Origin of the sequence: Streptomyces sp. NPDC050528 (genome assembly GCF_044457795.1) — a bacterium.
GTDB lineage: Bacteria > Actinomycetota > Actinomycetes > Streptomycetales > Streptomycetaceae > Streptomyces.
Genome location: NZ_JBITHH010000023.1, coordinates 1 through 55,851 on the forward strand (window position 1 = coordinate 1; position 55,851 = coordinate 55,851).

55 protein-coding genes and 1 pseudogene (1 of these 56 only partly in view) are annotated in these 55,851 nt (G+C 69.9%); 35 read left to right on the forward strand and 21 right to left on the reverse strand.

Features of this window, described 5'->3' with window-relative positions; all coding sequences use genetic code 11:
* Positions 1-204 precede the first annotated feature (204 nt).
* The 7 genes from ACIBK4_RS48480 to ACIBK4_RS48510 all read left to right on the forward strand — a co-directional run bounded on the left by ACIBK4_RS48480 (position 205) and on the right by ACIBK4_RS48510 (position 7,621).
* Positions 205-1,461, forward strand: coding sequence for an acetyl-CoA carboxylase biotin carboxylase subunit family protein (locus ACIBK4_RS48480; RefSeq protein WP_399006247.1), 1,257 nt, complete (start codon positions 205-207; stop codon positions 1,459-1,461).
* A gap of 81 nt (positions 1,462-1,542) precedes the next feature.
* Positions 1,543-2,049, forward strand: coding sequence for a flavin reductase family protein (locus ACIBK4_RS48485; RefSeq protein ID WP_399006249.1), 507 nt, complete (start codon positions 1,543-1,545; stop codon positions 2,047-2,049).
* Between the two features lie 128 nt (positions 2,050-2,177).
* Positions 2,178-3,242 (forward strand): 4-hydroxyphenylpyruvate dioxygenase, encoded by a 1,065-nt coding sequence (gene hppD, locus ACIBK4_RS48490; RefSeq protein WP_399006251.1) that lies wholly within the window; start codon positions 2,178-2,180, stop codon positions 3,240-3,242.
* Positions 3,243-3,294: 52 nt separating this feature from the next.
* Positions 3,295-4,212: a phytanoyl-CoA dioxygenase family protein gene (locus tag ACIBK4_RS48495; RefSeq protein WP_399006253.1), complete on the forward strand. Its 918-nt coding sequence runs from the start codon at positions 3,295-3,297 to the stop codon at positions 4,210-4,212.
* Positions 4,212-5,165 carry a prephenate dehydrogenase gene (locus tag ACIBK4_RS48500; RefSeq protein WP_399006255.1) on the forward strand — a complete coding sequence of 318 codons (954 nt, stop codon included), beginning with the start codon at positions 4,212-4,214 and terminating at the stop codon, positions 5,163-5,165. Before ACIBK4_RS48495 ends, ACIBK4_RS48500 begins: the two co-directional genes overlap by 1 nt.
* 2 nt (positions 5,166-5,167) lie before the next feature.
* Positions 5,168-6,502, forward strand: coding sequence for a PLP-dependent aminotransferase family protein (locus ACIBK4_RS48505; RefSeq protein WP_399006257.1), 1,335 nt, complete (start codon positions 5,168-5,170; stop codon positions 6,500-6,502).
* A 48-nt stretch (positions 6,503-6,550) separates the two neighbouring features.
* Complete coding sequence (locus tag ACIBK4_RS48510; protein ID WP_399006259.1) at positions 6,551-7,621, forward strand: alpha-hydroxy acid oxidase; 1,071 nt, start codon at positions 6,551-6,553, stop codon at positions 7,619-7,621.
* A gap of 28 nt (positions 7,622-7,649) precedes the next feature.
* On the opposite strand, the gene ACIBK4_RS48515 is transcribed toward ACIBK4_RS48510, so the two are convergent.
* Positions 7,650-9,680 carry an FtsX-like permease family protein gene (locus ACIBK4_RS48515; RefSeq protein WP_399006261.1) on the reverse strand — a complete coding sequence of 677 codons (2,031 nt, stop codon included), beginning with the start codon at positions 9,678-9,680 and terminating at the stop codon, positions 7,650-7,652.
* The gene (locus ACIBK4_RS48520) at positions 9,677-10,423 is read right to left on the reverse strand and encodes an ABC transporter ATP-binding protein (protein ID WP_399006263.1); all 747 of its coding nucleotides are present in this window, start codon (positions 10,421-10,423) and stop codon (positions 9,677-9,679) included. Before ACIBK4_RS48520 ends, ACIBK4_RS48515 begins: the two co-directional genes overlap by 4 nt.
* Positions 10,424-10,541: 118 nt before the next feature.
* On the opposite strand from ACIBK4_RS48520, the gene ACIBK4_RS48525 reads away from it, so the two are divergent.
* The gene (locus tag ACIBK4_RS48525) at positions 10,542-11,783 is read left to right on the forward strand and encodes a sensor histidine kinase (protein ID WP_399006265.1); all 1,242 of its coding nucleotides are present in this window, start codon (positions 10,542-10,544) and stop codon (positions 11,781-11,783) included.
* Entirely contained in the window at positions 11,780-12,493 is a 714-nt protein-coding gene (locus tag ACIBK4_RS48530) for a response regulator (RefSeq protein WP_399006267.1), read from the forward strand. The genes ACIBK4_RS48525 and ACIBK4_RS48530 overlap by 4 nt, the downstream gene beginning before the upstream one ends.
* A 70-nt stretch (positions 12,494-12,563) precedes the next feature.
* Here the strand turns inward: ACIBK4_RS48530 and ACIBK4_RS48535 are convergent, their stop codons facing one another.
* Positions 12,564-12,902 carry a DUF4333 domain-containing protein gene (locus ACIBK4_RS48535; protein ID WP_366098472.1) on the reverse strand — a complete coding sequence of 113 codons (339 nt, stop codon included), beginning with the start codon at positions 12,900-12,902 and terminating at the stop codon, positions 12,564-12,566.
* Positions 12,903-13,179: 277 nt separating this feature from the next.
* Between ACIBK4_RS48535 and ACIBK4_RS48540 the strand changes: the two genes are divergently transcribed.
* Together ACIBK4_RS48540 and ACIBK4_RS48545 are read left to right on the forward strand one after the other, a co-directional pair.
* Positions 13,180-13,572, forward strand: coding sequence for a hypothetical protein (locus tag ACIBK4_RS48540; RefSeq protein ID WP_399006269.1), 393 nt, complete (start codon positions 13,180-13,182; stop codon positions 13,570-13,572).
* Between the two features lie 123 nt (positions 13,573-13,695).
* Positions 13,696-14,151, forward strand: a pseudogene (locus ACIBK4_RS48545) (DUF5994 family protein); the annotation flags it as partial.
* A gap of 10 nt (positions 14,152-14,161) precedes the next feature.
* On the opposite strand, the gene ACIBK4_RS48550 reads toward ACIBK4_RS48545, so the two are convergent.
* Positions 14,162-14,986, reverse strand: a complete 825-nt coding sequence (locus ACIBK4_RS48550) for a SigB/SigF/SigG family RNA polymerase sigma factor (RefSeq protein WP_399006271.1) — start codon at positions 14,984-14,986, stop codon at positions 14,162-14,164.
* A gap of 251 nt (positions 14,987-15,237) precedes the next feature.
* On the opposite strand from ACIBK4_RS48550, the gene ACIBK4_RS48555 reads away from it, so the two are divergent.
* Positions 15,238-15,912 (forward strand): hypothetical protein, encoded by a 675-nt coding sequence (locus ACIBK4_RS48555; protein WP_399006273.1) that lies wholly within the window; start codon positions 15,238-15,240, stop codon positions 15,910-15,912.
* 161 nt (positions 15,913-16,073) lie between these two features.
* Here the strand turns inward: ACIBK4_RS48555 and ACIBK4_RS48560 are convergent, their stop codons facing one another.
* The 4 genes from ACIBK4_RS48560 to ACIBK4_RS48575 form a co-directional block, all read right to left on the reverse strand.
* The gene (locus ACIBK4_RS48560) at positions 16,074-16,484 is read right to left on the reverse strand and encodes an ANTAR domain-containing protein (protein ID WP_399006275.1); all 411 of its coding nucleotides are present in this window, start codon (positions 16,482-16,484) and stop codon (positions 16,074-16,076) included.
* 81 nt (positions 16,485-16,565) lie between these two features.
* Positions 16,566-16,898: an SCO4225 family membrane protein gene (locus ACIBK4_RS48565; protein WP_399006277.1), complete on the reverse strand. Its 333-nt coding sequence runs from the start codon at positions 16,896-16,898 to the stop codon at positions 16,566-16,568.
* A 63-nt stretch (positions 16,899-16,961) separates the two neighbouring features.
* On the reverse strand, positions 16,962-17,654 hold the full coding sequence (locus ACIBK4_RS48570) for a response regulator (protein ID WP_399006279.1): 693 nt from the start codon (positions 17,652-17,654) through the stop codon (positions 16,962-16,964).
* A complete protein-coding gene (locus ACIBK4_RS48575) occupies positions 17,651-19,990 on the reverse strand; it encodes a histidine kinase (RefSeq protein WP_399006281.1) in 2,340 nt (779 codons plus the stop codon). The genes ACIBK4_RS48570 and ACIBK4_RS48575 overlap by 4 nt, the downstream gene beginning before the upstream one ends.
* 227 nt (positions 19,991-20,217) lie before the next feature.
* Here ACIBK4_RS48575 and ACIBK4_RS48580 point away from each other — a divergent pair, with 227 nt between their 5' ends.
* From ACIBK4_RS48580 to ACIBK4_RS48600, 5 genes are all read left to right on the forward strand, one after another.
* Complete coding sequence (locus ACIBK4_RS48580) at positions 20,218-20,676, forward strand: DUF5707 domain-containing protein (RefSeq protein ID WP_399006438.1); 459 nt, start codon at positions 20,218-20,220, stop codon at positions 20,674-20,676.
* Positions 20,677-20,911: 235 nt separating this feature from the next.
* Positions 20,912-21,205 carry a hypothetical protein gene (locus ACIBK4_RS48585; RefSeq protein ID WP_399006283.1) on the forward strand — a complete coding sequence of 98 codons (294 nt, stop codon included), beginning with the start codon at positions 20,912-20,914 and terminating at the stop codon, positions 21,203-21,205.
* 860 nt (positions 21,206-22,065) lie between these two features.
* Positions 22,066-22,512, forward strand: a complete 447-nt coding sequence (locus ACIBK4_RS48590; RefSeq protein ID WP_399006285.1) for a DUF3052 domain-containing protein — start codon at positions 22,066-22,068, stop codon at positions 22,510-22,512.
* 106 nt (positions 22,513-22,618) lie between these two features.
* A complete protein-coding gene (locus tag ACIBK4_RS48595) occupies positions 22,619-23,512 on the forward strand; it encodes a glycosyltransferase family 2 protein (protein WP_399006287.1) in 894 nt (297 codons plus the stop codon).
* A 445-nt stretch (positions 23,513-23,957) separates the two neighbouring features.
* Positions 23,958-28,673 (forward strand): BTAD domain-containing putative transcriptional regulator, encoded by a 4,716-nt coding sequence (locus ACIBK4_RS48600; RefSeq protein WP_399006440.1) that lies wholly within the window; start codon positions 23,958-23,960, stop codon positions 28,671-28,673.
* A gap of 22 nt (positions 28,674-28,695) precedes the next feature.
* Here ACIBK4_RS48600 and ACIBK4_RS48605 read toward each other — a convergent pair whose 3' ends face one another.
* Positions 28,696-30,384 (reverse strand): bifunctional 3'-5' exonuclease/DNA polymerase, encoded by a 1,689-nt coding sequence (locus tag ACIBK4_RS48605; RefSeq protein WP_399006289.1) that lies wholly within the window; start codon positions 30,382-30,384, stop codon positions 28,696-28,698.
* 282 nt (positions 30,385-30,666) lie between these two features.
* Between ACIBK4_RS48605 and ACIBK4_RS48610 the strand changes: the two genes are divergently transcribed.
* Positions 30,667-31,212, forward strand: a complete 546-nt coding sequence (locus tag ACIBK4_RS48610) for a Uma2 family endonuclease (RefSeq protein ID WP_399006291.1) — start codon at positions 30,667-30,669, stop codon at positions 31,210-31,212.
* Between the two features lie 30 nt (positions 31,213-31,242).
* Here the strand turns inward: ACIBK4_RS48610 and ACIBK4_RS48615 are convergent, their stop codons facing one another.
* Positions 31,243-31,959 carry a Clp protease N-terminal domain-containing protein gene (locus ACIBK4_RS48615; protein ID WP_399006293.1) on the reverse strand — a complete coding sequence of 239 codons (717 nt, stop codon included), beginning with the start codon at positions 31,957-31,959 and terminating at the stop codon, positions 31,243-31,245.
* Positions 31,960-32,152: 193 nt separating this feature from the next.
* Between ACIBK4_RS48615 and ACIBK4_RS48620 the strand changes: the two genes are divergently transcribed.
* A complete protein-coding gene (locus tag ACIBK4_RS48620) occupies positions 32,153-32,923 on the forward strand; it encodes a hypothetical protein (protein WP_399006295.1) in 771 nt (256 codons plus the stop codon).
* Between the two features lie 19 nt (positions 32,924-32,942).
* On the opposite strand, the gene ACIBK4_RS48625 is transcribed toward ACIBK4_RS48620, so the two are convergent.
* A complete protein-coding gene (locus ACIBK4_RS48625; protein ID WP_399006297.1) occupies positions 32,943-33,680 on the reverse strand; it encodes a TetR/AcrR family transcriptional regulator in 738 nt (245 codons plus the stop codon).
* Positions 33,681-33,804: 124 nt separating this feature from the next.
* Between ACIBK4_RS48625 and ACIBK4_RS48630 the strand changes: the two genes are divergently transcribed.
* Together ACIBK4_RS48630 and ACIBK4_RS48635 are read left to right on the forward strand one after the other, a co-directional pair.
* Positions 33,805-34,773: a hypothetical protein gene (locus tag ACIBK4_RS48630; protein ID WP_399006299.1), complete on the forward strand. Its 969-nt coding sequence runs from the start codon at positions 33,805-33,807 to the stop codon at positions 34,771-34,773.
* A gap of 239 nt (positions 34,774-35,012) precedes the next feature.
* Positions 35,013-36,122: a DUF2786 domain-containing protein gene (locus ACIBK4_RS48635; RefSeq protein ID WP_399006301.1), complete on the forward strand. Its 1,110-nt coding sequence runs from the start codon at positions 35,013-35,015 to the stop codon at positions 36,120-36,122.
* A gap of 6 nt (positions 36,123-36,128) precedes the next feature.
* On the opposite strand, the gene ACIBK4_RS48640 is transcribed toward ACIBK4_RS48635, so the two are convergent.
* The 4 genes from ACIBK4_RS48640 to rpmB all read right to left on the reverse strand — a co-directional run bounded on the left by ACIBK4_RS48640 (position 36,129) and on the right by rpmB (position 37,848).
* Positions 36,129-36,650, reverse strand: coding sequence for a DUF4232 domain-containing protein (locus ACIBK4_RS48640; RefSeq protein ID WP_399006303.1), 522 nt, complete (start codon positions 36,648-36,650; stop codon positions 36,129-36,131).
* Positions 36,651-36,691: 41 nt separating this feature from the next.
* Positions 36,692-37,168, reverse strand: a complete 477-nt coding sequence (locus tag ACIBK4_RS48645; RefSeq protein WP_399006305.1) for a hypothetical protein — start codon at positions 37,166-37,168, stop codon at positions 36,692-36,694.
* Between the two features lie 138 nt (positions 37,169-37,306).
* Complete coding sequence (rpsN, locus tag ACIBK4_RS48650; RefSeq protein ID WP_399006307.1) at positions 37,307-37,612, reverse strand: 30S ribosomal protein S14; 306 nt, start codon at positions 37,610-37,612, stop codon at positions 37,307-37,309.
* On the reverse strand, positions 37,612-37,848 hold the full coding sequence (gene rpmB, locus ACIBK4_RS48655) for a 50S ribosomal protein L28 (RefSeq protein WP_033287273.1): 237 nt from the start codon (positions 37,846-37,848) through the stop codon (positions 37,612-37,614). The genes rpsN and rpmB overlap by 1 nt, the downstream gene beginning before the upstream one ends.
* Positions 37,849-37,923: 75 nt before the next feature.
* Between rpmB and rpmG the strand changes: the two genes are divergently transcribed.
* From rpmG to ACIBK4_RS48680, 5 genes are all read left to right on the forward strand, one after another.
* Entirely contained in the window at positions 37,924-38,088 is a 165-nt protein-coding gene (rpmG, locus tag ACIBK4_RS48660) for a 50S ribosomal protein L33 (protein ID WP_327402261.1), read from the forward strand.
* A gap of 5 nt (positions 38,089-38,093) precedes the next feature.
* The gene (locus ACIBK4_RS48665; protein ID WP_033287271.1) at positions 38,094-38,342 is read left to right on the forward strand and encodes a type B 50S ribosomal protein L31; all 249 of its coding nucleotides are present in this window, start codon (positions 38,094-38,096) and stop codon (positions 38,340-38,342) included.
* A gap of 2 nt (positions 38,343-38,344) precedes the next feature.
* Complete coding sequence (locus ACIBK4_RS48670; RefSeq protein WP_399006311.1) at positions 38,345-39,652, forward strand: GTP-binding protein; 1,308 nt, start codon at positions 38,345-38,347, stop codon at positions 39,650-39,652.
* Positions 39,653-39,654: 2 nt separating this feature from the next.
* Positions 39,655-39,900: a 30S ribosomal protein S18 gene (gene rpsR / locus ACIBK4_RS48675; protein WP_399006313.1), complete on the forward strand. Its 246-nt coding sequence runs from the start codon at positions 39,655-39,657 to the stop codon at positions 39,898-39,900.
* A gap of 287 nt (positions 39,901-40,187) precedes the next feature.
* Positions 40,188-40,406 (forward strand): DUF397 domain-containing protein, encoded by a 219-nt coding sequence (locus ACIBK4_RS48680; RefSeq protein WP_234478148.1) that lies wholly within the window; start codon positions 40,188-40,190, stop codon positions 40,404-40,406.
* A 69-nt stretch (positions 40,407-40,475) separates the two neighbouring features.
* On the opposite strand, the gene ACIBK4_RS48685 is transcribed toward ACIBK4_RS48680, so the two are convergent.
* A complete protein-coding gene (locus ACIBK4_RS48685; RefSeq protein WP_399006315.1) occupies positions 40,476-40,988 on the reverse strand; it encodes an ATP-binding protein in 513 nt (170 codons plus the stop codon).
* 354 nt (positions 40,989-41,342) lie between these two features.
* On the opposite strand from ACIBK4_RS48685, the gene ACIBK4_RS48690 reads away from it, so the two are divergent.
* From ACIBK4_RS48690 to ACIBK4_RS48715, 6 genes are all read left to right on the forward strand, one after another.
* Positions 41,343-42,167 (forward strand): helix-turn-helix transcriptional regulator, encoded by an 825-nt coding sequence (locus tag ACIBK4_RS48690; RefSeq protein ID WP_052347188.1) that lies wholly within the window; start codon positions 41,343-41,345, stop codon positions 42,165-42,167.
* A 125-nt stretch (positions 42,168-42,292) separates the two neighbouring features.
* A complete protein-coding gene (locus ACIBK4_RS48695) occupies positions 42,293-43,753 on the forward strand; it encodes an aldehyde dehydrogenase family protein (RefSeq protein ID WP_399006317.1) in 1,461 nt (486 codons plus the stop codon).
* Positions 43,754-43,867: 114 nt separating this feature from the next.
* A complete protein-coding gene (locus tag ACIBK4_RS48700) occupies positions 43,868-44,413 on the forward strand; it encodes a DinB family protein (protein WP_399006319.1) in 546 nt (181 codons plus the stop codon).
* A gap of 24 nt (positions 44,414-44,437) precedes the next feature.
* Positions 44,438-45,079, forward strand: coding sequence for a PadR family transcriptional regulator (locus tag ACIBK4_RS48705; RefSeq protein WP_399006322.1), 642 nt, complete (start codon positions 44,438-44,440; stop codon positions 45,077-45,079).
* 74 nt (positions 45,080-45,153) lie between these two features.
* On the forward strand, positions 45,154-46,167 hold the full coding sequence (locus tag ACIBK4_RS48710; RefSeq protein WP_399006325.1) for an ATP-binding cassette domain-containing protein: 1,014 nt from the start codon (positions 45,154-45,156) through the stop codon (positions 46,165-46,167).
* Positions 46,164-46,925, forward strand: a complete 762-nt coding sequence (locus tag ACIBK4_RS48715) for an ABC transporter permease (RefSeq protein WP_399006327.1) — start codon at positions 46,164-46,166, stop codon at positions 46,923-46,925. Before ACIBK4_RS48710 ends, ACIBK4_RS48715 begins: the two co-directional genes overlap by 4 nt.
* 294 nt (positions 46,926-47,219) lie before the next feature.
* Here ACIBK4_RS48715 and ACIBK4_RS48720 read toward each other — a convergent pair whose 3' ends face one another.
* Together ACIBK4_RS48720 and ACIBK4_RS48725 are read right to left on the reverse strand one after the other, a co-directional pair.
* A complete protein-coding gene (locus ACIBK4_RS48720) occupies positions 47,220-48,626 on the reverse strand; it encodes a glutamate decarboxylase (RefSeq protein ID WP_399006329.1) in 1,407 nt (468 codons plus the stop codon).
* 39 nt (positions 48,627-48,665) lie between these two features.
* Positions 48,666-49,949, reverse strand: coding sequence for an ion channel protein (locus ACIBK4_RS48725; protein ID WP_399006331.1), 1,284 nt, complete (start codon positions 49,947-49,949; stop codon positions 48,666-48,668).
* A gap of 124 nt (positions 49,950-50,073) precedes the next feature.
* Between ACIBK4_RS48725 and ACIBK4_RS48730 the strand changes: the two genes are divergently transcribed.
* Positions 50,074-50,835: a MerR family transcriptional regulator gene (locus ACIBK4_RS48730; RefSeq protein WP_399006333.1), complete on the forward strand. Its 762-nt coding sequence runs from the start codon at positions 50,074-50,076 to the stop codon at positions 50,833-50,835.
* Between the two features lie 22 nt (positions 50,836-50,857).
* Here the strand turns inward: ACIBK4_RS48730 and ACIBK4_RS48735 are convergent, their stop codons facing one another.
* Positions 50,858-51,223 carry a YbjQ family protein gene (locus ACIBK4_RS48735; RefSeq protein ID WP_359613974.1) on the reverse strand — a complete coding sequence of 122 codons (366 nt, stop codon included), beginning with the start codon at positions 51,221-51,223 and terminating at the stop codon, positions 50,858-50,860.
* Positions 51,224-51,369: 146 nt separating this feature from the next.
* Between ACIBK4_RS48735 and ACIBK4_RS48740 the strand changes: the two genes are divergently transcribed.
* Positions 51,370-52,236 carry a DedA family protein gene (locus ACIBK4_RS48740; protein ID WP_399006442.1) on the forward strand — a complete coding sequence of 289 codons (867 nt, stop codon included), beginning with the start codon at positions 51,370-51,372 and terminating at the stop codon, positions 52,234-52,236.
* Positions 52,237-52,353: 117 nt separating this feature from the next.
* Here the strand turns inward: ACIBK4_RS48740 and ACIBK4_RS48745 are convergent, their stop codons facing one another.
* A complete protein-coding gene (locus ACIBK4_RS48745; protein WP_399006335.1) occupies positions 52,354-54,009 on the reverse strand; it encodes a threonine/serine exporter ThrE family protein in 1,656 nt (551 codons plus the stop codon).
* A 106-nt stretch (positions 54,010-54,115) separates the two neighbouring features.
* Entirely contained in the window at positions 54,116-54,607 is a 492-nt protein-coding gene (locus ACIBK4_RS48750; RefSeq protein ID WP_019070224.1) for an inorganic diphosphatase, read from the reverse strand.
* A 79-nt stretch (positions 54,608-54,686) separates the two neighbouring features.
* Between ACIBK4_RS48750 and dacB the strand changes: the two genes are divergently transcribed.
* Positions 54,687-55,851: the 5' portion of a D-alanyl-D-alanine carboxypeptidase/D-alanyl-D-alanine-endopeptidase gene (dacB, locus tag ACIBK4_RS48755; protein WP_399006338.1), read on the forward strand. The gene runs 530 nt beyond the window's last position; 1,165 of the gene's 1,695 nt are visible here — the first part of the coding sequence; it begins with the start codon at positions 54,687-54,689; its stop codon lies off the right edge, out of view.

The window sequence follows — 55,851 nt, forward strand, 5'->3', positions numbered from 1 at the left end:
ACAAAACCGCCGGCATCACCGAATTCATCTTCTCCGGCTGGCCCACCCGCAACGAAATGCACACCTTCTTCACCCACGTCGCCCCCCTCATCCGCCAACTCGAAGCAACAGAAACCCCCTGACCGGACAGCACCCACCCCCGTACTGCCCGGGCCGGACCGCTCTCTCGTTCGAGGCACCACGAACAGCCATGGAGGAGCAACCATGCACATCGCCGTCATCAACCGATGGCCCCGATTCCACACCGGACCACGCTGGGACTTCTCCCTCGGCCGCTTCGAAGACCTCATCAACCACCAACACCACCAGGTGAGTTACATCGTCGACGCAGTCGGCGCCACCGGAGTGCTCGCCGATCCAGCGCAGATCGCCGACCTGGTCGAGATAGATGACCTCAGCGACTTCGAGGCGGTGTGCGGAGCGGTTCAGAAGATCACCGACCACGTCGGCCCGGTCGACCGGATCGTCGCCGTGTCGGAGGCAACGCTCGCCATCGCGGCCGAAGTTCGCGCGGCACTCGGCATCCCCGGGCCGCGACCCGAGGACGTGGCGCTCTACCGGAACAAGCTGCGGATGAAGGAAGCCGTGGCGGAGGCCGGTATCCGCGCGCCCCGGTTCGCCTCCTGTGACAGCACCGAGTCGACAGCCGAGTCCGCGGTGGACTTCGCGCGGGCGACCGGGTTCCCCCTGATCCTCAAGCCGGTGTCCGGCGCGGGGAGCAGAGGCGTGCACCGCGTCGAGGACGAGGCCGCGCTCACGACGCTGCTGGAGCAGATCGACACCGGCGACTACGAACTTGAGGAGTACATCGAGGGGCCGATCTACCACGTGGACGGGTTCGTCGGCGAGGACTCGCAGATCCCGTTCATGGCGGTCTCCCGCTACGTCAATGACTGCCTGGCCTTCGAGGCGGCCGGGCAGCCGCTCGGGTCGGTCATCGTTCAGGCCTCCCCGCTGCGCAGCCGGGTGGAGGAGTTCGCGCGGAAGTGCGTCTCGGCTCTGAACATGGCCTCCATGCCGTTCCACCTCGAACTCTTCGTCACCGCGGAGGAGGACCTGGTCTTCCTGGAGATCGCGGGCCGCATCGGCGGAGCCGAAGTGCCGTATCTCACCGAGAAGGTCTTCGGGATCAACCTCTTCGAGCCGTGGCTGGCCGCGTTCTCCGACGAGAAGGTGACGATCCCTTCCGTGGCGGGTGACCCCTCGGGCGGGTGGCTGATCATCCCGAAGCCGGAAGACCTGCCGGCACGAGTCGTCACCGCGACCTCCATGCGGGAGAAATGTCCGACGGTCTGGCGCGAATTGGTGCCGGAGGCGGGTGAAGTGCTGCCCGTCGGGGGCAGTTACGACGCCGTGCACAGCGGGCGTTTCATTCTGGTCGGCGACGAGGCGGACGTCGAAGAGGACATTCGGCGGATCATCGCCGATTTCCACATCGAAACCGTTCGCGTATCAGAATGAAAAGCCGCGCGCCGAGCCGCGAGCGGCAGAGGATCGCACAGTCATGATGACGGTCAACTTGCTGTTCCACGGGGGGACTTGATGGATGGTGGCTCTGTAGGCTTCAGCGAACTCTTCGGTTCGTTCCCGACCCCGATCGCCATCGTCACCGCGACGGACGGCAACGGTGAGCCGTACGGTTTCACCAGCAATGCCGTCTGTTCGGTGTCGGCGGCGACGTCGACGCTGCTGGTGTCGGTCGGCAAGGGGTCCCGCACATTGCCGGCGATTCTGTCCTCGCAGGCGTTCGCGGTGAATTTCCTCTCCGCGTCCGGGTGCGACGCCTCGCGGGTTTTCGCGAGCAAGGCCACGGATAAATTCGCACATGTCGACTGGCGCCCCTCGCTCATCGCCGAGGGCGCGCCCCTGCTCATCGACATCGCGCTCGGCCTTGCGGAATGCAGGGTTGAAAATGTGGTTGAAGTGAGTGACCATTGGCTCGTGGTAGGCCGGGTGGAGGCCGCAGAGGTTTTCCCCCGTGAACCACTTCTCTACCGTCGGGGCGACTATGGAGTCTGGTCGCCGCTGAACGAGTTCTCCTCTCTCTAGCGCGACAGCAGGGGCGGGACGCTCCTCGATTCACTTGTTCGCCACTCTCTCGAACATCTCGACTATCTCCTCTCGACTTTCTCCTGTCGGATTTCTCCTGCCCAAAAACGGGAACAGAAGGGTTTTGCATGAATATCGGGGCCGTGGACCATGTCGAGTTCTACGTCGGAGACGCTCAGCAGTCCGCGTTCTACCTCTGCACCGCTTTCGGTTTCCGCGTCCGCGGCCTGGCCGGCCCCGAGACCGGCCAGGCCGACCACCGCTCGCTGCTGCTGCGCCAGGGCGGCATCGAGGTGGTCCTCACCTCCGCCCTCAACTCCTCTCACCCGGCCGCGCATTACGTGATGCAGCACGGCGACGGGGTGGCGAACATCGCCTTCGAGACCGAAGACGCCGTCAAGGCCTTCGAGTTGGCCGTCGAGCGGGGCGCGACCCCGGTCGAGCCGCCCACCGTCCACAGCAAGGACGGCACCGAGGTGATCACCGCCTCGGTCCTGGGCTTCGGCGACGTAGCGCACCGGTTCGTGCAGCGCAGCGGTGACCGCGAGCAGTTCCTGCCCGGCGTGATGGACATGATCGCCGCCGACCCGGAGGCGGGGGAGGAGCTGCTGCGCACCGTGGACCACGCGGCGATCTGCCTGCCGGCGGGCCAGCTGCACTCGACGGTCGCGTTCTACGAGAAGGTCTTCGGGTTCTCCCAGATCTTCGAGGAGTTCATCGAGGTCGGCGCCCAGGCGATGGACTCCAAGGTGGTCCAGAGCCCGTCCGGCAAGGTGACCTTCACCCTGATCGAGCCGGTGACGGACCGTCAGCCCGGCCAGATCGACACCTTCCTGGCCCGCCACGGCGGCGCCGGCGTCCAGCACCTGGCACTGCTCTGCGACGACATCGTGGACACCGTGCAGACCCTGGAGAAGCGGGGCGTCACCTTCCTGCAGACGCCCGGCTCGTACTACGACCGGCTGCAGGAGCGCTTCGAGCGCCCCGATGTCCGGGTCGAGGACCTGCGCCGCACGAACGTCCTGATCGACCAGGACCACTGGGGCCAGCTGTTCCAGATCTTCACCCAGTCCCAGCACGTGCGGAAGACCTTCTTCTGGGAGGTCATCGACCGCCACGGTGCCCGCACCTTCGGCAGCGGCAACATCAAGGCCCTCTACGAGGCGGTCGCCGGCGAGAAGGCCGTCTCCTGACGCGCTCGGCGCGCCGTTCCGACGTCAAGTCACGTACCTCGTAAGGAAGATCATGACCATTCAGGACGTCCAGAACTTCGTTCTCACCGACGAGGAGCGCGCGCTGCTCCCGACCGACGAGGACGTCACCTTCTACGCCGAGCACGGCTGGTACCTGTCCAAGAAGCTGTTCACGGACGAGGAGGTCGAGCAGCTGGAGGCCGCCAGCGAGCGCTTCTACGCCGGCCACCGCGACCGCACCCTGCCGGTACGCCCGCCCAAGCTGGCCTACTGGGAGCCGGCCAAGGGCGATGTCCAGCGGCACAACGACTACATCCACTACGAGGACGACACCATCGGCCGCATCCTGCGCAAGCCGCTGCTGGGCGCCGTAGCGGCGCGTCTGGCCGAGGCGGAGCAGATACGGGTCTTCCAGTCGACCCTCATCTACAAGCCCCCGGTGGCGCAGGAGCAGTCCAACGTCGTGCCCTGGCACTTCGACCGCCACTACTGGTCCACATCCACCTCCGAGCGGATGCTGACCGCGTTCATCCCCTTCCACGACTGCGGCGAGGAGATGGGCACCATCACCATGGTCGACGGCAGCCACCTGTGGAAGGAGACCGTCGACAACGATGCCACCTCCCTGCACTTCGCCGAGCGCGACCGCTCCGAGCTGGACCAGATGCTGGAGGAGAACGCGGCGTACAACGGCGTGGAGGTCACCAAGATCCCGGTCGTGATCCCCAAGGGACACGTCAACTTCCACCACTGCCGCACCTATCACGGCAGCGGTGCCAACGTCAGCGACCGTCCGCGCCGCGCGATCTCCTTCCACCTCCAGGACGGCGAGAACCGCTACCGCGACTTCTTCCGCTCGGACGGCACCCAGGTCAACTACAACCACGACGTGCTGGTGCGCCGTACGGCCGAGGGCACTCCCGACTACAGCGACCCCGAGTACCTGCCACTCCTGTGGAGTAATCGCTGATGCGCAGCGTCGCAGTGGTCGGAGCCGGTCTGATCGGTACGTCGATCGCCCTGGCCCTTCGGGGCCGGGGCGTGACCACCTACCTGATCGACACCGATCCCGAGGCGGCCCGCATGGCGGCCGATCTCGGGGCGGGCAGCGTGGGAGCTCCTCGTGAACCGGTCGATCTGGCGGTCGTCGCGGTACCCCCGCAGTACGTCGCGGCGGCCCTCAGGGAACACCAACTACGGGGGCTGGCCCATGACTTCACGGATGTGGCCAGCGTCAAGGAACGGGTCCAGCAGGAGGCGGCCAGGACCGGCTGCGACCTGACCCGGTTCGTCGGAGGGCACCCCATGGGCGGCCGGGAGCAGTCGGGTCCGCTGGCCGCGAGCGCCGACCTGTTCCAAGGCCGTCCCTGGGTCCTCACGCCGGCCCCGCAGACCCGGGCGCAGACGGTCGAACGCGCCCGGAACCTGGCCGAGTTGTGCGGGGCCAGGCCGGTCGTGATGACCCAGGCGGAGCACGACCAGGCGGTCGCGCTGGTCTCCCACACCCCGCACCTGGTGTCGAGCCTGCTCGCGGCGCGGCTGCTGCACGGAGAGCAGTCCCAGCTCGGGCTCGCGGGACAGGGACTCCGTGACGTGAGCCGCCTCGCCGGAGGCAGCCCCGAACTGTGGACCGACATCCTCGGCACGAACGCCGTGGCCGTCGCCGACGTGCTCGCGGAGTTCTCCCACGACGTGGGGCTGATGGTCGACACCTTGCGCACACTGGGCACCGCCCGGACGCCGGAGCAGGGCAGCGCCTCAAGGGACCGGCTCGCGTCGGTCCTGCTCCGCGGTGTGCAGGGAAAGGCCCGGATCCCCGCGCGCAGCACGGACGGAGCCGGCCTGAACACGGACGGAGCCGGCTTGAACACGGACGGAGCCGGCTTGAGCACGGACTATGCGACCGCACCGGGAGGGGTGTGAGGATGACGGACGTCGCAGCACCACCGGAGCAGGCCTTGTTCCTCGCCGACCTGCACGGATCGCTCAGGGCCCCGGTCCTCGACGCGATGAACTTCCTCAACGAGGTCGTCGGCCGGTTCCCGGACGCGATCTCCTTCGCGCCGGGCCGCCCGACCGAGGGCGACTTCGAACCCGAGGACCTCGCCCGCCATCTGCAGACGTACACCACGTATCTGGAGAAGGAACTCGGCTGGTCACGTGACCAGGTGCGGACCCAGCTGTTCCAGTACGGCCGTACGAGCGGCATCATCCGCGAACTGATCGCCAGGACGATCGCCAACGACGAGGGAATCCAGGTCCCGCCGGAAGCGATCGTGGTGACGACGGGCTGCCAGGAGGCGTTGCTCCTCACCCTGAGGGCACTCTTCGCCGGGCCCGAGGACACCCTGCTGGTCAGTTCACCCTGCTATGTGGGCATTACCGGCGCGGCCCAGCTCCTGGGTATCCGGGTGCGCCCCGTGCCCGAAGGCCCCGCCGGACCCGATCCGGAGGCCTTGCTCGCGGCTGTCCGCGCCGCCAGGGAGGCGGGCGAGCGCCCCCGGGCCTTCTACGTGGTCCCGGACTTCGGCAATCCTTCGGGAGCGAGCATGAGTACGGCGGCGCGGCAGCGTCTGCTCGAGCTGGCCGCCGACGAAGACCTGCTCGTCCTGGAGGACGACCCGTACGGGTTCTTCGTCCGGTCCGGGTCGGCCCGCCCGACCCTGAAGGCCCTCGACCGCGGCCGCCGGGTGATCTTCCTGGGCTCCTTCGCCAAGACCGCGCTTCCCGGAGCCCGTGTGGGCTACATCGTCGCCGACCAGGAGGTCGTGGGCCCGACCGGCGGGCGCACGATGCTCACGGACGAGCTGTCGAAGATCAAGAGCATGACCACGGTGAACACCTCGGCCGTCAGCCAGGCCGTCATCGGCGGGCTGCTGGTCGAGAGCGACTGTCGGCTCCGCTCGGCGAACGCGCACGCTGTCGCCCACTACCGCACCAACATGGACACGCTGCTCGACGCGTTGGAGCGGCACTTCCCCGCGGCGCGCCGGCCCGAGGCCGGAGTCCGCTGGAACCGTCCCGACGGCGGTTTCTTCGTCGTCGTCGACGTCCCTTTCCTCGCCGACCACCGGGCTCTCGAAGTCTCCGCGCGGTCCTTCGGTGTGCTGTGGACCCCGATGAGCGACTTCCACCTGGACGGTGGGGGCACGCATCAGCTGCGTCTGTCGTGCAGCTCGCAGAGCCCGCAGGAGATCACCGAGGGCGTCGCGAGACTGGCCGATTTCATCACCGCGCAGACGACCGGCACAGCCGGCTAGGGAGTGTTTTTGGAACCCCGTCCGCGGACGGAGAAGGGAGAACACGAGGTGCCGAACCTGGAGGCTTACGAGGCTGCGGCCAAGGAGCGGCTGCCGGGACCGGTCTGGGACTTCCTCGCGGGAGGCAGCGGCACCGAGTCGATGCTGACGGCGGGCCGGGAGGCTCTGGACCGGATTCGGTTGCGGCCGCGCTGCCTCGTCGACGTCTCCCACTGCGACACCTCAACCGCCTTGCTGGGTGGCGAGTTGGCGGCTCCCTTGGGTATCGCTCCCATGGCCTACCACCGGCTCGCCCACCCGGAGGGCGAGGTGGCGACGGCGCGCGCCGCGGGCGCCGCGGGTGTGCTGTTCACCGTGAGCATGTTCGCCAGCCGGACCCTTGAGGACATCGCCGCCGCGGCCGACGGCCCCTTGTGGCTCCAGCTCTACTGGCTCAAGGACCGTGGGGCGATGACGGATCTGATCCGCCGGGCCGAGTCCGCCGGCTATCGGGCGCTGGTGCTGACGGTCGACGCACCCAGAGTCGCGTTCCGCCCGCGCGATGCCCTCAACGGGTTCGTGGTACCGCCCGATGTGCGAGCGGTGAACCTCGCTCCGAAGGTCATGGCCGCTTCCCACCGGAGCCTGGACGGTCAATCGGCCGTCGCGCAGCACTCCAGGGAGCAGTTCGACGCCTCGATCACCTGGGAGGACCTTGCCTGGCTGCATGAGGTGACGTCCCTGCCGGTGGTGCTGAAGGGCGTGCTGACCGGCGAGGACGCCGAACTGGCCGTCAAGAACGGCGTTTCGGGGCTGGTCGTCTCCAACCACGGCGGCCGACAGCTCGATTTCTCCAGGAGCGCCCCGGACTGCCTCACCGAAGTGGTGGACGCGGTGAGCGGAAGATGCCAGGTCGTCCTCGACGGGGGCATCCGGCACGGCGCGGACGTCGCCAAGGCCCTGTGCATGGGCGCGGACGCGGTCATGATCGGACGTCCGGCTCTGTGGGGGCTCTCGCATTCCGGCGCGGAGGGCGTCACGGGTGTCCTACGGCTGCTCATGGACGAGTTCGAGGAGGTCATGGCGTTGATGGGCACGCCGTCCGTCGCCGATTTCAGGCGGTCGGGAGTGTCCTGCTGAGGCGGGCGGTCGTGGTGTTGACGCGGGGTCAGTCCGGCCGAGCCCCCGCCCCTCGCACCACCTCCCGCAACAACGGCCGACTCGCCGCACTCGCCCCCGCCAACCCCGCGAAGCCCAGCGCCAGACATCCGGCGAGCAGGGTCAGGCCGGGGGCGTTCAGGTGGGGGGTGCCGCCGGCGAAGGTGAGAGGGGCCGCGCAGAACAGGCCCGTCAGTACCGCGCCCGTCGTCAGGACCGCACCCGGCAGCACCGACTCCGTGCGCCGCGCCGTGTCCAGGACGCGGAGCGGGGTGCCCGCGAGGTGCAGCAGGCCGTAGGTGCGGCGGCGGTCCAGGACCGAGGACGCTGCCGTGATGCCGGTCGAGGCGATGGCGATGGTGAAGCTCGCGGCCAGGACGGTCAGGGTCGAGAGGTGGAAGTCGTGGTCGAACTCGCGTGACTGCCAGTCGACGTCCGTGCCGGTGAGGGGGAACTGGCCGGGCACGAGGCCGGTCAGCGCGGTGCGTGCCGCGTCCAGCCGGCTCGGGTCCGCGACGGTCGCCGTGAGCTGACGTTCGCCTCCCGTGCCGGTGCCTGTCGCGACCCACGTCGTCGTCACCCCGACCGTCGCCCCGATTCCCGCATGCCTCAAACGGGCCTCCGCGCCCTCCCGCACCACCGCCACCCGCCCCTTCGGTACGGCGAGCGAGAGTTGGCCGGGGGTGTCCCACGGGGAGCCGCCCGCGATGCTGAACAAGGCGAAGAAGCCGGTCACGAAGCCCGCCAGGGTCAGGCCCGCGACCGCGCGCCAGACCGACTTGGGATCGTCCAGCAGACGGCGGCCGGCCAGGAGGGTCGTCGGGCGGCGGGCCAGGTTCGTCACCAGGGAGCCCAGGGTGCCGACCACCCACGGGCCGATCACCGACAGCGCCGCGAAGACCGCCGCGCAGCAGTACACCACCGCGTTGATGTCCATCGGCCTGCCCTTGGAGAGCTGCCAGTAGCCGAGGAGTACGGCGACGAACAGCAGCGCGCGTACGGCCTTCAGGCGAGGGGTGCGAGAACGGCGTACGACTCCCAACGGGCCTACGACCACCTGCCGCAGGCCCGCCAGCGCGCTGATCGTCGTCAGCAGCACCACGCCGGTGAGGATCGCGAGCAGGACCGGCGCCCCCACCCAGAGGTCGGCGGCATACCAACTGCCGCCTGCCACCGGGATGTTGGACACCAGGGGCAGCAACGCCGCGTAGCCGAGCGTGCCTACGACCGCTCCCGCCGCGCCCGTCAGGGCCGCTTCCGCCGCCGCCATTTTCGCGATGCGGCTCGGTGCCGCGCCCAACAGGCGTAGCAGGGCAAGGCGGTTGTCCCTGCGGGAGACGGACAGGCGGACGGAGGAGGCGCCCAGGAGCAGGAGGGGGATGATCACCAGAGCCGTCGCGAGTTTGGTCAGGTCCTGGTACTGGGCGGTCATGCCGTCCGCTGCCCTTCCGCCGTTGAACCTTCCCTCGAAGTTCCTTATGGGGGTGGGCGTCACCATGTCGCCGGGGCGGCGGGGGTCCGTGCCGCGTGCCGTCGACATCGTCGGGGCGTCGGCCGCGTATCCGACTACGGCCACCATCTCGTCCGGCCTGGCCAGCGCGGCTCGGCCCAGGGCGCCTGTGGGGGGACGGAGGCCTGACAGGCCCAACACCCCTCGCCAGCCCGGTAGTTCGGATAGTGCGGGTGACGTCCATACCTCGCCGGGCTTGGGGAAACGCGGCATGCCGGGTGGGGCGGGCGGACTGGCCTGCTTGCCCGGGAGTGCCGCCACGTCGATGACCGTCACCGGTGCGCCGTCGACGAACGTCGTCGCCACGGCCTGGATCGCCACCGCCTGGGCGGAGTTGGACTGTGCGGGGGTGCGCCAGTCGGTGTGGGCGGCGCGGGCGCCGAAGCCCAGGTTGGCGGCCACGCACAGGAGCAGGAGCGTGGTGCAGAGCGCCGAGGCCGCGACGGAGAGGGCCACGCCGAGGTTGCCGTGGCGGCCGCCGCCCCGCAGCAGGCGCCAAGTCAGCGTCCATGTGGTGTGGTTGGGTTTCATCGGCCCGCCCCCGCGTTCGCTACGGCGCCCTGCGCGGCCGTCGTCTCCTCTACGATCCGGCCGTCCCGCACCCGCACCGTGCGGTCGCACCAGCGGGCGACCGACTCGTCGTGGGTGACCACCACCAGTGCCGCGTTCTGCTCCTTGGTGACCCGCACCAGGAGGCCGATCACCTCCTGGCCCGTCGTCTGGTCGAGGGCACCGGTCGGTTCGTCGGCGAAGACGACCTGGGCGCCGGCGACCAACGCCCGTGCCAGGGCGACCCGTTGGGCCTGGCCGCCGGAGAGTTCGCCGGGGCGGCTGTCCTCCTTGCCTTCCAGGCCGAGGGGCGCGAACCAGGTGCGGGCCCGGCGTTCCGCCTCGCGGCGGGGTGTGCCGCCGAGCATGAGGGGGAGGGCCACGTTCTCCACCGCCGGGAGTTCGGGCAGCAACTGGCCGAACTGGAAGACGAATCCGAAGCGGACCCGGCGCACCTCGCTGCGGTGCGGCTCGCGCAGCTGGTCGATGCGCTCGCCGTCCAGCAACACCTGTCCGCTGTCGGGGCGTTCGATGTTCGCCAGGCAGTGCAGCAACGTCGACTTGCCCGAACCCGAGGGGCCCATCACGGCCACGGATTCACCGGCGCGTACGGCGAGGTCCACCGCGTCGAGCGCGTGCGTCGACCCGAAGGACTTGGACAGCGCTATGCCCTGCAACACCGGCGGAGAAACAGGCTGAGGAACAGGAGGCGGGGTGGGATTCATGTGCCCAACATCCCGTTCCGCTACGGCACTTCGCCTCGGCCGGGCGACCGGTTCGCGCCCCTCACGTCGTCCTTTCGGCCGAGGCCGGGTGACAACGGACGCCCCTACGCTGCGAGTTGTGCGAGAACTGGACGATCAGAATCTGGGCGACGACCAGACGGCCCTCTCCCGGCTGTCGCGTCGTACCGCGCTCACCGCGCTGGCCCTGGTCATGGCGTTGTTGTGGGTGCTCGATGTGGCCTCCGTCGTCCCCACCGCCGGGCTCGAAGGGAACGGGGTCTGGTGGCGGGTGGTGCCGGGGGTCGTGGCCGCCGCGGCCCTGCTGCTGCCCGGGAGGACGCCCTCGTTGACCTGGGGCGCGGGGGTGGCCGTGGCCGTCTCCTGGGCGGTCACCCTGGGGCTGCTGACGTCGGTGACGCCGTCCTTCGCCGGGTGGGGGCTGCTGGAGACGCTGTGTCTGCTGCTCCTGCTGGTGCGTACGGCGAAGGACGTGTCGTCGCCCTGGGCGGCCGCGACTCTCGGGACCGCACTGGGTGTTGCCGTGATCGCGGCGCCGATGCGGCTGGACGGGAACGGGGTCGTCTTCTCCTTCCTGCTGACCTTCCCCACGGGTGCCGCCGTCGGGCTCGGCTGCTATCTGCGGAGCCTTGACGACCGTAGAAGGCGCGCGGTCGCCGATGTGCGGCAGAGCGAGCGGCTTGAACTCGCCCGGGAATTGCACGACTTCGTCGCTCATCACGTCACCGGGATCGTCGTGCAGGCGCAGGCCGCGCGGGCGATCCGGGAGAGTGCGCCCGAGCAAGTGGACGTATTGCTCGGGCATATCGAGCGGGCCGGGTCCGAAACGCTGCAGTCCATGCGGAAGTTGGTGCGCGTGCTGCGCGTGGACGACGGGCGGGCGGTGCGGCCGGGGGACCTCTTCGCCGAACTCGGGGAACTGGTCGCCGCGTTCGCCGAACGTGACGCCCCTGCCACCCTCCAGGTCGCGGCCGAGGTACGGCAGGCGCGGCCCGATCCCGAGGTGGAGACGTCCGTGCGGAATGTGGTGCGGGAGGGGCTGACGAACGTACGGCGGCATGCTTCGGGGTCGCCGTCCGTGTCCGTGCGGGTCGCGCTGGCGGGGGAGGGGGACGGGGACGCGCGGCGGCTTCGGGTCGAGGTGCACAACGCGCCGTCCTCGCGACGGGCCGCGCCGAACGCCGAACCGCTGGGCGGGCGGGGCGGGTTGGGCCTCGTCGGGCTGGCCGAACGCGCCGAAGCCGTCGGGGGCACGCTGCACGCGAGCCGGGCGGAGGACGGGGGGTGGCGGCTGACGGCGGAGTTTCCGCTGCGCGGGGCTGTGGCAGGATCGCCCGCATGACCGAGGCCAATGCCGGTACCGGCGCGCGTGGTTCGGGGAGGCGCATCACGGTTCTGATCGCCGACGATCAGGAAATGGTGCGCACCGGATTCCGGTTGATCCTCCAACTCCAGCCCGACATCGAGGTGGTGGGGGAGGCGGCGGACGGCGCGGAGTGCGTGGAGCTGGCCCGGAAGCTGCGGCCGGACGTGTGTCTCGTCGACATCCGGATGCCCAAGCTCGACGGGCTGGAGGTGACCCGGCTGCTCGCGGGGCCGAAGGCCGTCGATCCGCTGCGGGTCGTGGTCGTGACGACCTTCGACCAGGACGACTACGTCTACGGCGCGTTGCACGGCGGCGCCTGCGGGTTCCTGCTGAAGGACGCGGGACCCGGGCTGCTGGTGGAGGCCGTACGCGCGGCCTCGCGCGGTGACGCGCTGGTGTCACCGGCCGTGACCGTACGGCTGCTGGAGCGGATCGGTGAGCAGCGGCCCGCGGCGGAGTCCGCCCGGCAGGCCGAGGTCTCCTCAAGTCCCCTGACGGGACGGGAACTTGACGTGGTCCGGCTGGTCGCCGAGGGGCGGACCAATCAGGAGATCTGTACCGAGCTGTTCGTGTCGCTCTCCACCGTCAAGACCCATATGGCCAGCGTCCAGGGCAAGTTGAAGCTGCGGAACCGGGTGGAGATCGCCGCCTGGGCATGGCGGAGCGGCGTCGTGGGCGACCACTGACCGCCCTCGCCGCCACCCGTCACTCTCGCTGCCACCCGTCACTCTCGCGGCCCCGGCGTCCTCGACCCGGCTACTTCGTCAGGCCGTAGTCGAAGCTCACGCGGTCGCCGTGCACCCCGGTGACGGAGATCAGCATCTTCTTGGTCTCGCCCTTGAAGACGGCGGTGCACTCCACGGTGTAGTCCATCTTCGCGCGCAGCCCGCCCGGGCAGCTCACCGACTGCGGGCCGTCCTGGAAGAAGGGGATGGCGTAGTTCTCCTTGGCCTGCTTCTCGACCTCGGCGCGCGGCACCGTGTGGTCCGCGCCGCTCGCGGTGGCGACCGACGAGTTGTCGAACACGTTCCATGCCACCACGACGCCGCCGGCCAGTACGGCGGCCGCGGCCAGGGCGATGACGATGCGCTTCATGCGGAGCTCCTCGATTCACGGTGCGACCGGTCCCCACCGGCCGCTGTCCCCAGAGCCTCCTCCCGCACGGACACCCGCCACCTCGGCCGGGCGGCCGGTTCCGACGCCGGGCCTCGGCCGGAAGTACGAGGGCCCGCGAAGGAGGCGCGGCTGGGGGGTACCCGTAGTACCGCCGGGTATCTCAGTGACACGGCGCGACCGTAGTCGTAGTCGTGGGTCTAGTCGTAGGGGTATGCGTACGCGATGACGACGGCATGGTCGAAAGAGGGGGCCTCGTATGGCAGTTGAGGATGCTCGGCCGGTCCGCCTGATCCGCGACGAGAACTCGTGGTCGTCCCGTCAGGGGTGGTCTGGGCACGCGCATGTGCGGGTGTGGCGGACGGCGCCGGGGCGGGTGGCCGCGGTGATCAGCGGGCGCGGTGCGGAGGACGCGCTGGAGACCGTGCTCCCGCTCCTCCGCGGCGAGTATCCGGACGACACGGTCGACTTCTTCTTCCACCGTCCGATGGACTGGGTGGCTCCGGCGTACTACGCCGAGCTGACGACGAACGGCGACGGCACGGTGACCCTGACACACATCGCGGGCGACACCCTGGCCGCGCGGCTCGGGCCCGGCCTGTACGCGACCGAGGACCCGGACGACCCCTCGGCCGGCTGGGGCGGGGCCTGAGCTGGGGAGGAGTACGCTCGAAGGTACCGAGGGTATTTCGCGCACCGGCCTCCATGCCCGTGTCGTTTTCGGCGATTGAATACGCCGGGCCGGTTGCGACCGGTCCAGAGCAGGGTTCGCGTCATGACTGCGCCCGTTTCGTCCGCGTCGGCACCCGAGGACGGGGCAACCGCCCCCGCACTCCGTATGTCGCTCGCTCCCCTCGGTTCCAAGCCCGCTCTGCTGGACGGTGCCTGGTGGCCCCGCTCCCGGGATCTGGGGGCGGAACTTCCCCAACTGGTCGCCGTACTCGATCCGTTGTGGGGACGGATCACCCGGGTCACGGTGAACCCCACGCACTGGCCGGCCGACTTCGCGCGCAAGGTGCCGGTCGACGGGCATGTCGTGAAGGTGGGCTGGTTCCTGGCCGAGCAGGATCCGCACCAGCTGCTGCTCCTGTCGTACCGCACTGCCCGCTGGGACCTGCTCGTCGTACCTCCTGAGACGGACCCCGCCACGGCGGCCTGGTTGATGACCGCCGCGAGCGACCCGCTGCGCACGTCGACCGGGAGTCAGCTGGTCGCCGAGGCGGCGAACGTGCCGGACCTCGTCACGACGCCCGCCTGAACGCGCGCGGTTCGGCCATCACCTGGTCGTGCAGGCGGGCGCAGGTGCGGGTGATCAGGCGGGAGACATGCATCTGGGAGACGCCGAGCCGCAGCCCGATGCGCGCCTGCGTCATCTCGCAGAAGAACCGCATGTAGAGGATCTCGCGCTCGCGCTCGGGCAGCGCCCGCAGCAGTGGGCGCAGCGCCTCGCGGTCGACGATCAGGTCGAAGTCGGGCTCGACGGCGCCGAGGGTGTCGGTCAGCGGATGGCCGTCCGTGGGATGCCCGGGTACGGCGTCCAGGGACCAGGCGGTGTACGCCTCCAACGCCCCCTGGCCCACCCGTACTTCGGCCTCCGTCAGCCCGGTGTGCGCGGCGATCTCGTGGACCGCGGAGATCGTCCCGCCCCGCGTGGAGCTCAACTCGTGATCGGCGGACCGGACCTGCCCGCGCAACTCCTGTACCCGGCGCGGGACATGGACGACCCAGAGCTCGTCACGGAAGTGCCGCTTCACCTCGCCGAGGATCGTCGGGATCGCGAAGCTCGGGAACGCGGTGCCGAGACTCGGGTCGAAGCGTGACACCGCCTTGACCAGGCCGAGTTGGGCCACCTGCGTGAGATCCTCGGCGGACTCGCCGCGGTGCCGGTAGCGCCGGGCCAGCCGTACGGCCATCGGCATCCACGCGCACACGACCTCCTGGCACAGCGCCGCCCGCTCCGGTCCGTCCGGCAGTGCGGCGATCCGGCGGAACGCCTCGTCGGTGTCGGGGGAGTCGTCGTAAGTGCGTTTGGTGGTACGGGACTTGAGTGTGCGTTCGGCCTGCATGGGGACGTGCTCCCTCTTCGGTGGTGTCACTCACCGTGGGTCGGCACGTCGCAGCACACTGGGGAGCAGCGAACACCGCTCCCACGGGGGTGCCTCCAGTCCGAAGCACACCGGACGAGTGCCCGGTGGGGTCGCCTTCAAACGGCTTCATTCGAACGGGTTTTCGCGACAGGCGCGGCTATGCTGCTGGACAGACGTCCTGGACCCTGGCGCCGTACCGCACCACCGAGTCTTCCGAACCGAGGCGTCTCATGAGCAGCCCGCTGCAAGCGCACGAACCCGAAGGCCAGAAGCCCGAGCCGACCGTCGTGGGCGCCGTGGACGCCATGGACACGGTGCGGCTGCGCCGGCTGAACCGCTGGCAGGCCGAGGCCCTGCGGGAGGACCTGGCGGATCTGTATGTGGAGTCCTCCGACGCCGAGGCGGGCGAGGAGTTCAACGACCGGCAGAAGTTCCTGCTCCGGCTCGCCGACGACGTGAAACTGCCCGGCTTCGACATGCTCGTCGCCGAGGCGGAGTCGTTGGCGGGGTGTGTCTGCGGTTTCTCCGTGCCGCGCGACGGCTCGTGGTGGCAGGGCTTCGACGGGCCGTTGCCGCAGAACCTGGAGCAACTCACCGCGTCCGGGCATGTGTTCGCGATCCTGGAGACCCTCGTCCATCCGCACCAGCACGCGCGCGGCCTCGCCCGGCTGATGCAGGAGCGGCTGCTCACCGACCACCAGGCCTCGCTGGGCGTCACGTTGGTGGACGAGTCCGCCCGGTGGGTGCTGGCCGCCCTCAAGGGGTGGGGCTGGCGGGACGTCGGGCGGATCCGGCGCGAGGACGACACAACTCCCGTACGCGTATTGGTACTTCCGCTCGGCGAGCGTACGGAGGACCACCCGGACGGACTGGCGCACAACGACCGGACGCAGCGTCCCGAATAGATGCCGGGCAGGTCCCGCAGTTCACGTAGTTTCCGGACTGTTTAGGTTCGGCGGGCCGGGCTACCCAGTGGGGGCGTCCATCGGCCGTTCAGGGCGAAGGCACCGGAGAGTTGGAACCACAGCTCCCGGTGCCGACCCATCCGTACTCGCTTCCGTGCCTGTTACGACGACCGGTCCGCCGCGTGGAGGAGCCGCAGCGCGCGGCGCAACTCCCGCTGGATCGGGGCCGGCAGCGTCTGGTCCTCCGTCGTGGCGACCAGCGCCGCCGCCACGGTCCGGAGCTTGATGTTGCAGTGCTGGGAGACGCCCACCAGCAGGTCCCAGGCCCTGTCGCTGGAGCAGGGTGCGAGGGCCATCACCATGCCGCGTGCCTGGTCGATCACCGCCCGGGTCTCCATCGCCACCGTCAACTGCGCGTTCTGGAGCCGTAGTTGGACGAGTTCGGCCAGCATGGCCGCTGTGTCGGGGGGCGGGGGAACGGCCGTCAACAGGGGGTGGGGGCGTAGGGGTCGTAGGGGCCGTTCTTCGTGGGTCGTGGTCGGGTCGTACGTGGTGCAGGGCGCGTGCCTCATGCCGCAGTCCTTCGACGCGGTGGTTGTGCCCGATGCGAAGCAGGGCGAACACCGCGCCCCCAGCCTAGTCCCGCCCGGGGCTCAGCGGGTGGTGTCGGACTGGTTGCCTCGGCCCAGTGCGCGGGCGCACCAGCCGATGATCGAGGCGTTCACCAGTGCGCCGATGACGACGGCGACGATCAACGCCGCCTTGCCGCCCGGCAGTGCGAGGACGACGAGGCTGGCCGGGGCGGTGGCCAGGAGGGGGACGACGGCCGCCATCGACCCGCCCTCGTCGTCCATGACGGTCACGACGACCATCCAGATGACGATGGCGACGCAGATCCCGAGGTAGCCGAGGGCGAAGGGGTTGCGGAGGTTCTGGGCGAGGCGGTGGAGCGGGGAGCGGGCGGCGTTGGCGTCGGTGCTGGGCATGGCTGTACTCCTGAGTGGCGGTGGGTGAAGGGGTGTTGGTGGGTCTGTGGTGATGACGGACCGTCAGAGGTGCTCGGCGCCCGGTGGGTTCGGGCGGGTGATGCCGAGGTCGTAGGCGAGGATCGTGGCCTGGACGCGGTCGCGCAGGCCGAGTTTGCGGAGCAGGGCGTTGACGTGGGACTTGACGGTGCCGACGGTGATGTCCAACTCGGCTGCGATCTCAGCGTTGTTGAGGCCCGAGGCGAGCAGCGCGAGGACGTTGCGCTGGCTGCCGGTCAGGCTCTCCAGCTCGCGCGGACCGCTCTCGGCGTCGGAACGGAACCCCGCGCCCGCGCCGGACGCGTAGTGGCCGATCAGCCTGCGGGTCGCGGACGGGGCGAGCACGCTCTCGCCGCTCGCCACCACCCGGATTCCCGCGAGGAGTTCGGAGGCGTGCACGTCCTTGAGGAGGAAGCCGGAGGCTCCCGCGCGCAGGGCGTCGAAGACGTACGCGTCGAGGTCGAAGGTGGTCAGCACGAGGACGCGCGGCGCGTTCTCCCGGGCGGTGATGATCCGGGTCGCCGCGATGCCGTCGAGTTCGGGCATTCGTACGTCCATCACGACCACGTCCGGGGCGAGTTCGGCGGCGAGGACCACCGCCGTGGCGCCGTCGGCCGCCTCGCCGACGACCGTCATGTCGTCCTCGGCGTCGATCACGGCGGCGAAGCCCGCGCGGACGATGCCCTGGTCGTCGACGACCAGCACCCTGAGGCTCATCGTTCTCTCTCCTCGTCGTCCGGTGCGGTGAGGGGCAGCCGGAGGTGGACCGTGCCCGGTGGGCGGCCGGCCGTCAGGGTGCCGCCGAGCGGCGCGATCCTTGCCGTCAGGCGGGCCCGGACGGCGGTGTCCGCGGCGCGGGGTACGCCGGTGGCCGTGATCGTCAACGTAGCGCCGTCCGCGTCGAGTTCGAGTACGGAGGGGTCGTTGTCGCCGGTCGCCAGGAGGGTTTCGGCTACGTGGTAGGCGGCGAGGTCGACTTCGGTGGGGAGGCGGGCCGGGACTCGGTCCGTCACGTGTATGTGTACGTCTCGGCCCGTGGCTCGGCATTGGTGGGCGAGCAGGTCGAGGGCCTGGACGGTGGGTTGGGGGCGCAGGTCGGGGGTGGTCGTTTCGTCGGCGTCCCGGACCGCGTCCAGGAGGGCGCGCATTGCGGTGAGGGCTTCTCGGGCTCGGGTTGCTGTTGCGTCGAGGTGGCCTGCCTGTGCCTCGGTGATCATGTCTGCGGTTCTGGCCAGCACGGTGGATTCCAGCCCTGCTGCGATGCGGCGGCGTTCTGCCCAGGCGTCTCTTACGGCTTCCTCTGTCCAGGTGGCGAGTTGTGCGGTTTGGGTGCCCTGGGTTGTTCTGTCACGCCGGCCGCGTAGGGCTCCGGCGTAGTGGGCCGCCCCAATTGCCAGTGCGGCAGCGGTAGTTGCTGCCGTGGCTACCGCCCAGGTGGGGATGGTTGTGCCTCGGTGTAGGACGGCGATTGTTAGGGCGGTGGAGTGTGCGGCTGTGGCTGCGATGGGAAATACAGAGATAGGGGCCTGAGGTAGTCGGTATGTGCGGGTCGGTGGGGGCTGGTCGCGCAGTTCCCCGCGCCCCTTAAGGGCCGCCACCGCTGCGCATGTTGCCAAGGTGCTCAGGGTTGGGGGGAGCAGTACTGCGCCGGTGTAGTGGCCCACCGACATGGCCATGGGCCACAGCAACGCCAGTGCCAGTAGGGCTAGTTGGACCGTGCGGGGTGCTCGGTGCAGCCATAGGAGTGCTACCGCCTGTGCTGCTGCCAGCAACGTGAAGAGGACGCCTGCCGATACGTGTGTGCCGGTCGATGTTGTGTCCGCGTGGACGATCAGGACCGGGAGCAGGGGCTGTACGACCAGGCCGAACGCGGCGATGACCTGGGCTACTCGGTAGCTTCGCGGGAGGGAGTGTTCCACCGGGGCCGCCGTACGGCCGGGGAGGATCGCGCGTACCTCCCAACCGCCCTCCGCCGTCGGGCCGGTGGTCAGGGTGCCGCCTGTTTCCCGGGCTCGGGAGCGAAGGAAGCCCTGGCCTCGGCCGCCGCCCAGGCCTGCGGCGTGGGCCTGGGTGCCGGTCGGCGGGGCCGCGCTCGTGATGACGATGTTGGTGCGGGTGTCGCCGTAGTGGACGGTGACCGTGGTGTGGGCGCCGGGGGCGTGGCGGGCCACGTTGGTGAGGGCCTCGCGGACGATGCCGTAGGCCGCGTCGGCGATGGCGCCGTCGGGGAGGGGGTCGATCTCGAAGTCGACGGGTTGGTTGAGGCGGCGGAAGCCGGCGATGAGGGAGCGCAACCGGTCCTCGGGGGACGGGAGTTCCTCGCGGGAAGGGGCCGGGGCGCGGACCGCGCTCAGTGCCCGGGTGACCTCTCGGCCCGTCTCCGTCGCGAACTCCAGTGCCTCGGCGGCGAGTTCGGGACGGCGTTCGCGCAGGCCGAGTGCGGCGCCGGCAGTGACGACGACGGCGGTCAGGTGGTGGGCGCTGACGTCGTGCAACTCCCTTTCCATACGGCGTCGTTCGGCCGCGGGGAGGCGGTGGCGTTCGGTCTCGGCGCGGTTCAGGAGGAGCTCGGCCGCCTGGCGGGCGCGGCGGGTGCGGCGTACGTAGAAGCCCGCGCCGCACGCGGTGGCGTAGAGCAGGGTGATGAGGACCAGGTCGAGGCCGTTGTTGTCGCTGAGGCCGTGCAGGGTGATGTTCTGCAGGAACTGCCAGAGCGCGAGCGTGAGTACGCACAGGATCGTGGTGAAGGTGTCGCGCTCGGTCGCCACCGTGAAGAGGGCGAGCGCGACGCCCACGGTGCCGAAGACCGCCATCGCCCCGGTGGGCAGCGGGCCCGCGCCCACCGCGCAGGCCGCGGCGACCACGATGAGCGTGATCACGGGACGTGACCGGCGCAGCGCGAGCGCGGCCGTCACGGATCCCGCGACCAGCGCGGCCACGAGCAGGTCGGCCGCGGTCGGCACGGTGCCGCGCAGCAGCGGAGCCACCGGCCACACCAGGGCCTGGGCACAGATCAGCAGGACCGGGAGCAGCCGGTCGTCGGTTCGTTTCATGACACTCAAAGGCTATGGGCGCAGGTGAGGGGCCCGGGTCAGGCGGAAGGGGGATTACGGTCCCGCCCTTCTCTATCTCTGGTTCGACGCGGCAACCGTTCTTCAGCCCGAGGACCGCGCCCCGTCCCGCTCCTAGGCTCGATCACATCGAGGGAAGCGGTCGACCACCGCCTCCCACGCCATCCACACCACACCATCCACATCACACAGGGGGATCTCCCATGTCCATGTCCAAGCGCGCTCTTCTCCTCTCCCTCGCCTCCGTCGCCGCGGTCGGCGGCGTCGTCGCCGGCGGGCTCGCCGCGTCCGCCGCCTCCGCGGCCCCCGAGAAGCCGGCCCTGGAGCACGGCTCGACCCACTACACCGCCCCCTCCGCGAACGGCGCCGGCTCCTTCACCTACACCGTGGACGTCAGTGACAACTCGGGCGTCCGCGGCCTCAAGGTCGTTGCCTGGCCCGCGAGTTCGAAGCTGAAGCCGACCGCGGCGGACCTGCGCGACGTCGAGTCCGCCACGTGCAAGAGCACCTCGGACGACACCTCCCGCTGCACCTACACGGTCAAGGTCACCAAGAAGGAGGCGGCCGAGACGGCCAAGGGCACCTGGTACGTCTCGGCGCTCGCCACCGCCAAGGACGGCGACACGACCTTCGTGTCCAAGGCGGCCACCTTCGACGTCGCCAACTGACACCAGTACGCGGTCACTTGACGCAGGGCGCCCCGTCTCGATCGAGACGGGGCGCCCTGCGTTGTCGTAGCAGAAGGTCGTAGAAGAAGGTGGTCGTGCGGTGAGGTTGCCCGCGCCGAGGACGACGTTGTAGTTCGAGCCCCAGTCGGCAGAGAGCTTCACCCGGGGCTTGAAGGTGCCGGTGCCGTCGTAGCGCCACAGCGCGAGGGGCACGGCCAGCAGCCGTTCGCCGGACTTGTCGGTCAGGTCGGACGGGGAGGCGGGCACCGAACGGGCCACCACCAGCCAGCGCTCGACGATCCCCACGGACGGCGTGCCCTCCGTACCGGGCAGTGTCACCGTCGTCTCGGCCGCGGACAGGTCGCCTCGGTCCAGGACGTGCGCGGTGGCACCGCTGGCCGCGTACCAGACCAGCCGGTCCGCGCTCAGCGCGACAGCGGCCGGCGCGGCCGACACCGTCACGTCACCGGTGACCTTCGCGGCGGCGAGATCCACCAGCGCCAAGTGCCGTACGCCGCCCAGCGCGTAGCCGATCACGGCGGTACCGCTGTCGCCGCCCAGCACACCGAAGTTCGCGGTGATCCCGGTCGGCCAGCCGTCGACGAGGGTGCCGTCGGCGGGCGCGCCGTCGCCGTACAGATACAGCAGACGGCTCCCGTCGGCGGCCCGCGCCTGGGTCAGCACATGGGTGCCGTACGTCGCCGCGTACGTCCCGTGGGTGAGGGCCACGTCCGTGGCGGTACCGGCGACGGGGTCCCGCAGGACGGCCTTCGCGGTGGCCGAGACGACATCCGTCACGAGATCGGACGCCGCCCCGAGGTACCCGGGGCTCTCCACCCGGGTGAGATCCCCGAGTTGGGTCGTAGGAGGCGTAGGAGGCGTAGTACCGGAGTCGTACGACGTCCAGAGGTACCCCGAAGTGCCCTCCTGCGCATGCAGATAGCCGTGCGCACCGGCGGAGTACACCCGGTCCGCACGCGGCACGTAACGGTCCGACTGGAAGACCTTCTCCGCGGTTACGGGGGTACTTCCGGCGGAACCGGTCGCCCCGGCCGGGATCGACAACGGGCCCGGTGCGGCGGGCCAACGCGGCCTCCTGGACGAGGACAGGGCGTGGCGGGGACGACGGTTGGCCGAGTGCGGGTGCGGCGCGCGAGTGAGCGGTGTACGCGGTGCGTGTGTGTGGCGCCTGTGCGCGTCGGCGAGTTCCGTGTGGTGTCTACAGCCCCCCGGCTGTCCCCCCATGCAAGATGCAGCGGAGGTTGACAGCGGGTCCTGGATCATGAGGTGTACTGCGGATCACTTCCGTATAACAGTGCGCGGGACGCGGGACTACGGACTGCGAACTACGGGACTACCACCGGAGTACTACGGGACGAAGGGCAGGGCATGGGCAACTCCCCTGCGGTGGGCGGAGGTTACTCCGCCACCCCGCTCGCCAAGAAGATCGGCGTCAAGCCCGGGCACCGCGTCCGCCTCCATCACGCCCCCGACCACTGGACGATCCCCGGACTCCCCGACGACTGCGAAGTCGACGCCGGCGGCCCGCGCGGCGCGGACGTCGCCCTCGCCTTCTATCAGGAACGGCGGCAGCTGGACGCGGAAGCGGCGGAGTTGGTGCTCGGCCTCGCGGACAGCGCCATGCTCTGGATCGCATGGCCCCGCAAGGCGGCGGGCCATGTCAGTGACATCACCGAGAACGGGCTGCGGGAGGTGTTCCTGCCCCTGGGGGTCGTCGATGTGAAGGTCGCCGCGCTGGGGGACGACTGGTCGGGGCTGAAGTTCGTACGGCGGAGGGAAAACCGGCAAAGCCCTACCAAAGGTCCCGCAAAATGAACGTGAGTTGGGGCAACCGGTCGATCTGAGGAAACATCTTGGTGAACGGGGAGTGCTGCGCGGTCAGGGCGCGGGCATCGCCGGATGGCCGGATGGAGTGAGAGACGTGGTCGAACCGAGGATCGCCGTTGCCGTGGTGACCATGGGAAACCGGCCCGCGGAGGTCGACGCGCTCCTCGAATCCGTGGCCAAGCAGGACCTCCCGCCCACCCGCATCGTGATCGTCGGAAACGGCTGCCGGCTCCCGGAGTTCACCGACCGGCTCTCCCTCCCCGGCGAGGTCACCACCATCGACCTCGACGAGAACCTCGGCTGCCCCGGCGGCCGCAACGTGGGCCTGGCCCGGCTCCGCGCGTTCGGTGACGTGGACGTCGTAGTGGAACTCGACGACGACGGACTGCTCGTCGACGCGGACGTGCTGCGCCGGGTGAGCGATCTGTACGCGGCCGAACCCCGCCTCGGCATCGTCGGGTTCCGGATCGCCGACGAGCACGGGGAGACCCAGCGGCGCCATGTGCCGAGGGTCGGCGCGGGGGATCCGATGCAGGGCGGGTACGTCACCGGGTTCCTCGGCGGCGGTCACGCGTTGAGCATGGCGATGCTCGCCGAGACGGGGGACTGGCCGGCCGAGTTCTTCTTCGCGCACGAGGAGACCGACCTCGCCTGGCGGGCCGCCGACGCCGGCTGGAAGATCCTGTACGCCCCCGAGCTGCTCCTCCAGCACCCCAAGACCTCGCCCGCCCGGCACGCGATCTACTACCGGGTGACCGCCCGCAACCGGGTCTGGCTGGTCCGCCGCCGGCTCCCGCTCGCGCTGATCCCGGTCCACCTGGGCATCTGGACGCTGCTCACGCTCGTACGGACACGGTCGGTGGCTGGACTCCGGGCGTGGTTCGGGGGATTCGTCGAGGGCGTGCGCGAACCGGCGGGGGAGCGGCGGCCGATGCGGTGGCGGACGGTGTGGCGGCTTACGCGGTTGGGGCGTCCGCCGGTCATTTGACCGGCCCGTAGCCCGTAGCCCGTAGCCCGTAGCCCGTAGTGCCGAGGGGGTAGGTGGCTGACCCGTAGTACCTCGGATGTAAGGGACGAGGGTCCCGGTCGTTCACCTCCGCCGACCGGGGCCCTCTCGCGTCCCCGGACCCGGCCGCGACGGCGACACTCCCCCGAGTTGCGCGTCGTACGCGCGCGCCGTCGGGCCAGATCCGATGATGTGATCACATCAGGTCGCACCAACGAATCGCTAACATGTGGCCAATGGCGCGTACGGGGCTCGTGGGCCGCGTGGCCTGAAGTCGCCGGGCGGCGGCGGGAGACGGCCGGTACGGTACGGAATCCGGCGCCAAGTGTCCGGGGCAAGGTGGCGGGAAACCGTCGTGAACAGGGCGGATATCCGCCAAGGGGCGCGGCCGCGCGAGGCTGTGCGGAAGGGTGACGGGTTCGGTGTGATGCGGTACGAGCTGCGGTTCGGACTGCTGGGCACGCCGGTCCTCTTCGACCCTGTCGACGACGATGCCGTGCACCCGATCGGCAGTCCCAAGGTGCGGGTTCTGCTCGCCGCGCTGCTCCTGGAACCCGGCCGGGTGGTCTCCGTCGAGGCTCTCAAGGACGCCCTGTGGGGTGGTTCGCCGCCGGCGTCCGCGCAGGCCTCGCTGCACAATCACGTGACGCGCCTGCGCCGTCTCCTCGACGATCCCGAACGGTTGCGTGCCGTACCGCCCGGCTATGTACTCCGCGTCGACGAGGGCGAGTTGGACGTCCGCGTCTTCGAGTCACGCGTCGCCGCGGCCCGCACCGCGCACGCGGCCGGCAACTGGCCCGACACCGTTCACGCCTGCACGGCGGCGCTCGCCCTCTGGCGCGGCACCCCGCTCAGCGGCCTCCCCGCCGAACTCGGCGGCTACGCCTTCGCGCAGCGCCTGACCGAGGCCCGCCTCCTCGCCCTCGAATGGCGCTACGACGCGGAGTTGGCCCTGGGCGGCCCCCGACTCGGCGCGCTCGTCCCGGAGTTGGCGGCACTGGTCGCCGACCACCCCCTCCGCGAGTCCTACCACCGCCAACTGATGCTCGCCCTCCACCACACCGGCCGCCAGGCAGAGGCCCTCGCCGTCCACCGCGACCTCCGCAACCGACTGATCGAGGAGCTGGGTGTCGAGCCGGGGGCGGGGGTTCGGGGGGCGCATGCGGAGGTGTTGCGGGGGGTTAGGGGCGGGGTGGGGGCTCCGGTGTCGGGTGGGGGAGGGCTGCGGGGGGTGGGGGCTCGGGATGAGGGTGTGTCGCAGGGGGCGGTGACTCGGGGCGGGGATGTATCGCAGGGGGCGGCTGCTCGGGGTGAGGGTGTGTCGCAGGGGGCGGCGGTCTGGGACGGGGATGTGCCGCAGAGGGCCCGGGTTCGGGAGATGCGTGCGGAGATGCCGCAGGGCACAGAGGTGCGGGAGGCGTGGGATCTGCCGCGAGGGGCGGCGGGGGTGTGGGGCGCGGGTGCGGAACGGGGGGCTGACGCCGGTCAGGTCGGGGACGCGCGTCGGGCCTGGGGTGTGGGGCAGGCCGGGGGCGCGGGGTGCATCGACGACGCAGGTCGGATTGGGGATGCGGGGCGTATCGAGGGCGAGGGGCGGGCCGGGGAGACGGGTCGGCTTGGTGACGCGGGTCAGGTCGGGGGAGTGGGCCGGACCAAGGATGCGGGGCGCATCGAGGACGTCGGTCAGGTCGGGGACGCGGGTCGGGCCGGGGAGTCACGTCGGATTGGGGACGCGGGGCAGGCCAGGGACACGGGTCGGGTCGGGGACGGTCAGGCCGGAGAGGCGCGTCGGATTGGGAGCGCGGAACAGACGAGGGGCGCGGGTCAGACCGAGGACGCGGGTCAGACCGAGGACACGGGTCAGATCAAGGACGCTGGGCGCATCGAGGACGCGGGGCACGCCGATCGCATCGGGCGGGCCGGGGATGCCGGGGCTTCGGGTGGCTTCGGAGCTGTCGAGGGCACCGGTGCGGACGAGTCGGTGAACGTGCCTCATGCGCCTGGGTTTGTTGGACGTGCCGATCACGTCGCGGGTGTTGGGCGGGGCAGGCGGGCCGGGGATGCCGGGGCTCCGGGTCGCTCCGGAGTTGCCGAGGTCACCGGCGCGGACGAACCGGGCAACGCGCCTTGCGTGCTCGCGCCGCACGCCCCGGTGCCTGACGCCCAGACTCCGGTGCCCTATGTTCCTGGCGCCGAAGCCCCTGCCCCCGACGCCCCCGAGCCCCGCGCCTCCAACCCTGTCGCTTCCGACGCCGAGACCCCGGTGTCCCGTGTTCCTGGTGCGCAAGCTCCTGCCTCCGACGCCTCCGAGCCCATCGCCTCCGAGCCTCGCGCCTCCAACCCTGTTGCTTCCGACGCCGAGACCCCGGTGTCCCGTGTTCCTGGTGCGCAAGCTCCTGCCTCCGACGCCTCCGAGCCCATCGCCTCCGAGCCCGGCACGTCCGACCTCGCCACTTCTGACGCCCAGGCTCCGGCGCCCCACATTCCTGGCGCCCAGACCCCTGCCTCCGGCGCCCCCGAGCCCGGCGCCCCCGAGCCCGGCACCTCCGAACCCCTCGCCCCCGAGTCCCGCACCCCCACCCCTCCCCACGCCCGGGACCAGCCCACGCCCCCGCTCACCCCCACCCCCCACTCACCCTCCCCACCCCACCCCGCCCAACTCCCGCCCCCACCAGCCCACTTCACCGGCCGCGCCAACACCATCCACGCCCTGCGCGACACCCTCGCGCCCCTCTCCGCCGACCCCGGAGCACACCCCCTCGCCGTAATCAGCGGAATGGCCGGCGTCGGAAAGAGCGCGCTCGCGCTGCACGTGGCGCATGAGGTGCGGAACCGTTTCCCCGACGGGCAGTTGTACGTGAACCTGCACGGCGCCACCCCCGGCATGACCCCCCTCACCCCCGGCCAGGCACTCCACACCCTGCTCCGGGACCTCGGTGCCGAATCGCGGCACATCCCCGAACACCCGGACGCGGCAACCGCGTTGCTCCGCTCCCTGCTCGCCCCGACCCGCACGCTGCTGGTGCTGGACGACGCCGCGAGCGCCGCCCAGGTACGGCCGTTGCTGCCGGGCGGCACCGGCTGCGCGGTGATCGTGACCAGCCGTTCGCCGCTGACCGCGCTCGACGGCGCCCGGCGCTTCCCGCTCTCCCCCCTCTCCGGCGAGGACAGCGCGGCGTTGCTCCGCGCGGTCTCCGGCCGCACCGCCCTCGACGCGGCCCACCCCCTCGTCGAACTCACCGGCCGCCTCCCCCTCGCCCTGCGCGTCGTCGCCGCCCGACTCGCCGCGCGCCGGGCCCTCACCCCGGACGTCCTGGCCGGTCAACTGGCCGCCACGGAAAGCCGGTTGCCCCACCTGGAGTACGACGACCTCAGCGTCCGCCGTTCCCTGGCCGTGGCCCACGACGCCCTCGCCGCCTCGGAACGCCGGACCGACCGCGACGCGGCCCGCACCCTGCGCCACATCGGCGCCCTCGACCTCCCGTCCTACGGCGCCCCCCTGCTCGCCCGCCTCGCCACCACCGACGAACACCGAGCCGCATCCGCCCTCGACCGCCTCGTCGACGTAGCCCTCCTGGAGGAGACGGCATACGGCCGCTACACCCCCCACGACCTGGTGCGCGACTTCGCCCGCGAACTGGCGAAGGGCGAGCAGCGCGGAAACGCTGCGCGAGCTGAGCAGTTGGGGGACATCGCGGGGGCCGAGCAGCGCCATGCCGTCGGGGAGGCCGAGCCGACTGGTGACCGGACGGGGACACAGCCCCGCACCGCCAGCGCCACCGCCACCCCAGACGCCCAGCCACCCGGCCCCATCGCCGGTGCCGAGCCCCACGGCGCCCTCACCGAAGCCGACCTGAACGAAGCCGGCCTCATCGCCCCCGACCTCAGCGAACCCACCCCCACCAACCCCGCCCCCACCAACCCCGCCCCCACCAACCCCGACCCCATCACCACCGCCCTCGCCTGGTACGCCGCCCAAGCCGAACGCACCCTCACCGCGATCGTCGAACCCGGCCTCGATCAGGACGACCGGCGCCGACCGACAGCCGCCCAACTCCCCGGTCACACAAGCGAGGTGGCGGCCACCACCCCCTTCCCCCGCCCCGAAGACGCCTTCGCCTGGGGCGACTTGGAGCTGGAGAACATCGTCGCGCTGGTGACCCGGTACCGCGACACCCCCGATCCCCGCCGGACCGCCCACCTCTCGACCCTCGTCCGCCTTCTCTTCCCCTACGTCCTGCGCAGCGGCCGCGTCGCCGAGATGGACGTGCTCGGCCGGGCCGCCCTGGACGCGGCGCGGCGACTCGGGGACGCGGCGGCGGAGGCGTACGCGCTGGGCGATCTCGCCGGCCTGCACTTCCTGACCGGCCGGCAGAACGAGGCCCTCGTCCTCAACGACCAGGCCCTGGCGATCTGGTGGCGGCTCGACGCGGTCTCCTGGATCCGCCGTTGCCTCAACAACCGCGGCTTGCTCCTCGAAGGCCTGGGCCGTTACGCCGAGTCGGGCGTCGCCCTGCGCCAAAGCCTCGCCCACTCACGGCAGTTGAACGACCCGCACGGCGAGGCCGTGACCCACAGCCACCTCGGCAACCTGTACGAACACACCGACCCGCGCGCCGCCATCGAACAGCACCGCCGTTCCCTCGCCATCGGCAACGAGATCGGCGCCGTCATCGTGCAGCACTCCGCGCACTGCAACATCGGCTACGCCCACCTCACCCTCGGCGAACCGGCCGCCGCCGTACCGCACTTCGAGGAGAGCCTGCGCATCCTCGGCAGCCACGGCGACTGGCACGGCGAGTCCCAGACCCGCCTCGGCCTGGTCCGCGCCCTCCGCCTCCTCGGCCGCACCGAAGGCACCCGTACCGAACGAGCCGGCACCCAAGGCACCCGTACCGAACCCGCCCACACCCCACGCGCCCACACCGAATGCACCGAGCTCCTCCGCCGTGCCGACGCCCGCGCCGACCGCTACATGGGCGGCCTCGCCCGGCACCAACTCGGCCTGCTGCTAAGGGAACAGGGCCGCGCACACGAGGCGTACGACGCCTGGCGGACCGCCCTCGACGCGCTCGCCGGGACGGACGAGAAGGCCGTGGTCCAGGAGCTCGGCGAGCTGTTGTCGCAGTGTGACGCGCGTTGACAACCCGCATGCCTGCCGCGCCCTACTTGGCATCGGCGTAACACTCAACCACCGCCACCGTGAAGGGAAACCGCACCGGCGTCTCCCCGAACGTCAGTCGCCCGGCGAGGTCCGCCGCCTCCTGTATCGCCGCGGCCACGGTCCCGGCCTCCTCCTCCGGGCAGTGCACGATCACCTCGTCGTGCTGGAAGAAGACCAGCTCGGCCGAGAGTTCCGCACAGGAGCGGCGGAGCGCGGCCAGCATCAGCAGGGCCCAGTCCGCCGCGCTGCCCTGGACGACGAAGTTGCGGGCGAAACGGCCCCGGGCGCGGGAGTTGGTGGAGGCGTAACCCGGCACCCAGCCCTGGTCGGTGGGGGCCGTGACGGGGTCGTCCTGGGGGATGCCCGCCTCCTCCGCCGCGTCCTCGCCCCCGGCGACCGGCGGGCAGGTCCGCCCGAGCCAGGTCCGGACGAGCCGTCCTTCCTCGCCCGCCTTCGCGGCGTCGTCGACGTACGCCACCGCCTTGGGGAACCGGCGTCTGAGCGCGGCGAGGTTCTTGAGGCCGTCGCCGGAGGTCTGGCCGTAGACCGCGCCGAGCACGGCGATCTTGGCCTGGTCGCGGTCGCCGGAGAAGGCGCGGTCGGACACGGACTGGTAGAGGTCGGTGGCGCGGCCGGCGACCTCCATCAGCCCGGGGTCGCGGGAGATCGCGGCGAGCACCCGCGGTTCCATCTGGTCGGCGTCGGCGACGACGAGCCGCCAGCCGGGGTCGGCGACCACGGCCCGCCGGATGACCTTGGGGATTTGCAGCCCGCCCCCGCCGTTGGTGACCCAGCGTCCGGTGACCGTCCCGCCCGCGAGGAACTCCGGCCGGAACCGCCCGTCCCGCACCCAGTCCTGCAGCCAGGACCAGCCGTGCGCCACCCAGATCCGGTACAGCTTCTTGTACTCCAGCAGCGGTTTCACGGCCGGATGGTCGAGGGACTGGATCTCCCAGCGCCGGGTCGACCTGACCTTGATCCCGGCCTCGGCGAAGGCCTTGACGACATCGGCGGGCAGATCCGGCCGCACCCGTCTCCCGAAGGCGACGGACACCTCGTCCGCCAACTCGGCCAGCCGCCGCGGCTCACCGCCGCCCGCGTACCGATCGCCCAGCAACTCGTGCAGCAGCTCCCGATGAACCTCGGCGCTCCACGGCAGCCCGGCCCGGTTCATCTCGGCCGCGACCAGCATCCCCGCCGACTCGGAGGCGGTGAGCAGCCGCATCCGGTCGGGGTGCGTGGCCGCGTCGTGCCGCCGCTGCTGCTCGACATACACCGCGAGCAGGTCGGCCAGCGGGAGATGGACGCTCTGCGGCTCGAACAGCGAGGGCTGCGCGCCCGGTTCGGCGGCCCGCTGCGGCGGATCCGGCGGTACGGCCCCGCCCCGCAACCGGGCCAGCGCGGCCGCCGCCGATCTCGGTTCACCGTGCCGCCCCTCGTGCCCGAGCAGCAGCGTCTCGGCGTCCTCCACGTCGTAGCACCGCTCCACCCGCACCCCCGCGGCGAGCAGCAGCGGATACACCTCGGCCGTGGACCGCCACACCCACCGCCCCACGTCGGGCCGCCCGCGCACGGCCTCGACGAGATCCGCCTCCCGCTCCACCGCCCCCACGGGCAGCCCGTCCGGACCAAGGGCGGCGACCTCCACACCACCACCCTCGGCCGGAGCGAGCGCCCAGCGATCGGTCATGTCCGCGAGTGTGGCACGCAGGTCTGACAACGCCCCCGACCTGCGTGAATCGCGTCACCCGCCCAGCGTCTCCGAGCGAAGAAACGTCACGCGCACACTCGTACGGGTGACGCATCACGAGATCACGGACGGCCCTCTCGCCTACGCTGACAGGGTCGCTCCGTACGAAGGAGGTCCGCCGTGGCACTGACCGCCCCAGAGCGTCACCCGAGCCCTCACCCGAGCCCTCACCCGAGTCCGAATCCGACGAGTCCTCATCCGAGTCCGACGGAGGAGAGGCGCATGGACGCTTCGGTCGAGGCCGCCTTCGATACGTTCGACGCAGCTGCCCCTGAGGGATGGCGCGTGGAGTTGATCGAAGGGAAGATCCACGTGGTACCTCCGGCCAATGGGGAGCATGAGGAGATCGTGTCCGAGACGGCGGAGCAGGTCACGCTCAACCGTCACGACGGCGATCTGCGTACGTACACCGGTCTCGGCCTGCACGTTCCGGACGCCTCTGTCACCGGCCAGGTCGTCCCCGACCTGGTGATCGCCCCCAAGGGCAGCTTCGCCGACGACCAGCGCTACCACGACCCCGCGCCCGTCGTCCTCGTCGGTGAGGTGACCTCCGAGTCCACCGCCGTCAACGACCGCGGTCCCAAACTGCGTGGCTACGCGCGCGCGGGCATCCCCTGTTACCTGCTGATCGACCGCGAGGCCGGGACGGTCATCGTCTACAGCGAGCCCGCCCAGGACCGCTACACCCGTGCCGCCGAGATCGAGATCTCCAAGACCGTGGCGCTGCCCGAGCCACTCGGGTTCGACCTCGACACGAGCCGGTTCTGAACCGGGCCCGGGCGGCGGACCGGCCGCACCTCAGCCCTGGAGGACGTTGAGCATCTCGGCGATGTGCCGTTCGGTCGTGGGCTTGTCGATGCCGAGCGAGTTGAGGACGCCCTCGCCGTTCTCGTGCTCCAGGAGGGCCAGCAGGATGTGCTCGGTGCCGATGTAGTTGTGGCCCAGGCGCAGGGCCTCGCGGAAGGTGAGTTCGAGGACCTTCTTGGCGTCGGCGTTGTAGGGGACGAGGTCCGGGACCTCGTCGGCGGCCGGCGGGAGGGCCGCGGTGGCGGCCTGCCGTACGGAGTCCAGGAGGACCCCCTGCGCGACGATCGCCTTGCCCGCGATGGCGTCCGGTTCGGCGAGCAGGCCGAGGATCAGGTGCTCGGGGCGGCCCTCGGGGTTGCGGGCGGCGACGGCTTCGTTGTGGGAGGCCATCACCGCGTTGCGGGCGCGCGGTGTGTACCGGCTGAAGCCCTGGCTGGGGTCCAGGTCGGCCGACTCCTTCGCCACGAAGCGCTTCTGCGCGGCCTGCCGGGTGACGCCCATGCTCTTGCCGATGTCGGTCCAGGAGGCACCGGAACGCCGGGCCTGGTCCACGAAGTGGCCGATGAGATGGTCGGCGACATCGCCCAGGTGGTCGGCCGCGATGACCGCGTCTTCGAGCTGGTCGAGCGGTGCGGGGTGGACCTTCTTGATGGCCGCGATGAGGTCGTCGAGGCGTACGGACGAGGTGATGTTCGGGTTGGTCGTCATGTGACAACCGTAGGTTGACACCCGACGACTGTCAACCTTCGGTTGACAGTCGCCTCCGCCTTGAACCCGGCTCCGCCTTAAAGGGGAGGGCGTGATCAAGCAAAAGCCGACCCGCGCCGATTTCGATAATGATAGATATGGAAGTTCGCCACCCCCGTCACTCCACCTCCCCCACCTCCCACATGGAGTTCTCGTGCAAAAGGTCATCGATTACATAGAGGAACGTCGGGCGTCGTACGAAGGACATGAATTCTTCGCCAACTTATTGGCCGACGAGTCACTCCCCGGCGAAAAGCGCCTGGCGTGGGGCCCCAGTGTGATCCCGTTCATCATGGGTTACTCCGACCTGAACAAGTACGTCTTCCGCAAGAGCGCCGAGGACGCCGAACGCGACCAGTTGCAGTCCCTCCTCAACGCGCACACCTACGAGGAGGACTTCCACTGGCAGTGGATGCTGACCGACCTGGAGAAACTGGGCGCCGACCGCGCCATGCCCCTGTCGGATGCCACCCGCGTGCTCTGGAGCGCGGACTTCCAGCACTCCCGACGCCTCGTCCTGGAGCTGGCCGCGCTCGCCGCCGGCGCACCGACGTACGCCGTCTTCGCCATGGTCGAGTCCATCGAGGCGGTCTCCATCACCATCTTCACGCACTGCCGGGGAATCGCCCTGCGAGACGGTCGTGAATGTGAATTCTTCGGTACGAAGCATTACCTGGCGGAGGCGTCGCACAGTATCAAGTCACCGGAAGTCGAAGAAACGAGCCTGCCGTCCCTCGACGAGGCCCAGCGCGAGGAATCGAAGCGCATGGTGGACCGCACGTTCGCCCTTTTCGACGACTGGTCCGGCGCCCTGCTGCAATTCGCGCTCGACAACTCGGACCCCGACCGCACCTACGCGCGCATGATCCAGGAGAGCAAGGACCTGCTGCCTGAGGCGGAGGCGGCGGCCGCGAGCGCCTTCTAGCCGACGCCACCGAAGCCGGCTACTTCGTGAGTGACCCGGCCGCACCGGCCAGCAGCCAGTCGAGGCCGCGTTCGAAGCTCGCCTCCGGGTCGTCGTTGTGGAGCAGCTCGGAGAAACCGGTCTCGGCGAGGTGGGGGAGCCTCCCGGCGTCGATCTGCTTCTGGACGTACTCCGTGGTGGCCGCGCGGCGGGCGGTGCCGGCCTCCTCGGTGGTCCGGCGCCGGATCCCGCCGGACAGCTCGGCCATCACATGCCCGAGCGTGAACGTGTCGACCGCGAGGATCAGCGCCCGCAGCACGGCACCGTCGGCCTCCAACCCCCGTACCGCGGCGGCGGATTCGTCCATGCGCTTCAGTGAGGCGGGGCCGACCGGGCACCCCGCCTCCCGGGTGGCCAGCAGCCACGGGTGGCGCAGCGCGGCGGCCCGGTTGGCGCGGGCGAGTACGCGCAACGCCTCACGCCAGTCGGAGGGGACGTCTCCCACGAGCGTCTCCTCCGCGGCGGCGTCATGCATCAGCTCGAACAGGTCGTCCTTGCTGTCGATGTGCGCGTAGAGGCTCATCGGCCGGGCCTTCAACTCCCCGGCGATCCGCCGAATGGAGACGGCGTCGAGCCCCTCACTGTCGGCGACCGCCATCGCGGCCCGCACGATCCGCTCCCGCGTGAGCGGCTGCGCCTTCGGCTTGGCATCGCGCTCGGCCTCACGCAGCCAGATCGGCTCGCCGTGGTTCGGGGCGGGAGGGCGTTGTGTGGGCACGGTCCGAAGTCTAACGGTGCGGGGTACGCCCGAGCGATACGCTGTACGGAACTCCGATACGCTGTATCGCGCCAGGGCTCCGGGCCCCGCGCCGTACCGGATTCGCAGGCACAGGAGGAACGCAGTGGAGACCAAGACCACGGACACAGACAGGGACAGGGACACGGACAGGGACACGGACAGGGACACGGACACCACGGACGTCACGACCATCGAGTGCTACCGATTCGTAGAACCTGACCTGACCTCGGCCAACGGAGACGTGACCTGGCGGATCGGCGAATGGAACCGGACGACCGGCCCCGTCCGCTGCTGCGCGAACGGCCTGCACGCGTCCCCTACACCCAGGGACTCCCTGCGCAACGTCTACGGCCGGCGCTGGTTCCTCGCGGAGGCAAGGGGTGAACTCTCGCGCCAGTCCCACAAGTTCGCGGCGAGCGAGATGCGCCTCGTGGAAGAGATACCCGCGGCTGTTCTACGACGTTTCGCGGTCCGGTGCGCGCAGGACGCCCTCGACCACCTGGAGCGGCGCCACCCCGTAGACGCCCGGGTACGTCAATGCCTCCAGGCCGCTGACGGCTTCCTGGACGGCACCCTCCACGAAGCCGACCTGCTCGAAGCGCGCCGGGCCGCAGGCGGGCTGATCGCCTCCGGCGCACCCATCGGCGCCGACACGGGACGAGCCGTGGCCGCGGTGATCGCCGCGTCCTGCGCCGCCGACGGAGACGCCGCGTCCTGGGCATCCGCGGCGGCGGCAGCGGCGTACGCGGCCCATACCGCCGCCGACGCCATCGAAGCGGCCGAGGCCCTCGTCGCCGTATACGCGCCGGTGCACAACGTCGCGGCCGGCATCGCCGCCTCGCACACCGCCGACCGCGCCGCCACCGCCGCCCACACGGCCGCCGCAGCAGGCGCCGGCGCCCACGCGGCAGCCGTAGCAGCGGCCCGCGGCACCTACGCTGCGGATACGGCAGCCGACCCGTACTTCGCGGCCTTCTCGGAGTTCTCCGCACACCCCGCCGACGCTCACTACCTGGCGCAGAACGCGGCGCTCCTTGAGCTGATCGGCGATGCGCGAGCAGCACACGTGTGACCGACGCGAGGCGGGCTCACCGCTGCCCACCCCAACACCCGGAGTTCCGCAGGGGGTTGGTTGTCCACAGGGTGTGGACGAGCAGGCTTCGTCGACCCCCGCGAAGGAAACGAGGCAGCGAGTACGGCAGACCAGCACACCACTCCCTCCGCTCCCGCCAGGCGCGCCGCACCCCCGCCCGCGAACAGCGTGCACAACTCCCCGCCCCCTCCTCCCCCACCCCATGACACGATCAACCGGTGACCAGCAAGACCACCCCCGTCGAGCGCGCCTTCGAGGCCGCCCTCTACACGGACACCCACGACGCCCTCGACGCAGGTGCCTCGATCCTCGCCGCCGACCCCACCGCGGACCCCGAACTCGCCCGCCGTGGACGGGAGTTCGTGGCGGCGGCCTGGCGGCGCGGCTGGCAGCCTGCCGACGTCGTACGGCTGGTTCGGCGGGAGTTGGACGACGTACACGTGCGGTTGGTCGCCGCGCTGATCCGGGCGCAGGCGCCGGACGACCGGGCGCGCGGCCCCCGTTGGGCGGCGCAGCTCGACGAACTGACCGCCGAGGAGCCGGCCCGCACCGACCGTTTCACGCACGCCACCACCGTGCTGGAGCTGTACCGCCTGCTGCTGCGGCTGCCGAGCCTCGAACCCCTGGATGAACAGCGACCGCACGAGAACCGCCGGCCCGCCTCCCGCATGCTCACCCGGATCCGCGCGCTGCTCGCGAAGGCGGAGGCGACCGGGTTCCCGGAGGAGGCGGAAGCGCTGAGCGCCAAGGCGCAGGAGTTGATGGCGCGGCACAGTATCGACGAGGCGCTGCTCGACGCGCAGGCGCCGGCGAAGGACGCGCCCGGCGCCTGCCGGATCGGGGTCGAGGCGCCGTACGAGCAGGCGAAGGCGGTGCTGCTGGACGCGGTCGCCGGGGCGAATCACTGCCGGGCCGTCTGGAACGAGGCCTTCGGGTTCTCGACCGTCGTCGGTTTCGAGGGCGATCTGGAGGTGGTCGAACTCCTCTACACCTCGCTCCTCGTGCAGGCCACGACCGCGATGACCCGGGCGGAGGCGGCTCAGCGCGCGGGCGGTCGCCGGCGGACCAAGACCTTCCGGCAGTCCTTCCTCGCGGCCTACGCCCACCGCATCGGGGACCGGCTGGCGCAGGCCGCCGAGACCCAGGTCACCGACGACCTGCTCCCGGTGCTGGCCACCCGCGAGGTCGCCGTCACCGACCGCGTCGACGCGATGTTCCCGGAGACGACCACGACCCGCCTGCGCGGGGTCACCGACGAGGCGGGCTGGACGCAGGGTGCCGAGGCGGCCGACCGGGCCCAGGTCAGGGCCCGACCGCCACTGGACTGACGGACGTCAGTCGCCGGCCTGCGTGAACGCGCTGACCGAGGCGTCCGAGTCGCTCACCGAGGTCTTGCCCTGGACGGGGCCGTACGACCACTTGTAGCTCGCGCTGTCGCTGCTGCCGGGCAGCGTGATGACCACCTTGGTCGCGGCCAGGCTCAGCTTGTCGCCCGCCTTGCCGCGCACGTAGGTGATGGTGAAGGAGGCCGCGTCGCCCTTGGCGAGCCGCAGTTTCTGCGCCTTGGCGCCCTTCTGCGTGGAGAGGGCGACCTTGGTGTCACCGGCCACCAGCGTGGCGCCCGCGAAGCCGTTCAGGTCGCACGGCTTGCTCTGGTTGGTGAGCGAGACGGGCACTTCACCGGTGTCACCGGCGGCCGGCGCGGTACTGGCGGGCCCGACCTGGACGGCGACCCCGTCGAACGAGCAGGCTGACCCGTTCTTGCTGTCGGAGGAACCACCGCCGCCGCCACTGTCGCAGGCGGTCAGAAGCAGAGCCGACGCGAGTGCGGCGACGGCGAGGGGAATGGTGCGCATGAGGGGATCATCCCGCACGCAACACCACCCCGCTGACCGGCCTACGACCCCAAGCTCGCCGTGGGCAGCCCCGACGGCAGGTTCCCGCCCTCGGCCCGCGTGTACGTCTCCTTGCCGACGCTCCCCGACCAGGTGACCGAGAGGCTCGACTTGCTGACGGAGTTGACCATTCCGGTCGTCCGGGTCTTGCTCTTGTCCGTGCACGTGAGGTGGATCATCTGCATCCCCGCCTCCTCACCGGCTGTCCCGTTGCACACGACGCCACCGGTCGTGAACAGCGCGGCCTGCTTGCCGGTGACCACAAGGACCAGCGCCTTGCCGCCCGCCGTGGCGAGCCAACTGCCCTGCAGCCCGTCGGACGCGGCCGACGGGCTGCTGCCGGAGCCACCGGAGTCCGCCGTCGCGGTCGACGTCGCCGACGAGGACGCGCTCGGCGTGGACGAGGAACCGTCCGAGGAGTCACCGCTGCACCCGGTCAGGACGAGCGCGCCCGCCAGACCGGCGACAACCGCTGCCATCCGTACCCTCGTCACCGTCGTCACCGTCGAAAACGCCGTAGTCACTGGTAGCTCCCAAGCTGTAGCGGGACGCGGACGGCCGCCCGGTCGGCCTTGGACTCGGCCCTGGCCGGAACGACCGCAGCAAGCTACCAGGGGTTACCAGGAGGACTTGCGGACGCCGGGTAGGTATCCGCTGTGAGCCTGGCCGCGCAGGTTCACCCTGGACAGCCCGAAGGCGCGGAAGTAACCCCGGGGCCGCCCGTCGACCTGGTCGCGGTTGCGAACGCGGGTGGCGCTCGCGTCGCGCGGCTGGCGGCTCAACTCCCTTTGCGCGGCGGCCCGTTCGGCCTCCGTCGAACCGACCCGCCGGACGATCTCCTTCAGCTCGGCCCGCCGCGCCGCGTACCGCGCGACGATCTCCCGCCGTTGCTCGTTCTTCGCGATCTTGCTCTTCTTCGCCATCAGATCCTCACCCCGCGCTCGCGAATCCGGGCCACGGCGGCCTCGACGCCGATCGCGTCCACGGTCTTGATCCCCTTCGCGCTCAGCCGCAGCCGTACGTACCGGCCCTCGCCGGGCAGCCAGTAGCGCTTGGACTGGATGTTCGGGTCGAAACGGCGCGAGGTGCGCCGGTGGGAGTGGGAGATGCGGTTGCCGAAACCGGGCCGGGCGCCGGTCAGCATGCAGTGGGCGGACACGAGTGACGTACCTCTCCTCGATCGGGGCCGTAGCCAGTGCTGCTAATGGAATTCATTTTCAGTAAGGTATCAGCCATGGCACGCAACGAACTCCGCCCGGTCATCAAACTCAGGTCCACGGCCGGCACCGGCTACACCTACGTGACCCGCAAGAACCGCCGGAACAACCCCGACCGCCTGACCCTGCGCAAGTACGACCCGGCCGCCGGCCGCCACGTCGACTTCCGAGAGGAGCGCTGACCGAGATGCGCGAGAACATCCACCCGCCCTACGGCCCGGTCGTCTTCCGGGACCGCGCCGCGCGCCACGCCTTCCTCACCCGCTCCACCCTGACGAGCACGAAGACGATCGAGTGGGAGGACGGCCACACCTACCCCGTCGTGGACGTCGAGATCTCGAACGTCAGCCACCCCTTCTACACCGGCACGGCCCGCGTCCTGGACACGGCCGGCCGCGTGGAGCGCTTCGAGCGCCGCTATGGGAAGCAGGCCTGACGGTGCCCGACCTCTCCGTGGCGATCGTCGCCGGCCTCCACGCCGAAGCCCGCAGAACGACCGTCGCCCACCTCCTCCACGACGTCCCCGGCAGCGTCGTACTCCACCACGACCTTTCTACGGCCACTGCCGGCACGGTCGTCCGCACGATCAGGGACGCGGACGGCATCGTCTCCGCCGGCGAGACCCCGCTGGTCAACGACTGCGCGTGCTGCGCCCTCCGCGAAGACCTGGTCCCGGAACTCCGCCGCCTCGCCGCGACCGGTCAAGTCCCCCTGGCGATAGTCGAGTTGTGGGACTCCGTCGAACCCAAGGCAATGGCCGAGGTGATCACCTCCGGCGGCCTCACCCTCACCGGAGTCATCACCGCCGTAGACCCGGCCCTGCTCCTCCCCTACCTCGCCAACGGCAACGACCTCGCCGAAACCGGCCTCGCGGCAGCAGCCACGGACCAGCGAACCATCGCGGACACCTTCGCCCGCCAACTGGAGTACGCCCCGACCCTCGCCGTCCTCCACTCGCACGAGACCGACGACGAAGACCGAGAACTACTGGGCCAGTTGCACCCGACGGCCCACCAAGTACCGGTCGGGGGCGACGACTTGACGGGGGACGGGACCGCACGGGCCGGCCGCGACACCCCGACACAGCCTCCGACCCCGCCCACTCCGCCCACTCCGCCCACCCTCAACCCCCCAGGGGCGCGGGGAACTGCGCGACCAGCCCCCACCGACCCGCACTCCGCACACAACCCCAACCACCCACCCCCACGCAGCGCCCTCGCCCACGCAGCCCTAGCCGGCTTCGACGTAGAAGCCGCAGCCGCAGCCCAACACCCCGCCTGCGCCCTCCTCCCCGTCGAGGCCGACGCCCACGGCGTCACCACCCTCGTCTGGCACCGCCGCCGCCCCTTCCACCCCGAGCGGCTGTACGCGGCACTTGAGGACATCACCTGCGCCGCAGCCCGGAGCCGGGGAAGGTTCTGGCTCGCCGACAAGCCCGACGCGTTGCTGCACTGGGACGCGGCAGGCGGGGCGCTGTGCGTGGAGAGCGCGGGCCCGTGGCTGGCCTCGTTGCCGGACGCCGCTTGGGAGTTGGTGCCGCCCGTGCGCCGCGCCGCCGCCGCACTCGACTGGCATCCCGTGCACGGCGACTGCTGCCAGCACCTGGTCTTCACGTCCCCCGGTCTCGACCGCGACGGACTCGAACTGCTCCTGGAGTCCTGCCTGTTGACCGACACCGAGTACGCAGCGGGCCGCAGCGCCTGGAAGCGCATCCCGTCCGCCTTCGACACCCTCCTGGAGATCTGACCGTGCCTCGCAAGTCCGAGGGCAAGCCTGAGCGCAGGCCCGCCAAGTCCCGTCGTAATCCCCTGGACGCGGCCGGCGTGACGTACATCGACTACAAGGACACCGCGCTGCTGCGGACGTTCGTATCCGATCGCGGCAAGATCCGCAGCCGTCGCGTCACCGGCGTATCCGCGCGGCAGCAGCGGCAGTTGGCGGCTGCGATCATGAACGCCAGGGAGATGGCATTGTTGCCGTACTCGACCCGATAGCCGCCCGCATGGAACACAAGGGCCCCCGTACGCGTCTTCCCTAGTACATGTCCTGCCCGGTCCTGGGCAGACGCTGGAACGGCATCGGTAAAGCAGTCGTCAAAGCTGTAACCGGAGGACCACCCCCCGTGCACGTGCATCTGCCCATGCATCTGCACATGAACAGGGCTATGATCCGGAACAGTTGACCACTGCATCAATGGCCACACCAGCCAGTGCACAACCGGGAGCGACCTGTGGACCACCGCGTTGACAGCGTGTACTTGGGGTTCGACGTGTACAACGGCATGGCTGCCACGCAGCTGGACGGAGTGGCCTGGCAGAAGAGCCGGCACAGCAACTCGCAGGGATCCTGCGTGGAGTTCGCGCGGCTGCCCGGCGGAGACGTCGCCGTGCGCAACTCGCGCTTCCCCGACGGCCCGGCGCTCGTCTACACCCGCGCCGAGATCGAGGCGATGCTCCTGGGCATCAAGGACGGCGAGTTCGACCACCTGATAGTGGGCTAGCGGACCGCCGACCTGCGGACCTCACGGCAACGCGCGTAGAACCGCGGCCTCAAAAAGAGCCGCGGTTCCTCACGCGTTCTGCTGTGTCGGGTCGCCCGGCAGCCGGAACAGCGCCCAGACCACCTTGCCGCTGAGCGTGCCGGCCAGCGGGTGCCAGCCCCAGCCGTCGGCGAACGACTCGACGAGGAACAGGCCGCGCCCCGACTCCGCCGAGAAGTCGTCCGAGTCGCGGGCGATGGGACTGTCGTGACTGGGGTCGCGCACGGCGCACACGAGCCGCTCGGTCCAGCGCATCAAGTGCAGCCGTACGGGCGGGTTCTGCTCCGGGACGCGCGGGGTGTTGGCCGGCAGGGCGTGCCGCAGCGCGTTGGTGACGAGTTCGGAGACGACCAGACAGACGTCGTCGAAGCGGTCGCCGATGTCCCACTGGTCGAGAGTGCGGCGGGTGAACTGCCGTGCCTCGCGCACCGCTTCGTAGCGGGCGGCCAAGGCGCACGAAGCCGCGCTGGACACCGCCGAGGGGTCCAACGGCGGAAGGCCCTGCCGTAACGGCTTGAGCATGGTCGATCCATTCGTCCCCATGCGAGGCACTCCCGGGAATTCGCGGTCGTTGCGATGCAGCGGTGGCGCGAGACCATGGTTTCGGATGCGTACAGCAGATGCAAGGGCAGATGCACGTGCAGCTGACCGAATTGGACCCTCCCGTACCGCTTGTTGGCCATTTTTTCCGCCAACTTCACGCCGTTCTGGCGCTCCGGCCTTGCTTCTTCCTGACGTCTTCCTGACAACTTCCTGTGAACGGGAGCCTCTTCTTTCCATTTCTGTAATCGAACGAGTACTGCTCGAAGTGTTTTAGTGGCAGACTGCGGCCCCTGAAGACGGTTGGGGAGGCTGGCGAACGTGAGCGCGGGAGAGCCCGGATCGGTGGTGCGGCGGATGCTGCTCGGCTCGCAACTCAGGCGACTGCGGGAAGCACGTGGGATCACTCGCGAGGCCGCGGGGTACTCGATCCGCGCTTCCGAATCCAAGATCAGTCGCATGGAGCTGGGGCGAGTGAGCTTCAAGACGCGGGATGTAGAGGACCTGTTGACGCTGTACGGCATCACGGACGAGGCGGAGCGCATCTCACTCCTCTCCCTCGCGAAGGAGGCCAACGTAGCGGGCTGGTGGCACAGTTACTCGGACGTCCTGCCCAGTTGGTTCCCCACCTATGTGGGCCTGGAGGGCGCCGCCTCCCTCATCCGCGTCTACGAGGTGCAGTTCGTCCACGGACTCCTCCAGACCGAGGCCTACGCCCGCGCGGTCGTCCGGCGCGGCATGAAGGGCGCGAGCGAGGCCGACGTAGAACGCCGTGTGGCGTTGCGACTTGAGCGGCAGAAGTACCTGGTGAACGAGAACGCGCCGGACTTCCACATCGTCCTGGACGAGGCCGCCCTGCGCCGTCCGTACGGCGATCGCGAGGTGATGCGCGGTCAGTTGCAGCATCTGATCGAGGTCTCCGAGCACCCCAACGTCCGGCTGCAGGTCATGCCGTTCGGCTTCGGCGGGCACGCGGGCGAGTCCGGGGCCTTCACGATCCTGTCGTTCCCCGAGTCGGACCTCTCCGACGTCGTCTACCTCGAACAGCTCACCAGCGCGCTCTACTTGGACAAGTCCGAGGATGTGGCCCAGTACGAGAAGGCGCTGAAGGAGCTCCAGCAGGACAGCCCGGGCCCGGACGAGAGCCGGGATCTTCTTCGGGGACTGCTCCAACTCTCTTGAAACACAAGTACGATGACGTGTGATCAGACCGTGATGATCGTGATCGTGATGCATGGTCCGGTCTGCTTTTGATCGTGTCTGCGAATTGATCGTGTCTGCTGACGATTGAGCGATTGAGGGATCACATGTCGTCCTACTTCACCGACCTGGCTCAGCAGTACATCGACGGTGAGTGGCGCCCGGGCACCGGCTCCTGGGACATCATCGACTTCAACCCGTACGACGGCGAGAAGCTCGCGTCGATCACCATAGCCACGGTCGACGAGGTCGACGAGGCGTACAAGGCGGCCGCCCGCGCGCAGAAGACGTGGGCCGCGACCAACCCCTACGCCCGCCGTGCGGTGTTCGAGAAGGCCCTGCGGATCATCGAGGACCGCGAGCAGGAGATCTCCGAGGTGATCGTCGCCGAACTCGGCGGCACCTTCCTGAAGGCCGGCTTCGAACTGCACCTCGTCAAGGAGTTCCTGCGCGAGGCGATCCACCTCGCGCTGCGCCCCCAGGGCAGGATCATCCCCTCGCCGGTCGACGGCAAGGAGAACCGCGTCTACACCGTCCCGGTGGGCGTCGTCGGCGTGATCAGCCCCTTCAACTTCCCGCTCCTGCTCTCCCTCAAGTCGGTGGCCCCGGCACTGGCGTTGGGCAACGGTGTGGTCCTCAAGCCGCACCAGAACACCCCGATCGTCGGCGGTTCCCTGGTCGCGAAGATCTTCGAGGACGCGGGCCTGCCGGGCGGTCTCCTCAACGTCGTCATCACGGACATCGCGGAGATCGGCGACGCGTTCATCGAGCACCCGATCCCGAAGGTCATCTCCTTCACCGGCTCCGACAAGGTCGGCCGCCATGTCGCGACCGTCTGCGCCTCGCACTTCAAGCGCTCGGTGCTCGAACTCGGCGGCAACAGCGCGATCGTGGTCCTCGACGACGCCGACATCGACTACGCGGTCGACGCGGCGGTCTTCAGCCGCTACGTCCACCAGGGCCAGGTCTGCATGGCCGCGAACCGTGTCCTGGTCGACCGGTCGATCGCCGACGAGTTCACCGAGAAGTTCGTCACCAAGGTCAAGTCCCTCAAGGTCGGCGACCCGCGCGACCCGCAGACGGTGATCGGCCCGGTCATCAACTCCTCGCAGGCGGACGCCCTTTCGGGTGTCGTCGAGCAGGCGATCGCGGAGGGCGCGACGGCGCTGGTGCACGGCACGACCACCGACAACCTGGTCGGCCCGTCGGTCCTCACCGACGTCCCCGCCGGTTCGGAGCTGCTCCGCCAGGAGGTCTTCGGCCCGGTCGCCTTCCTCATCCCGTTCGACGGCGAGGAGGAGGCGGTGAGCATCGTCAACGACACGCCGTACGGGCTGAGCGGCGCGGTCCACACGGGCGACATCGAGCGCGGTGTGAACTTCGCCAAGCAGATCGACACGGGCATGTTCCACGTCAACGACGGCACCGTCCACGACGAGCCGATCGTCCCCTTCGGCGGTGAGAAGGCCTCGGGCCTGGGCCGCCTCAACGGCGAGTCGATGCTGGACGCGTTCACCAGCCTGAAGTGGATCTCGGTGCAGCATGGGCGGAGCGGGTTCCCGTTCTAGACATGTGCTTCCGGCGGGCCATTGAGGACAGAACCTGACCTCGATGGCCCGTAGCTTCGTCGATGTCGGGCAGGGGGACGCGCTCCCTGCCGGCGCCGACGAAAGGCGAAGGCCATGGTCACGCACGTACCCGCAGAGGCGCAGGGCGACGAGCGCGGGGCGCTGCTCTCGTTCATCGAGGAGCAGCGGGGCGGTATCCGCCGGGCGTTGCTCGGGCTGACCGAGGAACAGGCCGCGAGCAAGCCGAGCGCGAGCGAACTCTCCCTCTCCGGGTTGCTCAAGCACTGTGCCGAGGTCGAGCAGGGCTGGATCGCGCGGGCCAAGGAGGAGCCGCCCGCGATCGAGCGCGACGAGACCAACTGGCACGAGACGTTCCAACTGGTCGACGGCGAGACCGTGGAGTCCCAGCTCGCGTACTGGGAGAAGGTCGCCGCCGAGACCGAGGCGTACATCCGCTCGGTGCCCAGCCTCGACGACACCTTCCCGCTCCCGGACAAGCCCTGGTTCACCGAGAGCCGCGTCTCCGTGCGCTGGCTCTGCCTGCACCTGATCCGCGAGACCGCCCGGCACGCCGGCCACGCCGACATCATCCGCGAGTCCCTCGACGGCGCCACCGCCTTCGAACTGGTCGCGAAGGAGCAGGGCAGCAGCTGGGGCTGACCTGCCTGGTTCTACGCTGGCCTCATGTCAGCGATCCGTCTTCTCGTGCTCGGCGCGGTGCGCCAGCACGGGCGGGCCCACGGCTACCAGGTGCGCAACGACCTCGAATACTGGGGCGCGCACGAGTGGTCCAATGCCAAGCCCGGCTCGATCTATCACGCGCTCAAGCAACTGGCCAAGCAGGGCCTTCTGCACGCTCACGAGATCGCGCCGTCCACCGTCGGGGGGCCGCCCCGCACGGAGTACGAGATCACCGACCGGGGCACCGAGGAGTACCTCCGGCTGCTGCGCGAGGCGCTGACGTCGTACGACCAGCAGATGGACGTCAAGTCCGCGGCGATCGGCTTCATCGTGGATCTGCCGCGGGGTGAGGCGGTGGCTCTGCTGAAGGAGCGCACCCGGGGGATCGCGCGGTGGAGGGGCTCCGTCACCGAGCACTACATCCCCGAGGACGGGCCCGAACAGCTGGGCCATATCGGCGAGATCATGAACCTCTGGATCCACACGGCCGACGCGGAGGCCGCGTGGACCCAGGGGTTGATCTCGCGGATCGAGGGCGGGGCGTACACCTTCGCGGGGGAGGGTGAGCCGTTTGTCGGTGTTCTGCGGGACGGCGAGGAGAACCCGTACGCGACGGGGGAGCGGCATCCTGGGGATGCCGGCTAATCAAGTTTGACTAACGCTCCTTGTGGGGTTACTTTCAAGCGTGTAGTCAAGTTTGACTAGCCAGGGGGTGCTCAGTGGTTGACGCGGCGATCGTCGTCGAGGGTGCGTGCAAGACGTACGGCGAGAAGAAGGCCCGGAAGGCTGAGGGAGGCAAGGAGGGCAAGGAGGGCAAGAAGGCGTTGGACGGGCTTGATCTGTGTGTTGCGCGCGGCACCGTGCATGGGGTGCTCGGGCCCAACGGGGCGGGCAAGACCACGCTGGTTCGTATTCTGTCCACGTTGCTGCGGGTCGACTCCGGTCGCGTTGAGGTGGCTGGATATGACGTGCTGACCGAGGCTCGTGCGGTTCGGTTTCGTATTGGGTTGCTTGGTCAACACGCCGCTCTGGACGAGGAGTTGGGTGGGCGGCAGAACCTGGAGATGTTCGGGCGGCTTCATCATCTTGGGGCTCGGCGTGCGCGGGTGCGGGCCGATGAGCTGCTGGAGCGGTTTGATCTTGCCGATACCGGGCGCAGGGCGGTGCGGGCCTACAGCGGAGGTATGCGTCGGCGGCTGGATCTCGCCGCGTCGCTCGTCACCGCGCCGGAGATTCTCTTTCTGGACGAGCCGACCACCGGGCTTGATCCGCGTGGTCGGGCCGAGGTGTGGGCGGCGGTTCGGTCGCTGGTGGGTGGAGGGACGACGGTGCTGCTCACCACGCAGTATTTGGAAGAAGCCGATCAACTTGCCCATCGGGTCTCGGTGGTTGACCGGGGGCGGGTCATCGCTGACGGAACGCCGGATGAGTTGAAGTCTCGGACGGGTGGGGATCGGATCGACGTTGTCCTGCGTGATGCGGGTCAACTGGGCGCCGCCGTCGCTCTGTTGCCCCTTTCCGCCGGTGACATTCGGGTCGATGCCGATCGGCGGTTGCTCAGTGCGCCGGTCTCCGACCGGATGGCGGCGCTCTCCGGGGTTGTGCGGGCGTTGGAGGAGGGCGGGATCGATGCCGAGGATGTGGCGTTGCGGCGGCCGACGTTGGATGAGGTGTTTCTGCATCTCACGGGTGGCGGTGCCGGTGACCGGATCAACGTGAAGGAGGCCGTGTGAGCGTCTATGCCCTGAACGATTCCTGGACCATGACCCGGCGTGAACTCGCCCACTGGGCACGGCAACCCGTGCAGGTCGTGGTGAGCCTTGTTTTCCCGGTGATGTTGTTGTTGATGTTCGGGTATCTGATCGGCGGTGGGCGGGCCGTTGAGGGTGCCTACGTCGACTATCTGGTGCCCGGGATGCTCGCGCTGACCATGGCCTTCGGCCTGGAGGGCACGATGGTCGCCGTCACGCAGGACCTCAACAAGGGTGTGATCGACCGGTTCCGGTCCATGCCGATGGCTGACGGGGCGGTGTTGGTGGGGCGTTCTGCTGCCGACATGTTGCAGTCGGCGATCGGGCTGGTCGTGTTGATCGGGGTTGGGCTGGGGCTTGGCTGGCGGCCGCATGCCGGGGCGGGGCAATTCCTGGGCGCCGTCGGGCTGTTGTTGTTTTTTCGGTTCGCCATGTTGTGGGTCGGGATCTATCTGGCGCTGGTGGCGGGGCGGCCCGAGATGGTGCAGGCCGTGCAGATTCTGGTGTGGCCGGTTGGGTTTCTGTCCAACGCGTTGGCTACGCCGGCTGCGATGCCTGGGTGGTTGGGCGCGGTTGTTCAGTGGAATCCGATGTCTCAGACCGCTACTGCCGCGCGGGAGCTTTTCGGTGGGCCTGGGGGAGAGTCGGGGCACGTCTGGGCTGCTGTGGCCTGGCCGGTGGGGCTGCTGGTTGTTTTCTTTCCGCTGGCCGTGCGGCGGTTCAGGGGGCTTGGGGGGTGAGTTGTCGGGTGCGGGTGCGTGGGGGCTGGTCGCGCAGTTCCCCGCGCCCCTGGGTTGTGGGGGTGCGGCTCCGTGTGTGGGTGCGGGTGCGTCGTGGTACGCCGGGCTTTTGTCTTGGGTCGGCGCCGCGCCGGGGGGTCTCCGTCCTCGGATCGGCGCGGGGGCGTTTCTCAAGAGTGTGGTGGTGTTGAGCGCCGACCGCTGCGGGCGGACACCCCCCGACACGTCGCCTTCTCGCCGTACGCGGCTTGCGGGCCGTGCCGCCCGGGCTGGGAGCGGTACGGTCCCTGGGGCTCAGTGGTGGAAGCCTGTTGCCGCCCCCTTGTCGCGGGTGGAGGGGTGGGGCTGCCTTCGTAGTTCGGGGAGGAGGCGGGTCAGGTCGTCCAGGAAGAGTTCGGCGAGGTCTGCTGAGAAGCCGTTGCGGCAGACGATGCGGAGGACCGAGAGGTCTTCGCGGTTCGCCGGGAAGGTGTACGCCGGGACCAGCCAGCCGTGTTCGCGTAGGCGGCGGGAGATGTCGAAGACGTCGTAGGTCTGGACGTGGGGGGCTGTGGTGAAGGCGAAGACCGGCAACTCGTTGCCGTGGGTGAGGAGTTTGAAGTCGCCCAGGGCCTCGATGCGTTGTGCCAGGCCTTGGGCTACGTCTCTGGTGGACTGCTGGACCGCGCGGTAGCCCTCTCGGCCCAGGCGGAGGAATGTGTAGTACTGGGCCACTACTTGGGCGCCGGGGCGGGAGAAGTTGAGGGCGAAGGTGGGCATGTCGCCGCCCAAGTAGTTGACGCGGAAGACGAGTTCCTCGGGGAGGGCCTCCTTGTCGCGCCACAGGGCCCAGCCGACGCCCGGGTAGACCAGGCCGTACTTGTGGCCCGAGGTGTTGATCGAGGCCACGCGCGGGAGGCGGAAGTCCCAGATCAGGTCCGGGTCCAGGAAGGGGGCGACCATGGCGCCGGACGCGCCGTCGACGTGGACCGGGATGTCCAGGCCCGTGCGCTCCTGGAGTGCGTCGAGGGCGGCGCAGAGGGCGGCGATCGGCTCGTAGGAGCCGTCGAACGTGGAGCCCAGGATGCCGACCACGCCGATCGTGTTCTCGTCGCACAGATCGGCCGCGGCTTGCGGGTCCAGGTGGAAGCGGTCGCCCTCCATGGGGACTTGGCGCGCTTCGACCTCCCAGAAGTTGCAGAACTTCTCCCAGCAGACCTGGACGTTGACGCCCATCACCAGGTTCGGGCGGGCTGCCGGGTAGCGGTCCTTGTTGCGCTGTGTCCAGCGGCGCTTCAGGGCCATGCCTGCGAGCATGCAGGCCTCGCTGGAGCCTGTTGTCGAGCAGCCGACGGCGGCTGAGGGGTCTGGCGCGTTCCACAGGTCTGCGAGCATCGCTACGCAGCGCTTCTCCAGCTCTGCTGTGCGGGGGTACTCGTCCTTGTCGATCATGTTCTTGTCCCGGCACTCCGCCATCAGGACGCCGGCTTCCGGCTCCATCCAGGTGGTGACGAAAGTCGCCAGGTTCAGGCGGGAGTTGCCGTCCAGCATCAGCTCGTCGTGTACGAGCTGGGCCGCCGTCATCGGAGGCAGCGGGGTGTCCGGGAGCCGGTGCTTGGGCGGGGCCTCGGACATGCCGCCGACCGGATTGGCCTCCCCGTAGAAGGGGTTCACGGACATGGGGCGCTCGGCGGACGGGTCGGGACCTTCGTGCAACGGCATGGGCTTGCCTCCGATAAGGATCAAAAGAACCAACGGGTACTAGCGAACCGGAGTTCCGTCCGCGCGCAACTGCATCTGCGGTCTCCCGGTCACCAGCAGCCAGGCCGGCAGCGAGGCGATGCAGAGGAGGGCGAGGATCGCGGGGGAGGCGACCAGGATCGCGGCCGTGAACAGGCTCACCCAGCCCTGTCGGGTGATCGCCAGGAGCATGCCGAGGACGCCCGTCGCGACTGCGAGTGCCGGGTCCACGGCCGGTACGACCGCGTGCGCGAACAGGCCGAAGGCGACGCCGATGAAGACGGACGGGAAGATTCGGCCGCCCCGGAAGCCGCAGGACGCGGCTACCAGCAGTGCCGCCAGTTTCACGACGGTCATCGTCGCGAACTGGCCCGCCGACCAGCCCTCGGGGTGTGCTGCCAGTTCCCCGACCTCGTCCAGGCCCTTGAAGAGCGTCAGATGGCCGCCCAGCGCCGCCAGGAGGCCCAGGACCAGTCCACCGGCCGGAAGCGTCAGCATGGGGTGCTTGAGGCGGGAGAAGGCGCCGTGGACGTACGGGAAGAGGTAGACGGCCGCCATGCCGAGCGCCGCTGCCAGCGGGGCCAGGATCAGGGCCGCCAGCAGGTCGCCCCAGCCGGGGCGGCCGAACGCGGGCAGGTGCAGGTCGAAGGTCGGATGGGCCACCAGGGTGGTCGTCATGGCGCCTGCCGCCGCCGCGGCGAGCGGTGCGAACACGTTGTCCCACAGGGCGCCCTTGGTCTGTCGCGCGGCCAGCGCCTCCGAGATCAGCAGCGCCGCCGCGACCGGTGTCCCGAACAGCGCCCCGATCGTCGCAGACTCGGCCAGCGCGCCCCACGCCCCGCCCGGCACCCGGGGTGCCAGCCTGCGCCCCGCCCACAGCGCGAGCCCCACGTTCACGGCGATGATCGGGTTCTCGGGACCCAGGCTCGGGCCGCCCGCGAGCATCAGCGCGGTCGCCAGGACCAGGCCGGGCAGTACTCCGGGCGGTAGCGCTACGGCTTCCAGGCCCGTGGTCGCCGGGTCTGGACCGGCGTGACCGGGGACTTTCCACACCACCAGGCCGACCGCGATGCCGGTGGCCGTCAGCATGACGAGCATCCAGAGGACCGAGTAGCGGCCGATGTTCAGGGCGTCGGGCAGGTTTTTCCAGAGCACGTGCTGGAGCTGTTCGGCCGCCTCGCTCACCCCGATGAACAACAGGCTCGCGAGCATGCCCACGACCAGTGCGGGGACGATCATCGGCAGCAGGGTGCGCGCCGGGGTCGTAGGGGCGGCTGGTGCCTGTCGCGCGCTGTCCTGGGCCACGGGCTCACCATAAGCGGGCAAAACGGACCCAACATCTTGAGATCGTGAGACGGGGGAGTGTGGGGCTTGTACCTCACGTGGCGTGAGGGCCGACCTTGGAGCGCGGACACAGAAGGGAGCGGAAGTGAGCTACTCCGTAGGACAGGTCGCCGGGTTCGCCGGGGTCACCGTGCGCACGTTGCACCACTACGACGACATCGGCCTGCTCGTCCCGAGCGAGCGCAGTCACGCGGGTCATCGGCGCTACGGCGACGCCGACCTCGACCGGCTCCAACAGGTCCTGTTCTACCGGGAACTCGGCTTTCCGCTCGACGAGGTCGCGGCCCTGCTCGACGACCCGGAGACGGACCCGCGCGCGCATCTGCGCCGGCAGCACGATCTGCTGACCGCCCGGATCGAGAAGCTCCAGAAGATGGCCGAGGCCGTGGAACACGCCATGGAGGCACGCACGATGGGCATCAATCTCACCCCCGAGGAACGCTTCGAGGTCTTCGGCGACAAGGACCCCGAGCAGTACGCCGAGGAAGCGGAACAGCGCTGGGGCGGCACCGAGGCCTACGCCGAGTCGCAGCGCCGGGCCGCCCGCTACACGAAGGCCGACTGGAAGCGACTCCAGGCCGAGGTCGACGACTGGAGCGAGCGTTACGCCGCCCTGGTGACCGCCGGCGAACTCCCCACCGGCGACGCGGCGTTGGACCTCGCCGAGGAACACCGCCTGCACATCGACCGCTGGTTCTATGCGTGCTCCTACGAGATGCACGTCTGTCTCGCCGAGATGTACGTCTCCGACGAGCGCTTCAAGGCGTTCTACGACGCGATGGCCCCGGGCCTGGCCGAGCACCTGAAGGACGCGATCCTGGCGAACGCGTCCCGGCACACCTCCTAGGGGCCCGGCCCGGGGGTACGCGCTACACCCGGGCCAGGACCACCGCCGTTCCGTAGGCGCACACCTCGGTGCCGACGTCCGCCGCCTCGGTCACGTCGAAGCGGAACGCCAGGACGCCGTTGGCGCCACGCGCGCGTGCCTGCTCGATCAGCCGCTCCATGGCCTGGTTGCGGGTCTGCACGAGGGTCTTGGTGAGCCCCTTGAGCTCACCGCCGACCATCGACTTCAGGCCCGCGCCGATCTGGCTGCCGAGATGCCGGGAGCGCACGGTCAGCCCGAACACCTCACCGATCACCTGCTCGACCCGGTACCCCGGGACGTCGTTCGTCGTCACGACCAACACATCGGCCTGCGGCCCCTGGCCGCCGCCATACTCTTCGATACCCATGGCTCACAGCTTTGTCCTACGAGATGCACAGTGCATCCTGGAGTCACCGGTGGAACCTGGGACGGACACATCGCGTTGATAGCTTTGTGCGGCTGCACCTGGACGCCGCCGCACCTCCCTCCACCCCTCAGGAGCCCGGAACCGTGATGACGCTCGCCCTCGGCCCGAGCTGGCTGGACCCCAACACCATGCTCGACCGGTTCGGGATCTGGGGCCTCCTGCTCGTGGTCTTCGCGGAGTCCGGCCTGCTCATCGGGTTCTTCCTGCCGGGTGACTCCCTGCTGTTCACCTGTGGCCTGCTGATCACCGCGGGCACCCTCGACTTCCCGCTGTGGGCGGCCGTCGCGCTGATCTGCGTGGCCGCGATCCTCGGCGACCAGGCGGGCTACATCTTCGGCAAGAAGGTCGGCCCCTCGCTCTTCAGCCGCCCGGACTCACGCCTGTTCAAGCAGGAGAACGTGGTCAAGGCGCACGAGTTCTTCGAGAAGTACGGCCCCAAGTCCCTGGTCCTGGCCCGCTTCGTGCCCATCGTGCGCACCTTCACGCCGATCATCGCCGGCGTCAGCGGCATGAAGTACCGCTCGTTCCTCACGTTCAACATCATCGGCGGCGTCCTGTGGGGCGCGGGCGTGACCCTGCTCGGCTCCTGGCTCGGCAACATCGACTTCGTCCACAAGAACATCGAAGCGATCCTCATCCTGATCGTCTTCGTCTCGGTGATCCCGATCATCATCGAGTTCCTGCGCGCCCGCTCCAAGGCCAAGAAGAACCCCCAGGAGCAGCACGGTGACCCTGCCGAGACCCAGCCGTTCCCGGTGATCATGGACGACTCGACGACCCAACTCCGCCGAGTGGACAGGCCCCAGCAGCAACCTCAGCAGCAGTACGACCAGAACAACGGCTACGACCAGTACTACGCGCAGCCCCAACAGCAGCCGACGTACCAGCAACAGCCGTACGGCAATCAGCAGCAGTACCCCCCGTACGACAACCAGGGCTACTCACAGGGCTAACTGCAACCCCTTAAGGGGCGTGGGGCTGTATCGATTTGCGGCTCCGCCGCGCGGGCGCGACCAGCCACTATGGACCCGCACCCGCCAACGATCCATGGGCCCCGAGCTATTAGGCGCTCAGAACCCCCTGGTCCGCTTGGCAGCCCGCCGCGCCCCGCCCGACGCCCCCGGAATCCGCAAGAACAACCGCGAGATCTCCGACCCCAGATTGACCCCGATCGCGATGGCCATGGCAAGAGACGCCGCCGTGGCCAACGACACCAGCCCCTGGTCGACCTTGTTCTGCGCGATGGCCAACAGCCCGAAGTACGTAGCGGAACCCGGCAACAGGGGCCCGATCGCCGCGGTCGTGTACGGCAACGCCGACGCGAACCGGTACCGCGACAGCAACTGCCCGAACAGCCCGACCAACCCCGCCGCGACAGCCGTGGACGCGACCGGCGAGATCTTCGCGACGAAGTGCATCGCCCCGTACACGGACCAGGCGACACCCCCGTTGAGGGACACCAGGAGCACGGTGGATCGTTCCTGCTGGAGCAGTACGGCGAAGGTCAACGACAGCAGGACGGACGCACCGATCTGCCACAGTGGCCGGTGGGAGTTGCCGAGGGCCACGTCCGGGTTGAGCTGCGCGCCGAGCTTCACGCCGAAGTACAGGACGATCAGGACACCGGCCACGATGCCGACGAAGAAGTACATGACTTCGAGGAGCCGGGCCGCGGCGGTGATGTAGAAGCCGGTCAGACCGTCCTGTACGCCCGCTACAAGGGCCCGCCCGGGCAGCAGGGCGAACAACCCACCAGTGATGACCGCGGAGGCCTTCACGTCGACGTTGGCGACCGTGAGGGCGACGCCTATCGCGGCCGGCGGCATCGCGGCGACCGTGAACTGGTAGAACTCCGGCAGCCCGCGCCCCGCGCACAGCCACGCCAGCCGGTCGCCCAGCATCGCGCCGAGCGCGGCGGCGAAGAACACGATGATGTCACCGCCGACAAGCACGGAGGCGGCACCCGCGAGCAGCCCGCTGGCCGAGGTCAGGACCCAGCCGGGATACGGGTGCCGGTTGCGCCGCATCTCCGCGAGCCGCCGGTACGCGTCCTCCAAGGAGAGTGCCGTTTCCGGGTCGCTGAGGTCCTGCACCAGCCGGAACACGGACGCGAGCCGCGTGTAGTCGGTGCCCCGCCGCCGTACGGTCCGGGACGCGGTCACCGGATCGTCCACCAGGGAGGGCTGGTACGAGATCGACAACAAGGTGAACGTGACAGTCGGCTCGCAGCGGTCGAGGCCGTAGGAGCGGCAGACCGCGAACATCGCCGCCTCTACGTCCTCCGCGCCCTCGCCGCCCGCGAGCAGCAACTCCCCGATGCGGAGCGTCAGATCGAGCACACGCGGTACGGCGGGACCGCTGTCGTCCGGTTTCTGCACCGGCTCCGGCGCGGGGCGTTCGGCCACCGGCATACGCAGCATCGTGCGCATCCGGTCCTGCCAGGGCACGTCCTTGGTGAGGCTGACGACGGGGATCCCGGTCGGCGGTGTGAAGGCGGGGGGTGCTTTGCGCGCGCTGTAGAGGCTGGGCGGGCTGAACGCCGAGCCCTCGGAGTCCTCGAGGGCCGGCGCGGGCGTCACGTCGAGCCCTTGAGGGACCGCGAACTCGGACGTCGTGGACGACTCCCCGTCAGCCGCCGACACGACCGCCGCCTCGACGCCCACCGGAGCCGTGAACGCGCTCCTGGCCTCGTCCGACTGCGGCTTGCGGTCCTCCGCTTCCGTCACTCCGTGGCACTCCCTGTACGACGCCTCCAGTGATCCTCAGTATGCGCACAGACATGGAAACGGGCCGCACGCGTGTGCGTGCAGCCCGTTTCCATGACCTGGGGGCTCAGTGGCCGCCCTGCTCCTTGAGTCGCTTGTACGAGCGCTCGATCTCCGCCTCGGCGTCCGTACGGCCCACCCAGTTGGCACCCTCGACCGACTTGCCGGGCTCCAGGTCCTTGTAGACCTCGAAGAAGTGCTGGATCTCCAGGCGGTCGAACTCCGACACGTGGTGGATGTCACGCAGGTGCTCCACACGCGGGTCGGACGCCGGGACGCACAGCAGCTTGTCGTCGCCGCCGGCCTCGTCGGTCATCCGGAACATGCCGATCGCGCGGCACTTGATGAGGCAGCCGGGGAAAGTCGGCTCCTCCAGGATGACCAGCGCGTCCAGCGGGTCGCCGTCCTCGCCGAGCGTGTTCTCGACAAAGCCGTAGTCGGCCGGGTAACTGGTCGAGGTGAAGAGTCGACGGTCCAGGCGGATCCGACCGGTCTCGTGGTCCACCTCGTACTTGTTCCGCGAACCCTTCGGGATCTCGATCGTGACGTCGAACTCCACCGGTGGCTCCTCCATGATCAGCACATAGTTCTGGTGGTTAAGTGTCCCTCACGCAGGTGTGTGATCGCGAAAGGGGCTGGTGGTCGTGCCGGAGCTGAGGCCTTGGCGGGCCGCGAGACCGCAGGTGGCGCGGGTCGCGCGAGCCGTCCGGCCCCGTCTCAAGCGGGCCGCGCAATCCGTGAAACCGCAGGTCACACGGCTCAACCAAGCCGTGAAACCACAGGTCACGCGGGTCACCCAGACCGTGCGGCCACAGGTCACGCGGCTCACCGAAGCCGTGTCACCGAAGGTCGCCCGGCTCGTCGGATCCGTGTCACCTCAGGTCGCGAAGTTGCCGCGGCCGAACAGGACCTGGCAGTTCACCGCCGTCGCCGCCACCGCCGGAATGGCGCTGACCGCGGTCGTGGTGACCGCCGCCGGTCCCTGGGACTCCTCGGGTCAGCGTACGGCCGAGCGCGACCACGCCGTCGCACTCGAACGGTCAGGTGGTGTAGATCACGGCCGTAATTCCGATACGTCCGCCAAGGCACCCCGGCCCGCCCCGAGTGCCGCATCCGTCCTCGTCGGCCTGGGCGGCGCCGCCAGCACCGTGAAGTCGGCCCCGACCGGCACGGCGCTCGCGGACGTCCTCACGCCCCTCCTGGACAACTCCGCGCTCGGCACCCGCCACACGGCCGCCGTCGTGGACGTGTCCACCGGAAAGCGCCTCTACGGAGTCGGCGCCGACGACGCGTTGACCCCGGCCTCGACGACGAAGATCGCCACCGCGACGGCCGCCCTCTCCGCGATGGGCGCCGACCGCCGCTTCACCACCCGCGCCGCCCTGGAGCCCGACACCAAGGAACTCGTCCTGGTCGGCGGCGGCGACCCGACCCTGACGGCCCACCAGGACGCCGAGGGCTGGGCCAGCCTGCGCACGCTGGCCGACAGGACGGCGGCGACCCTGAAGAAGCGCGGCGTGAGCCAGGTGACGCTGTCGTACGACACGACCCTGTACTCCGGTGCCGAACTCCACCCGATCGGGGTCAACGACAACCTCGCCCCGGTCAGCGCTCTGATGGCCGACGAGGGCCGCACGGACGACTCGTCCAGCGGTCAGGTGCTGCGCGTGACGGACCCGGCAGCGGACGCGGCCAAGAAATTCGCGGGCTTCCTAAAGAAGAACGGCATTTCGACGACCTCCCCGGGCCCCTCCAAGGCGACCGGCCGCGCCAGCACCCTGGCCACGGTCTCCTCTCCGCCGC

Excerpts from the sequence above, each read along its gene's own strand:
- ACIBK4_RS48680 (WP_234478148.1), top strand. The coding sequence starts at position 40,188 with ATGGCTGCCACGCAGCTGGACGGAGTGGCCTGGCAGAAGAGCCGGCAC.
- ACIBK4_RS48530 (WP_399006267.1), top strand. The coding sequence starts at position 11,780 with ATGACCGAGGCCAATGCCGGTACCGGCGCGCGTGGTTCGGGGAGGCGC.
- ACIBK4_RS48535 (WP_366098472.1), bottom strand. The coding sequence starts at position 12,902 with ATGAAGCGCATCGTCATCGCCCTGGCCGCGGCCGCCGTACTGGCCGGC.
- ACIBK4_RS48480 (WP_399006247.1), top strand. The coding sequence starts at position 205 with ATGCACATCGCCGTCATCAACCGATGGCCCCGATTCCACACCGGACCA.
- ACIBK4_RS48735 (WP_359613974.1), bottom strand. The coding sequence starts at position 51,223 with ATGGGTATCGAAGAGTATGGCGGCGGCCAGGGGCCGCAGGCCGATGTG.
- ACIBK4_RS48590 (WP_399006285.1), top strand. The coding sequence starts at position 22,066 with ATGGGCAACTCCCCTGCGGTGGGCGGAGGTTACTCCGCCACCCCGCTC.
- ACIBK4_RS48520 (WP_399006263.1), bottom strand. The coding sequence starts at position 10,423 with ATGAATCCCACCCCGCCTCCTGTTCCTCAGCCTGTTTCTCCGCCGGTG.
- ACIBK4_RS48645 (WP_399006305.1), bottom strand. The coding sequence starts at position 37,168 with ATGGCAGCGGTTGTCGCCGGTCTGGCGGGCGCGCTCGTCCTGACCGGG.
- ACIBK4_RS48485 (WP_399006249.1), top strand. The coding sequence starts at position 1,543 with ATGGATGGTGGCTCTGTAGGCTTCAGCGAACTCTTCGGTTCGTTCCCG.
- ACIBK4_RS48495 (WP_399006253.1), top strand. The coding sequence starts at position 3,295 with ATGACCATTCAGGACGTCCAGAACTTCGTTCTCACCGACGAGGAGCGC.
- ACIBK4_RS48720 (WP_399006329.1), bottom strand. The coding sequence starts at position 48,626 with ATGCCGTTGCACGAAGGTCCCGACCCGTCCGCCGAGCGCCCCATGTCC.
- ACIBK4_RS48500 (WP_399006255.1), top strand. The coding sequence starts at position 4,212 with ATGCGCAGCGTCGCAGTGGTCGGAGCCGGTCTGATCGGTACGTCGATC.
- ACIBK4_RS48695 (WP_399006317.1), top strand. The coding sequence starts at position 42,293 with ATGTCGTCCTACTTCACCGACCTGGCTCAGCAGTACATCGACGGTGAG.
- ACIBK4_RS48690 (WP_052347188.1), top strand. The coding sequence starts at position 41,343 with ATGCTGCTCGGCTCGCAACTCAGGCGACTGCGGGAAGCACGTGGGATC.
- hppD (WP_399006251.1), top strand. The coding sequence starts at position 2,178 with ATGAATATCGGGGCCGTGGACCATGTCGAGTTCTACGTCGGAGACGCT.
- rpsN (WP_399006307.1), bottom strand. The coding sequence starts at position 37,612 with ATGGCGAAGAAGAGCAAGATCGCGAAGAACGAGCAACGGCGGGAGATC.
- ACIBK4_RS48580 (WP_399006438.1), top strand. The coding sequence starts at position 20,218 with ATGTCCAAGCGCGCTCTTCTCCTCTCCCTCGCCTCCGTCGCCGCGGTC.
- ACIBK4_RS48555 (WP_399006273.1), top strand. The coding sequence starts at position 15,238 with ATGAGCAGCCCGCTGCAAGCGCACGAACCCGAAGGCCAGAAGCCCGAG.
- rpmG (WP_327402261.1), top strand. The coding sequence starts at position 37,924 with ATGGCACGCAACGAACTCCGCCCGGTCATCAAACTCAGGTCCACGGCC.
- ACIBK4_RS48700 (WP_399006319.1), top strand. The coding sequence starts at position 43,868 with ATGGTCACGCACGTACCCGCAGAGGCGCAGGGCGACGAGCGCGGGGCG.
- ACIBK4_RS48550 (WP_399006271.1), bottom strand. The coding sequence starts at position 14,986 with ATGCAGGCCGAACGCACACTCAAGTCCCGTACCACCAAACGCACTTAC.
- ACIBK4_RS48565 (WP_399006277.1), bottom strand. The coding sequence starts at position 16,898 with ATGCCCAGCACCGACGCCAACGCCGCCCGCTCCCCGCTCCACCGCCTC.
- ACIBK4_RS48685 (WP_399006315.1), bottom strand. The coding sequence starts at position 40,988 with ATGGGGACGAATGGATCGACCATGCTCAAGCCGTTACGGCAGGGCCTT.
- ACIBK4_RS48575 (WP_399006281.1), bottom strand. The coding sequence starts at position 19,990 with ATGAAACGAACCGACGACCGGCTGCTCCCGGTCCTGCTGATCTGTGCC.
- ACIBK4_RS48705 (WP_399006322.1), top strand. The coding sequence starts at position 44,438 with ATGTCAGCGATCCGTCTTCTCGTGCTCGGCGCGGTGCGCCAGCACGGG.
- ACIBK4_RS48740 (WP_399006442.1), top strand. The coding sequence starts at position 51,370 with ATGACGCTCGCCCTCGGCCCGAGCTGGCTGGACCCCAACACCATGCTC.
- ACIBK4_RS48515 (WP_399006261.1), bottom strand. The coding sequence starts at position 9,680 with ATGAAACCCAACCACACCACATGGACGCTGACTTGGCGCCTGCTGCGG.
- ACIBK4_RS48605 (WP_399006289.1), bottom strand. The coding sequence starts at position 30,384 with ATGACCGATCGCTGGGCGCTCGCTCCGGCCGAGGGTGGTGGTGTGGAG.
- ACIBK4_RS48570 (WP_399006279.1), bottom strand. The coding sequence starts at position 17,654 with ATGAGCCTCAGGGTGCTGGTCGTCGACGACCAGGGCATCGTCCGCGCG.
- ACIBK4_RS48615 (WP_399006293.1), bottom strand. The coding sequence starts at position 31,959 with ATGACGACCAACCCGAACATCACCTCGTCCGTACGCCTCGACGACCTC.
- ACIBK4_RS48600 (WP_399006440.1), top strand. The coding sequence starts at position 23,958 with ATGCGGTACGAGCTGCGGTTCGGACTGCTGGGCACGCCGGTCCTCTTC.
- ACIBK4_RS48665 (WP_033287271.1), top strand. The coding sequence starts at position 38,094 with ATGCGCGAGAACATCCACCCGCCCTACGGCCCGGTCGTCTTCCGGGAC.
- ACIBK4_RS48640 (WP_399006303.1), bottom strand. The coding sequence starts at position 36,650 with ATGCGCACCATTCCCCTCGCCGTCGCCGCACTCGCGTCGGCTCTGCTT.
- ACIBK4_RS48505 (WP_399006257.1), top strand. The coding sequence starts at position 5,168 with ATGACGGACGTCGCAGCACCACCGGAGCAGGCCTTGTTCCTCGCCGAC.
- ACIBK4_RS48560 (WP_399006275.1), bottom strand. The coding sequence starts at position 16,484 with ATGAGGCACGCGCCCTGCACCACGTACGACCCGACCACGACCCACGAA.
- ACIBK4_RS48540 (WP_399006269.1), top strand. The coding sequence starts at position 13,180 with ATGGCAGTTGAGGATGCTCGGCCGGTCCGCCTGATCCGCGACGAGAAC.
- ACIBK4_RS48610 (WP_399006291.1), top strand. The coding sequence starts at position 30,667 with ATGGACGCTTCGGTCGAGGCCGCCTTCGATACGTTCGACGCAGCTGCC.